Source organism: Photobacterium marinum (assembly GCF_000331515.1).
In the GTDB taxonomy this organism is placed as follows: Bacteria; Pseudomonadota; Gammaproteobacteria; order Enterobacterales; family Vibrionaceae; genus Photobacterium; species Photobacterium marinum.
The window spans coordinates 346,028-392,350 of record NZ_AMZO01000016.1; the positions used below are offsets into that span (position 1 = coordinate 346,028).

59 protein-coding genes (1 of these 59 running past the window's edge) are annotated in these 46,323 nt (G+C 46.4%); 18 read left to right on the forward strand and 41 right to left on the reverse strand.

The annotated features are described in order from the left end of the window. From C942_RS11660 to C942_RS11825, 33 genes are all read right to left on the reverse strand, one after another. A protein-coding gene (locus tag C942_RS11660) for a tape measure protein (RefSeq protein ID WP_007465947.1) crosses the window boundary here: on the reverse strand, window positions 1-1,409 show its 5' end (the start). 1,585 nt of this gene lie to the left of the window's left edge; 1,409 of the gene's 2,994 nt are visible here — the first part of the coding sequence; the start codon lies at window positions 1,407-1,409; its stop codon lies off the left edge, out of view. Next, complete coding sequence (locus C942_RS11665) at window positions 1,402-1,815, reverse strand: hypothetical protein (protein ID WP_198287486.1); 414 nt, start codon at window positions 1,813-1,815, stop codon at window positions 1,402-1,404. The genes C942_RS11660 and C942_RS11665 overlap by 8 nt, the downstream gene beginning before the upstream one ends. After that, window positions 1,734-2,063 carry a hypothetical protein gene (locus C942_RS11670; protein ID WP_007465952.1) on the reverse strand — a complete coding sequence of 110 codons (330 nt, stop codon included), beginning with the start codon at window positions 2,061-2,063 and terminating at the stop codon, window positions 1,734-1,736. Before C942_RS11670 ends, C942_RS11665 begins: the two co-directional genes overlap by 82 nt. A gap of 62 nt (window positions 2,064-2,125) precedes the next feature. Next, window positions 2,126-3,043 (reverse strand): hypothetical protein, encoded by a 918-nt coding sequence (locus C942_RS11675; RefSeq protein ID WP_007465954.1) that lies wholly within the window; start codon window positions 3,041-3,043, stop codon window positions 2,126-2,128. A 2-nt stretch (window positions 3,044-3,045) separates the two neighbouring features. Beyond that, window positions 3,046-3,480 (reverse strand): phage tail terminator protein, encoded by a 435-nt coding sequence (locus C942_RS11680; protein ID WP_007465956.1) that lies wholly within the window; start codon window positions 3,478-3,480, stop codon window positions 3,046-3,048. Next, the gene (locus tag C942_RS11685; protein WP_007465958.1) at window positions 3,480-3,929 is read right to left on the reverse strand and encodes a gp436 family protein; all 450 of its coding nucleotides are present in this window, start codon (window positions 3,927-3,929) and stop codon (window positions 3,480-3,482) included. Before C942_RS11685 ends, C942_RS11680 begins: the two co-directional genes overlap by 1 nt. Window positions 3,930-3,950: 21 nt before the next feature. Next, window positions 3,951-4,229: an HI1506-related protein gene (locus C942_RS11690; protein ID WP_007465960.1), complete on the reverse strand. Its 279-nt coding sequence runs from the start codon at window positions 4,227-4,229 to the stop codon at window positions 3,951-3,953. 45 nt (window positions 4,230-4,274) lie between these two features. Continuing rightward, on the reverse strand, window positions 4,275-5,174 hold the full coding sequence (locus C942_RS11695) for a Mu-like prophage major head subunit gpT family protein (RefSeq protein WP_007465962.1): 900 nt from the start codon (window positions 5,172-5,174) through the stop codon (window positions 4,275-4,277). 45 nt (window positions 5,175-5,219) lie between these two features. Continuing rightward, entirely contained in the window at window positions 5,220-5,603 is a 384-nt protein-coding gene (locus C942_RS24380; protein ID WP_007465964.1) for a hypothetical protein, read from the reverse strand. Beyond that, a complete protein-coding gene (locus tag C942_RS11705; protein WP_007465966.1) occupies window positions 5,600-6,778 on the reverse strand; it encodes a phage protease in 1,179 nt (392 codons plus the stop codon). The genes C942_RS24380 and C942_RS11705 overlap by 4 nt, the downstream gene beginning before the upstream one ends. Window positions 6,779-6,902: 124 nt before the next feature. Then, the gene (locus tag C942_RS11710; RefSeq protein WP_007465968.1) at window positions 6,903-7,778 is read right to left on the reverse strand and encodes a hypothetical protein; all 876 of its coding nucleotides are present in this window, start codon (window positions 7,776-7,778) and stop codon (window positions 6,903-6,905) included. Window positions 7,779-7,927: 149 nt separating this feature from the next. Further along, on the reverse strand, window positions 7,928-8,227 hold the full coding sequence (locus C942_RS11715) for a hypothetical protein (RefSeq protein WP_007465970.1): 300 nt from the start codon (window positions 8,225-8,227) through the stop codon (window positions 7,928-7,930). A 146-nt stretch (window positions 8,228-8,373) separates the two neighbouring features. After that, window positions 8,374-8,583 (reverse strand): hypothetical protein, encoded by a 210-nt coding sequence (locus C942_RS11720; protein ID WP_007465972.1) that lies wholly within the window; start codon window positions 8,581-8,583, stop codon window positions 8,374-8,376. Window positions 8,584-8,653: 70 nt separating this feature from the next. Next, complete coding sequence (locus C942_RS11725; RefSeq protein ID WP_051035797.1) at window positions 8,654-9,412, reverse strand: PP2C family protein-serine/threonine phosphatase; 759 nt, start codon at window positions 9,410-9,412, stop codon at window positions 8,654-8,656. Window positions 9,413-9,419: 7 nt separating this feature from the next. Further along, window positions 9,420-10,214, reverse strand: a complete 795-nt coding sequence (locus C942_RS11730; protein WP_007465976.1) for a protein kinase domain-containing protein — start codon at window positions 10,212-10,214, stop codon at window positions 9,420-9,422. A gap of 710 nt (window positions 10,215-10,924) precedes the next feature. After that, window positions 10,925-11,383: a phage virion morphogenesis protein gene (locus C942_RS11735; protein ID WP_007465978.1), complete on the reverse strand. Its 459-nt coding sequence runs from the start codon at window positions 11,381-11,383 to the stop codon at window positions 10,925-10,927. Further along, complete coding sequence (locus C942_RS11740) at window positions 11,383-11,574, reverse strand: hypothetical protein (RefSeq protein WP_007465980.1); 192 nt, start codon at window positions 11,572-11,574, stop codon at window positions 11,383-11,385. The genes C942_RS11735 and C942_RS11740 overlap by 1 nt, the downstream gene beginning before the upstream one ends. A 560-nt stretch (window positions 11,575-12,134) precedes the next feature. Next, a complete protein-coding gene (locus tag C942_RS11750) occupies window positions 12,135-13,565 on the reverse strand; it encodes a phage minor head protein (protein WP_007465982.1) in 1,431 nt (476 codons plus the stop codon). Then, on the reverse strand, window positions 13,565-15,133 hold the full coding sequence (locus C942_RS11755; protein ID WP_007465984.1) for a DUF935 domain-containing protein: 1,569 nt from the start codon (window positions 15,131-15,133) through the stop codon (window positions 13,565-13,567). Before C942_RS11755 ends, C942_RS11750 begins: the two co-directional genes overlap by 1 nt. Before the next feature lie 16 nt (window positions 15,134-15,149). Further along, entirely contained in the window at window positions 15,150-16,715 is a 1,566-nt protein-coding gene (locus tag C942_RS11760) for a terminase large subunit domain-containing protein (protein WP_007465985.1), read from the reverse strand. Further along, window positions 16,715-17,299 carry a DUF3486 family protein gene (locus C942_RS11765; protein ID WP_007465987.1) on the reverse strand — a complete coding sequence of 195 codons (585 nt, stop codon included), beginning with the start codon at window positions 17,297-17,299 and terminating at the stop codon, window positions 16,715-16,717. Before C942_RS11765 ends, C942_RS11760 begins: the two co-directional genes overlap by 1 nt. Window positions 17,300-17,301: 2 nt before the next feature. After that, window positions 17,302-17,598, reverse strand: a complete 297-nt coding sequence (locus C942_RS11770; RefSeq protein WP_007465989.1) for a VpaChn25_0724 family phage protein — start codon at window positions 17,596-17,598, stop codon at window positions 17,302-17,304. Further along, window positions 17,598-17,912, reverse strand: a complete 315-nt coding sequence (locus C942_RS11775) for a DUF2730 family protein (protein WP_036799728.1) — start codon at window positions 17,910-17,912, stop codon at window positions 17,598-17,600. The genes C942_RS11770 and C942_RS11775 overlap by 1 nt, the downstream gene beginning before the upstream one ends. Beyond that, window positions 17,896-18,120: a TraR/DksA C4-type zinc finger protein gene (locus tag C942_RS11780; RefSeq protein ID WP_036799731.1), complete on the reverse strand. Its 225-nt coding sequence runs from the start codon at window positions 18,118-18,120 to the stop codon at window positions 17,896-17,898. The genes C942_RS11775 and C942_RS11780 overlap by 17 nt, the downstream gene beginning before the upstream one ends. Next, window positions 18,117-18,638 (reverse strand): hypothetical protein, encoded by a 522-nt coding sequence (locus C942_RS11785; RefSeq protein WP_007465993.1) that lies wholly within the window; start codon window positions 18,636-18,638, stop codon window positions 18,117-18,119. The genes C942_RS11780 and C942_RS11785 overlap by 4 nt, the downstream gene beginning before the upstream one ends. Before the next feature lie 9 nt (window positions 18,639-18,647). Further along, a complete protein-coding gene (locus C942_RS11790) occupies window positions 18,648-19,070 on the reverse strand; it encodes a DUF5675 family protein (protein WP_007465995.1) in 423 nt (140 codons plus the stop codon). Between the two features lie 78 nt (window positions 19,071-19,148). Further along, window positions 19,149-20,699: a KAP family P-loop NTPase fold protein gene (locus C942_RS11795; RefSeq protein ID WP_007465997.1), complete on the reverse strand. Its 1,551-nt coding sequence runs from the start codon at window positions 20,697-20,699 to the stop codon at window positions 19,149-19,151. Between the two features lie 74 nt (window positions 20,700-20,773). Beyond that, on the reverse strand, window positions 20,774-21,184 hold the full coding sequence (locus C942_RS11800; RefSeq protein WP_007465998.1) for a Mor transcription activator family protein: 411 nt from the start codon (window positions 21,182-21,184) through the stop codon (window positions 20,774-20,776). A 338-nt stretch (window positions 21,185-21,522) separates the two neighbouring features. Then, the gene (locus tag C942_RS11805) at window positions 21,523-22,320 is read right to left on the reverse strand and encodes a hypothetical protein (RefSeq protein ID WP_007466000.1); all 798 of its coding nucleotides are present in this window, start codon (window positions 22,318-22,320) and stop codon (window positions 21,523-21,525) included. Window positions 22,321-22,469: 149 nt separating this feature from the next. Then, window positions 22,470-22,748 (reverse strand): hypothetical protein, encoded by a 279-nt coding sequence (locus tag C942_RS11810; protein WP_007466002.1) that lies wholly within the window; start codon window positions 22,746-22,748, stop codon window positions 22,470-22,472. Between the two features lie 175 nt (window positions 22,749-22,923). Next, entirely contained in the window at window positions 22,924-23,412 is a 489-nt protein-coding gene (locus C942_RS11815; RefSeq protein ID WP_007466003.1) for a gp16 family protein, read from the reverse strand. A 79-nt stretch (window positions 23,413-23,491) separates the two neighbouring features. Continuing rightward, window positions 23,492-23,680, reverse strand: a complete 189-nt coding sequence (locus tag C942_RS11820) for a hypothetical protein (RefSeq protein ID WP_007466005.1) — start codon at window positions 23,678-23,680, stop codon at window positions 23,492-23,494. A gap of 9 nt (window positions 23,681-23,689) precedes the next feature. Beyond that, window positions 23,690-24,322, reverse strand: coding sequence for a DUF3164 family protein (locus C942_RS11825; protein WP_007466006.1), 633 nt, complete (start codon window positions 24,320-24,322; stop codon window positions 23,690-23,692). Window positions 24,323-24,471: 149 nt separating this feature from the next. Between C942_RS11825 and C942_RS11830 the strand changes: the two genes are divergently transcribed. Next, window positions 24,472-24,669, forward strand: coding sequence for a hypothetical protein (locus C942_RS11830; RefSeq protein WP_036799736.1), 198 nt, complete (start codon window positions 24,472-24,474; stop codon window positions 24,667-24,669). A 68-nt stretch (window positions 24,670-24,737) separates the two neighbouring features. On the opposite strand, the gene C942_RS11835 is transcribed toward C942_RS11830, so the two are convergent. The 7 genes from C942_RS11835 to C942_RS11865 all read right to left on the reverse strand — a co-directional run bounded on the left by C942_RS11835 (window position 24,738) and on the right by C942_RS11865 (window position 29,733). Further along, on the reverse strand, window positions 24,738-25,124 hold the full coding sequence (locus C942_RS11835) for a hypothetical protein (protein WP_007466010.1): 387 nt from the start codon (window positions 25,122-25,124) through the stop codon (window positions 24,738-24,740). 2 nt (window positions 25,125-25,126) lie between these two features. Next, window positions 25,127-25,363: a hypothetical protein gene (locus C942_RS11840; RefSeq protein ID WP_007466012.1), complete on the reverse strand. Its 237-nt coding sequence runs from the start codon at window positions 25,361-25,363 to the stop codon at window positions 25,127-25,129. Beyond that, entirely contained in the window at window positions 25,360-25,902 is a 543-nt protein-coding gene (locus C942_RS25350; RefSeq protein ID WP_198287487.1) for a hypothetical protein, read from the reverse strand. The genes C942_RS11840 and C942_RS25350 overlap by 4 nt, the downstream gene beginning before the upstream one ends. Further along, window positions 25,886-26,506 (reverse strand): hypothetical protein, encoded by a 621-nt coding sequence (locus C942_RS11850; protein WP_007466019.1) that lies wholly within the window; start codon window positions 26,504-26,506, stop codon window positions 25,886-25,888. The genes C942_RS25350 and C942_RS11850 overlap by 17 nt, the downstream gene beginning before the upstream one ends. Window positions 26,507-26,535: 29 nt before the next feature. Beyond that, complete coding sequence (locus tag C942_RS11855; protein WP_007466021.1) at window positions 26,536-27,243, reverse strand: AAA family ATPase; 708 nt, start codon at window positions 27,241-27,243, stop codon at window positions 26,536-26,538. 62 nt (window positions 27,244-27,305) lie between these two features. Then, window positions 27,306-29,510 (reverse strand): DDE-type integrase/transposase/recombinase, encoded by a 2,205-nt coding sequence (locus C942_RS11860; protein ID WP_007466022.1) that lies wholly within the window; start codon window positions 29,508-29,510, stop codon window positions 27,306-27,308. After that, window positions 29,503-29,733, reverse strand: a complete 231-nt coding sequence (locus C942_RS11865; protein ID WP_036799739.1) for a helix-turn-helix domain-containing protein — start codon at window positions 29,731-29,733, stop codon at window positions 29,503-29,505. Before C942_RS11865 ends, C942_RS11860 begins: the two co-directional genes overlap by 8 nt. Before the next feature lie 205 nt (window positions 29,734-29,938). Here C942_RS11865 and C942_RS11870 point away from each other — a divergent pair, with 205 nt between their 5' ends. The 17 genes from C942_RS11870 (at window position 29,939) to C942_RS24675 (ending at window position 45,935) form a co-directional block, all read left to right on the forward strand. Next, window positions 29,939-30,760 (forward strand): XRE family transcriptional regulator, encoded by an 822-nt coding sequence (locus C942_RS11870; RefSeq protein ID WP_007466025.1) that lies wholly within the window; start codon window positions 29,939-29,941, stop codon window positions 30,758-30,760. 176 nt (window positions 30,761-30,936) lie between these two features. Next, a complete protein-coding gene (locus tag C942_RS11875; protein WP_232428172.1) occupies window positions 30,937-31,401 on the forward strand; it encodes a DUF4136 domain-containing protein in 465 nt (154 codons plus the stop codon). 390 nt (window positions 31,402-31,791) lie between these two features. Continuing rightward, entirely contained in the window at window positions 31,792-31,980 is a 189-nt protein-coding gene (locus C942_RS11880) for a Flp family type IVb pilin (protein WP_007466027.1), read from the forward strand. A 37-nt stretch (window positions 31,981-32,017) separates the two neighbouring features. Then, window positions 32,018-32,524 (forward strand): A24 family peptidase, encoded by a 507-nt coding sequence (locus C942_RS11885; RefSeq protein WP_036799743.1) that lies wholly within the window; start codon window positions 32,018-32,020, stop codon window positions 32,522-32,524. A 19-nt stretch (window positions 32,525-32,543) separates the two neighbouring features. After that, entirely contained in the window at window positions 32,544-33,878 is a 1,335-nt protein-coding gene (locus C942_RS11890; RefSeq protein WP_007466028.1) for a DEAD/DEAH box helicase family protein, read from the forward strand. Further along, window positions 33,865-34,641, forward strand: a complete 777-nt coding sequence (gene cpaB / locus C942_RS11895; RefSeq protein WP_007466029.1) for a Flp pilus assembly protein CpaB — start codon at window positions 33,865-33,867, stop codon at window positions 34,639-34,641. Before C942_RS11890 ends, cpaB begins: the two co-directional genes overlap by 14 nt. A gap of 19 nt (window positions 34,642-34,660) precedes the next feature. Next, entirely contained in the window at window positions 34,661-36,190 is a 1,530-nt protein-coding gene (locus C942_RS11900) for a type II and III secretion system protein family protein (RefSeq protein ID WP_007466031.1), read from the forward strand. Window positions 36,191-36,200: 10 nt separating this feature from the next. Next, window positions 36,201-36,455 carry a hypothetical protein gene (locus C942_RS11905; RefSeq protein ID WP_007466033.1) on the forward strand — a complete coding sequence of 85 codons (255 nt, stop codon included), beginning with the start codon at window positions 36,201-36,203 and terminating at the stop codon, window positions 36,453-36,455. Between the two features lie 39 nt (window positions 36,456-36,494). Further along, complete coding sequence (locus tag C942_RS11910; protein WP_007466034.1) at window positions 36,495-37,832, forward strand: VWA domain-containing protein; 1,338 nt, start codon at window positions 36,495-36,497, stop codon at window positions 37,830-37,832. Next, window positions 37,832-38,284 carry a TadE family protein gene (locus C942_RS11915; RefSeq protein WP_007466036.1) on the forward strand — a complete coding sequence of 151 codons (453 nt, stop codon included), beginning with the start codon at window positions 37,832-37,834 and terminating at the stop codon, window positions 38,282-38,284. Before C942_RS11910 ends, C942_RS11915 begins: the two co-directional genes overlap by 1 nt. Then, the gene (locus C942_RS11920) at window positions 38,284-38,769 is read left to right on the forward strand and encodes a TadE/TadG family type IV pilus assembly protein (RefSeq protein WP_007466037.1); all 486 of its coding nucleotides are present in this window, start codon (window positions 38,284-38,286) and stop codon (window positions 38,767-38,769) included. Before C942_RS11915 ends, C942_RS11920 begins: the two co-directional genes overlap by 1 nt. Window positions 38,770-38,776: 7 nt before the next feature. Then, window positions 38,777-40,009 carry an AAA family ATPase gene (locus C942_RS11925; RefSeq protein ID WP_007466039.1) on the forward strand — a complete coding sequence of 411 codons (1,233 nt, stop codon included), beginning with the start codon at window positions 38,777-38,779 and terminating at the stop codon, window positions 40,007-40,009. 2 nt (window positions 40,010-40,011) lie between these two features. Then, window positions 40,012-41,373: a CpaF family protein gene (locus C942_RS11930; RefSeq protein WP_007466040.1), complete on the forward strand. Its 1,362-nt coding sequence runs from the start codon at window positions 40,012-40,014 to the stop codon at window positions 41,371-41,373. After that, window positions 41,373-42,344, forward strand: a complete 972-nt coding sequence (locus C942_RS11935; protein WP_007466042.1) for a type II secretion system F family protein — start codon at window positions 41,373-41,375, stop codon at window positions 42,342-42,344. The genes C942_RS11930 and C942_RS11935 overlap by 1 nt, the downstream gene beginning before the upstream one ends. Window position 42,345: 1 nt before the next feature. After that, window positions 42,346-43,305: a type II secretion system F family protein gene (locus C942_RS11940; RefSeq protein ID WP_007466044.1), complete on the forward strand. Its 960-nt coding sequence runs from the start codon at window positions 42,346-42,348 to the stop codon at window positions 43,303-43,305. 24 nt (window positions 43,306-43,329) lie between these two features. Next, entirely contained in the window at window positions 43,330-44,427 is a 1,098-nt protein-coding gene (locus tag C942_RS11945) for a tetratricopeptide repeat protein (protein WP_007466046.1), read from the forward strand. Window positions 44,428-44,666: 239 nt separating this feature from the next. After that, the gene (locus C942_RS24675) at window positions 44,667-45,935 is read left to right on the forward strand and encodes a GGDEF domain-containing protein (protein WP_007466047.1); all 1,269 of its coding nucleotides are present in this window, start codon (window positions 44,667-44,669) and stop codon (window positions 45,933-45,935) included. Window positions 45,936-45,943: 8 nt separating this feature from the next. Here C942_RS24675 and C942_RS11955 read toward each other — a convergent pair. Beyond that, window positions 45,944-46,323 (reverse strand): integrase core domain-containing protein (locus tag C942_RS11955; RefSeq protein ID WP_007466049.1); only part of this gene is annotated, 380 nt, incomplete at its 5' end.

The window sequence follows — 46,323 nt, forward strand, 5'->3', positions numbered from 1 at the left end:
AGATAACGTTTCTGCTGATCGATGGCTGACTGCAATCGCTTGGCCTGCAAAGCATCCATCCGGCCCAGTAGCGAGTCGACCTTATCTGCCAGAGCCTGGGTATCTGTTGCCGCTTCCCGGTTGGTTGTCGCCCAATACGCCACAGCACCGGCAGCCATCATGACCAACCCCACAGGCCCACCGGCAAGCGCCATCAAGCCATTACCGGCCCTTAATGCGATATTCGTTCGAGCCTGAGAAACTGCCAGCTGGTTGGTCGCCACCGTTAACTGCCCACGGGCAACCGCCAGCGCCTTTTCACCGCCGGTTGAACGGAAGATAAAGGCATTAGTTGTCTGCAGGGTTTCCAGCCTGGCTATTTCTGCCGACGTAACGGCAATGGTGGCCTGGGCCTGTTTTATCTGCTCAACATGGTGCGCCCTGGTTGCCAGCACATCTTTGGCCTTAGCGGCAGTCATATTAACCATGGCCGCTGTACCGCGCCCGATGGCGAGAGCCATGGTGACACCGACAGCCGACGACACGATCTCAGCATTTTCAGCCAACAGTTCCAGACTTTGGGTTAACGTGATGACCAGAGGGGAGAATGAATCTGAAATCGGCTGCTCATAGGCCACCACCAATTGGGTGTAAACCGTCGAAAGGTCGCCATACAGCGCATTGACGTTCCCAGCTGTTCTGGCCGCTGCGCCCTCATAGGTAGCCAGCGCTTTCACTAAGGTTTCAGCAAAGAAATCTGATGTTACCTGGCCATTATTAACCAGCTTGCGGAACCCGCCCGAAGCCAGCCCCGCCGCTTTATCCATCCGGGCCAGCAAGCCCGGCAGAGGTTCGGTTGTCTGGTTCAGCTCTTCGGCGCGAACGGTCTGGCTGGCCATCGCCTGCTGCAGACCAAACATCGACTGACCCAGCTGTTCGTTGGTGGCCCCGTAGGTTGAGGCAGCGTTACTCATCCCCTCAAACAGAGCAATGGTCTGCTGACGGGTGATCATCCCGGCATCTTCAATCGAAGCCACACGGGCATAATTGCCCGCCATGCCGAGCAACGCTTTGTTATGATCTTTACTGACTTCAATCAGGTACTGCTCGGTTTGCAGCCATTGCTGCTGACCACCGACCAAAGAGGTGATTTGAGTGCGGATATCCTGATAAGCGCCCAGCCTGTCCGTCGCCTGCTGGGCTGCTGCCACGGCAGAGAATCCGGCGGCAACCCCGAGCAGCTGATTACGCAGCCCCAACATCTGCCCTTCGATGGCGTCCGACTGGCGGGCCATGCCCTGCATTTTACCGCTGGTTGCCTGAGCCTGATGGCCGAGCGAGCCGACAGCCTGCCCGGCCCCCTGAACCTGACCGACAAACTGCCGGGTTTCAGCATCAAACTTGAGTGTAAACTGGAGGTTGTTACTCACGGCGGTTCAGTTCCTCGGTCATGACCTGGGCGATCAGTTTTAATTTGCGGTAATCGTCGGGGGTGATATCTCGACCGGAAAGGTCGGCATCGGCTTTGATCTGGCAGACATCCATACCAAGGCAAACGGGGCCGTTCCAGCACAGGAAAACCGGGATATCCAGCCACCACTCCAGCACGGTACGGTGCTCGTCCCACACCTCAATCACATCAGGCTCAGACTCCGGAGCCGACTGAATACCCCAGCAGGCCAGCTCGTCCTGCCATGCCTGTTCATCGGCAGCCGTGGCCGGGCGGCTGCGTATCGCCGCCCGCACGGCCTCAATTAGTTTTTTGTGCTGGCCGTCCCGCTCATCGCCTTCATGTAGGCTGACAACGCTCCGGCAGTGAAATGCTGGTTCAGGCAAGCTGACGCCAGATTGTCCGGGTTGAATGGCAGCGATTCCCCATCCTCGCCCTGTATCCCGCTCCAGCCAGTGACAACTTCGCTAAACAGCTTGCTGTCACCCTGGGTGCTGAGCTGGCGAAATTCATCGCTGTCCACCAGTTTAAAATCCAGCGTCATATCGCAGGTTCTGACTTCACCGCCATCCATCGGCACTGAAATCTTGACCGGCCAGTTTTTCACTTTGCGCTCTTTCACTAACTGAAACATGGTTTAACCCTTATCTTTTGCTACGAACAATTTGAATGACTTAAACAGCGTTTAAACACGGTTTAACGGGTAAAGAACTGATCGCTGTTGGCGATGATATTGAGCGGGATGCTGTAGGTCTGGGTGCCTTCCTGCTCGCCGTAGGTAGCCCGGCCCAACTGCACCCGCGAACACTGCCAGCCCACCTGGTTACCAACCGGGCCATTGGTGAACACCAGATTGTGCTCGCTTCCGGCCTGAGCCATGGCAAACACATCCAGCTCGGACAGCTTCGGCGCTTCAATGACCATGGTGGCAGTCGGCTGGTAGTCGGTGATCATCACCTCCTGATGGCCGACATATTCCTGATACGGCACCTGGTTTGCCTGGTCGTACTCCAGCGAAATCAGCTTGAAAGGCTTGTCATCCAGGGTAAAACTGGAATTCTCCACCCCGATTTTCAGCGGTGTGACCCAGCGGCTGAAATCCAGCTGAGGCAGTACCGCTTCAGTAACCGGCACAAACAGGCCAGTAAACGCGAACTTAATGCCGCCGAACTGCTTGGCCGTGATATTCAAAGCCAGGCTACCCCGCGCCCCGACCAGCTTATGCAGCGAACCGGACTGGAAGAAGTAAATCGACAAACTGCCCGTTGCTTCATCATCAATGCTGTACAGGGTTTGCTTGGCTGCCGCATCGTCTGCCACCTTACGCTGACAGGCCGACATCAGGGTGCCCCATGCAGCAGCCTTGGCCGGATCTTTCGAGGCCGCAAAATCCACCGTGAACTCAACGGTGACATAGGCTTCTGTCATGATCTGCGGCGACTGGCCAAGCATCCCGTTGTCGTATTCCAGGCTTTGCGATTCACCGGCCAGCGGCGTGATGGTAAATTCCCGCCCCAGTACATGCGACATAGCCGCACCGGCAGCAATTGCATCGACGCCGTAAGTGGTTTCCGGCGCAAAGCCGATAATTTTCTTTTTGTCTCTACGCGCCATAATCAGGCCCCATAATTGAGTTGGTCCTCGGTATATTCAGTCACAAAATTGTCCAGCCAGCTGGCCCTGCCGCTATCGATGGTGAACAGCCGCCCGCTGCCCAACCAGAAAGGCTCAAAATCACCGGAACCCGACCAGCCAAACAGGCGCTTGCGCAGCTCTTTGCGCAGAGGCTGAAAATCAATTTGCTTTCCGTTGCGGGAGGCATCCACAATCACTACGCCCACTGTGGCGGTAATGGCCTGCAGGTAGGCCCCGCTGCCCCGCACATCCGGTTTCGGGTTCTCTCCGACCAGGAACACATAGAGCGCTGGCGTTCTGTTGGTGCTGGCACTTTTACTATTGAGCTGGCTCAGGGCATCAATTTCGCTGACATCTTTCCATGGCGGGTTACCCGCTTTGAGCCGGGCTACCGTCAGGGCGATAAGATCATCCATCAGATAAACCCCTTGCCGCTGCGATTACCACCCGACGGGCGACCAAACACACTGCCCGCGCTGGTCATCACGGCGGTATTACTGGTTTCCGGGCGGGCGTTGTTCCTGTCCAGGCCGAGCTGCAATACCCCGCGTCCGACCTTTTCCAGATAGCTGATCGCCTCGGTATAACGTTTGGCCGCCTGATGCTCTTCGCCCAGTTGCTCGTCATACAGGTAATAACGCGCCAAATCGCAGGCAGTGCGGGTCAGCACCCGTGGGACCACAGCCAGCGGCAGGTCGTAACGCCCGCCCAGATAGCCGTCGATTGTGGCACCGGCATCATCCATGGCCTGGTTCAGCACGTTATCGACAATGCCACTGACACCAGCGCTGCCGTCACGGTCGGTTAACTCGGAAAGCTCTTCGATACCAAAACGGGACACCATGTCGTCGCGGGTGCAATACATATCAGCTCCTTGGTTTTTGGCTTATTTCTCACTGGCTTTCTGGCTTATACCGTCAGATACACATCCTTGAACCACTGGCCCTGACGGATTGTCTGGTGTATCTGTTTCGGCAGCCTGGTTTTCCTGCTGGCATAGCGCCAGGCACGGGTCTGCTTCCAGCATGGCCAGCTGTGAACGGGTAACGGTGCCAGCTTGCAGGGTATTGATACCTGTTTTAAACGCCAGGCCCGCACGGCGATAACCGTCATGCGCCAGACATTTGATAACCACAGGCCGATTGATGAGAGACGCTTTATCCATAGCATGAAGATCTCCGAACTTGTTTGATTTCCGGGTTGAAGGTTCCTATGCCAGCCAAGGCACCACGGTCAGCTCGACCGCTTTGTAATTGGTATTGGATTCACCCTGCGCTTTGTTTTCAGCTTCCAGCACTTTTTTGGCGGCACTGCGATTGGACGGGCCACAGACCAGCACACTCGGCATGATGCCCAACGGGCGGCCTTCGTCCGACTTAAGGGACATCATGGCTTCGATTGCGGCATCAAAATTGGCATCGGTCAGCTCGGCCTTAGAGGCATAAGCCTGCTGCCAGAACGCCAGCCCCCAGTTGCCACGACCATCGACGCCATAAAGGTATTCATCCGCCATGAAGACATGATCCGACTGACCAGCATCGGTTTTGGCATTGAGGCGGTAGTCTTTACGCTTCTGGTAAATAAACGGCTTGAGCGGTCGGCGGGTGTCGAGCAGGAACCAGGGCGCGCCTTTGCCGTCTTGCATGTTGGAGACCGATTTTTCCTTTGCGGTATCCGGGTCTGTCACCCGGTGGTCGGTGTCGAAAAAGTTCTGGCCGTCGTAGCATTTGGTAGCAAAGCCTGCCGCCATCAGGGCGAACATCATTTCATCGGGATGGGAGGCACTGGCGTAGCCCATTTCCTGATACAAAGGCATATAGACGCCGTAGGCATCGTCTTCAATGGCTTCTGCCGGAATGGCCACCGTGCTTTCGAACTTTTTGTTTTTCAGGGTGTAGTCGTGGCTGGCCAGCTTCCTGACCTGGCGAGCCCCTATCCATTCGCGCAGCTTGGGGAACTGCCCCAGCCAGGCATAGGTTTCAGCCGAAGTGGTGGACGGCACCATGGTCGCGAACTTCGGCCACAGTGCGGTATAGGTGCCGCTGCCGGTATTAAACGCGGTTTTAACAGCGGTATATAACGCGCTGAGGTTCTTTTGATTGATATCCATGTGTAAATTGCTCCAGGCTAATTGGCTTTGCGTAACAGGCGCGGATTAAATCCCAAGGCTGACCCACACGCCGTCGTCATCGACCTGAGTGATCACCCCGGCCTTCGGTCGCTTGCTGGTGTTGCTGTCTGCCGACAGGGTGTGCTCGTCGGCAAAGAAGGCCGTTTCGCCGACATCTGCCAGGGTGATATCTCCGGCATTGAGGAACTTGCGCTCACCGACCTCCACCGCTACCCGTTCGGTGCTGTCAGCCCCCTGGCAGTTATCGACTCCCAGCCGCGATACCCCGGCACACACGGCAGAGTCATCGGCCGCTGCGAACGGAACAGCCAGCCCGGCAACCAAAAAGATAACGGCATTTCCGGCGAGGTATTCACCGCCCTTAACCGGATAGGCCCGCAGGCCGTCGGCACGTTTGGCTAAGCTCATTCGGCATTCTCCTGTTTGGCTTTGAGGAAGGCGTCTTTATCGAGGTCGCAGGCACGCAGCACCGCCAGCTCTTCCTCTGTAAGGGATTCTTTGCCGGGATCTCCGGCTGGCGGTGGATTGGTGGTGGTTTGCTGAGCGGTAAGGGCCGCTATCGCCGGGCGTTTATCCAGCATTGCACTCAGGGCTGCCACTCCCTGTTGCTGGCCGAACTGCTTGAGATAGCCGGTTTCGGCTTCAACGATTTGGCCTTTGCGTTTGGCGGCATCAATCACGGAATCGATACTGGTAGCATCAGTTCCTGCTTTCAGAGCGGCCAGCTCACCCAATACTCCGTTATAGGCTTCTACCGGGACGAATTTGCTGAGGTTGGTGCCCTGCTCTACCTGCGCCGTTAATGTGGCGACCTGAGTTTTCAGATCATCACTTTCACCGGCTTTGGTTTTCAGGGCATCAAGCGCGGTTAGTGCCGCCTGCCCCTGCTCGGGAGTGAGCGCATCGCTGACTTCAATACCCAGGCGGGCAAGCAGCTGTTTGAGGATTTCATCCACTTTTGTGTCCTCCATTTGGCCATAGAGGCTGATTTCTGAGCCTGCCTGGCCGTTGTGGTTGTTGAACCTGAGGGAGAAGTCCGCCGTTTTTTCGGCATACAGCGCGGCCAGCGATTCCATGCCGACCACACCGGGATCGTTGGTAATCGCGGCCATGCGCAGCATTAGCGGGCGGCCTTGTTTGTCGTAAGGGAAAACAGCAGAAAGGAACGCATACTCGTCGTTGTCGATATGCGTTTGGGCGGCCTTGGTCCAGCCCGGTTTGATGTACAGGCCCTGACCTTCGCGCCACTCAATATCGGAATCACTGGTAAGCCAGCCTGCGGCCGGTGCGGGTTTGCCGTTTTCTGCAGCGTGCAGAGTTTGGTGCTCGTAGTCGATGAGCACTTTAGGAGCAGCCGCTTTGGTGGCCGCTATCATTTGTGCAGCGATGCTGGCATCCAAATGCCAGTGGCCGTCTTCAGTATCGAAGGGGCGACCGTCGCGGGCTTTGAACTTACCGGCAGGCAGCAACTGAACCCAGCCATCGTCGGGCTGATTCAGGTCGGCGACCAGAACGGCAAGGTTACTGGCTAAGTTAGCAGTTAAGACTGCCTGAGCGATTTGAGTGAGGTTTGATGTTTTCATAGCGCCATGATGGCGCTATGAGTGAGTTAGGTGGTGAGGAAGGAGTTCGGGATTATCATTAAATAAACTATCTGAATAGTTTTAGCGCGTGATCATTTAATCAACTTAGTAGTAAAGTATCATATTAATTTTCTGACCTAGAATAACTAACACAAGCCATTATTGCTTCAAGTGTATAACGATGATAGAACTTCTCAAATCCATAAAAAAACACAGATGCAATAATAGCAAATGAAACTGTATACCAGTAGTTCCAATCACTCTGGTTCAGATGTGTTAAACTAGCCCAAAAAATAAGCACGAAAACAAAGCAGACATTTCTAGAAAAACCATAAAGCGCCACATAATTTGCCATTTTAGGTATGTGGTTTTCACTGTTTTCTTGTGCTGAATGATAAATAAACCTAAACAAATCACCTTCTACATACCCAATATTTACTGCTTTGTTATTTATTTCGATGTTTGAGCTGTTAAAAAAATCATCAATTTTATACAGCAAGGCAATTCTTAAAGGCTTTGGCAATTTAGATGGCCTAATGCCTAGCAATCTATTCAGAATACGTTCCACAGCAACAACAGGAAATAAAACCACCCCCATAAACAAGTGATTGAATATCTTTCTAGCCATCCCCTTCTTTGTTAAACAGCCATTTCTCACATCAGTATAAAGCTTTACGAAATATTTTCTTACAGAAAGAGAAAGGATTGCATCAACATTAGAGAATAAGTATTTAGATGGCCAACCATAAGTTTCCGTCAAATATTTTTCGACGAATGATGATGACAACAAACTTATCAAGTGACCAATAATATAAAAAACAACAATCAGACCAACGAGAATTGAAGAACCTGCAAATATCCCTCCTTCGACCTTATGAGAAACTTCATTAATTACATTGAAAAAATGTGGTGTAAACATCAAAGACATTATGACAGTAAAAACACCACCAGGAATTAAATACCCAAGGAAGTCATAAAATGAAAATGGATTTTGTTTCATACTTAACCTTTAAACACATACGTTATGTATAGCTTAAAAAGAATCGAACCATACTTGATCTTAACAGCAAAAACACAAGGTAATTGTCAACCACGCATTAGTCTTCAATTACCTTTAAAATATAAGCATCGTTGTTTGTCAATTAATACTTACTCTTTTATTAGACTTTCCCAGTTACTCTCTTCATCATCCTCAACCACAATGTTTACATGGCAGTATACCTTACCATTAGATGAACGTAGATAACTGAACAGTTTGGATTTAACCTTACCAGAAAAAGATTCACGCCCATCAATATCTAGGGAATTATCGATATGAACAAAATCGCCCACATTAGGTAAGACAACAACACCGGACTTATCGTCTAATTTAATACCGACCACTTCACCACTATCAATTGGACGAGTACGGCCTCTAGGAAGATATTGATAGTCAATTGAGTATTCCATATTTACCTTCTTTAGTTTTACCCTTTCGAGGGGACACCCTATACAACTCTTATGTATAAATGTTCAAAGATGTATCCCTAGACCATCGGTTAGTAACCCACAAAAATAGTCAGCTGGCGTAGCGTCTAAATTAAGTAAGATGAGATTCAATCATCTGATTCGTGTACAACTTGGTATTTAACACCCAAATCATCACACTTAGTTTGGAATACGATGCTGTCACCATGAGCATGAAATTCATATGTTTTCACTTCACAAGTCGAAGCCTGGACGTCTTCAATTATTTGGCGAAGCTCTTTCCACATCCATCCTTCCGGCACATCAACAACCTTAATTTGTATTGCAACCTTAGACATAAAATTACGCCTTCCTCACATTAGTTTTTTAATTATCAAGTTAATTTACTTCCTATCTTGTAAAAGCAAGTTAACTTGAGATCTCTACCGATAAAGCAACCATTGAATAATCATCAACAGGCCCATTTCTCTCAATCCTTTTCTTCAAACTTGAAGAAAAATTTGAAACGCTCTTCATTGTATTCTGTGAAAATCTTGCTCTTTTTTCCCATAACTGGTGTGCACCATCAGACATAGCAAATAAAGCAATGCAACCATTCTCTATTGGTAGTTCATCTATAGGGATGAATGATTTTTCAAAATGCATGTCAACTTGACGAGCAATTGCGGTAGTTAAAGTTCTTCTTGCCTTCTCACTTACATTCCTTAACTGCCTTTTTGTATAAATCCCCGCATCTACAGCTTGTTGATATTGAGAATGGTCTTTTGTTAACTGTTGTAACTTACTATTATTTCTCACGTAGAGTCGGCAATCACCAATATGCCCAATAAGCAAACCTTCTTCATTTAAGTAACCGAATGAAAGTGTCGTTGCGGCTTGAAACAAGCTATCATTATTTCTTGCTAAAGAGATAACCTTATCTCTTACATCTAAGAATACTGTTTCAACATTGGTGATATAGTTGCTTTCAGTTACAGTTTCAAGATGTTTGACAGCGCATTTTGATGCCAACTCTGCTCCTGAATAAGAACCAACGCCATCAGCAACAGCAAACAAAACACCACTGCCAAGTTTCTTTGGCATTAAGATGCTATCTTCATTTATTCTATGATCGCTTTTAGGAAAGCAAAAAGATGCTGTTTCTATTATTTTTAACATAACATCCATATCTCACTTATGCTGCAGTACATAGCAGAGCTTTATTCAGTTCTAGCTTTAAATCTGTAACACTTCTATATCGTTGGCTTTTCTCCATTAAGAGGCATCGGGAAATTACTTTCTCTACCTCTGTATTATTGAAACCAATATCTTTTATTATTTTCCCTATAGAATAGATATCGGACTGAATTGAGTATTCACCAAATAACTGAGCTTCAGGTGCCATGTAAGGCCTAGATCCCATACAGGTTCCGATTGCCGTTAGAACTGTTGAGTCGGCATCCGGTTTAGTATCCTTAACCAACCCAAAATCTGACACCTTATAGCAAAGTTCCTTCGTTTTGCTTTTTTGGTCACAAGTTTCAGAATATCTGAGTATATTTTGAGGCTTTAGATCCCTATGCAGATAGCCCTTTTCATGAACAGCTTCAACACCATTTAATATATCGTTTATGCACTTAATCTTATCTTCAGCAAACAATAAACCAGCTTCAAGGTCACTATCCAAGTCCCCTTCAGCAAGACTCATCACAAAATATGGGTGGGTCACTCGATCATCAAATAAGTAAATGGGTACGATATTTTTACTAAATAAATTAGCTTGATATAGAATTTCCCGCTTAAATCGGCGTTTCAGCTCTTCTTCCGTTACTTTTTCAAGAATATCCGGTTCTGGATTAAAGACCTTCCTTGCATACTCTCCACATAAGTGCTTATTTGAGTTGTAAAGGCGCATTTTCTCCACATAACCAAATGCACCTTTTCCAATTTTACACAAAGGCTCAATAAAATAATTGCCACATTTTTCCATCTATGAGTTACCATTTTTGTGTTTTCTATCAGAGACTTAGTTCTAAATTGTCAAGCTTACTTTGTATTCGTCAGAATACCATACACATACCATATAGGCATAAGGTTGAAATGAAATTAATTGCATTAAATTTAATTGATCCTTGATATCGATTAAGGAACAAGCACCTATTTGCTGTTATGGCTTTGGTGTTCAAGGGAGAGAGGTTTGGTTACGGTGGTTACAACCCCCTCCGGCTCCCCCTTTGATTGGCTCTTAGCGATCTTTGGGCTGTGGGGGTTAATGGGGAGAGGTTTGTGTGCTCTGGAATCTTATTTATCATCTACTAAGTGAATGTGTGATACGCACATCACATTTGGTGCAAATCTGATGTGGTTAAAAGAGCATGATTTTGTTGAATAGTGATAAAAGCCCCAGCTAATACCTAAACCGATACATTATTAAAAGGATTATTATGGATATTTCATTGGTTGAAAAATCACTCGATGACTTGGGAATTGAATTTACTAGGACTGGCGAAGTTCTTAACGTTAAGCTTGAGAATAAAGGTGAGGATTCGGAGTAATGTGGTAGAGAACTTTCTAGCTTTCGCCTCATCCCCTACATAATCTCACGGCCCGTTTAAATCCATTTAAGAGCGTTTAACTCCCTTTTAGCAAAGCCGTTGCACCTTAGCTGCCGTTAACAGCTCAAAATGGATTACAGGCACTTTATGCCTGTTGCAGGAAATCACCTAAAATCTGGTAAATCTCTTCAAGATCATCATTTGAGACACCTAACCAAGGGCGAGCAGGTACGGCTACGTTTGGCGGGCGCATTTCAGTAGAGCCGCCAAAGTGGTGAATGGCTCCATACTCGTAGTTGGTGCCGAACTCGAAAAGCTGAGGTTGTGCCAGGTAATTCAGTTCTCGGCCTAAATGGTGATTCAGCACCAAGATGATGTCCTGGTTCTTTTTCTTTCTTTGTTTATAGCCTTCACTCAATGGTGCCCAGGGCGTGCCATCCGGTGAGATTTGTTTTTCCCAGCGATCGCTATGGCTGATAAGCAGCATTTCACCAATATCCTGAAAGGCGGGCTGCAGGTTCGTCCCCTTCTGAATCAGCTGATTGATCTGTTTTTGGATTTGTACCTGGCCTTCAAAAGTAACGGTATAACGGGCTCCAGCCATTACAACAGCCCTTCTTCACGGGCTTGATTGAGCAATTCCTCATCGGCGTCTGCCAGCACAGCCTCCCAAAGCTCCCCAATCCGGTCAGCCTCTTCTCCCCTTGCCTGCTTTTCCAGCCTGTCAAGCTGGCGCAAGGATTCTATGGTTAACGGGTGTTTAAACAGCATTTGAGCTTGCTCAATCAGTGACATTTCATATCCCTTCGTCTTATTACTTAACTTTATTTGCTATTTTTTATTGTCAATAAATATTTTTTACTTTTTTTTCAAATTTCTCGTTTCACCTCAAATCAGCAAATATTACCCACATATTGGACAATATAAGCTTCAAATCAATATATAAGAAAAATCTAATAAAACATAACTAATCACTCTACTCTCGACACACTATTGAATTATTACCTTTCATCTGCAAAATGATAAAACAGAAATCAAACAATGGTGATGAACATGCACGTTCTTTTAAATAAACTCGAAGCCATTAATCACTTCGAAAACACTTCATTCTTAAAGCGCCAAACTAAAAATATGAATTTTGTAAATCTTAGTAACGACGCACTGTTCATAAAAATGCCTGATGCTTTATTTAACTGTGATTATCGCCTAGGGTTCATGAATTTAAAAAATGGTGATATTTACCACTTAAACAAAAAAAGTGGACAGGCCTCATATGGAAAAAAATCGACAGAACAAGCGAAAGCTTTCATCAGTAATTATAAACTCTTTGGTTTAGAATTCGCGCTATTAAAAGTTCAGTCTATCAGATTAAATACCCAGTCATTTATATAATCATTGATAACTGGGTACAATTCACCCAGTTTTTTAGAAGCCAACAACCATGCAGCAAAATGTTCTGCAAACCATTCGCTGTCGTTCGTCGCACCATAGCGAGTAAGAGACTGTTTACCTTTTACCTCTGGCGGAATAACCGGCTTCCCGGCTTTATAGTAAACCTGATGCCCCATTTCATGAGCCCAGGTCGTCACAACTCTGGCAGATGAATTTAAATGAGATTCAGCCGCTGCAGAGAATGACCAGTAACGGGCATCGGTTCCCCCTTTCCGTATAGCCCTAACAATAGCTTGTTGCAATTGCCGAGCATCTACTTTCGTAAACCGGTCACTGGCTTTGGCCTTCACCACAACAAGATTCCAGCTACCGGCAGTAAAACCATTGGTACGAGTTACTCGGCGGGTTGTAAAGTTCCAGAGAGGATTCGGTTTACCCGACTGCAAATAAGCCTCAACATCTTCAGCTATTGCCCGTGCTTTCTTACCACCGCTCAGTTCTCCGGCTTTCAGAAACAACGTTTTTATATCATGCGACTTTAAAGCTTTCTCGAAGGCTTTTACCTGGGGCGAATCCAACTCGGCCAGTAAGTTGCTCAGGCTTTCTGCTCCAACACCTTTTACCGTTGAAAATGCATGATCAACAATACGTGGAGCCAACCGTTCTGCCAGTGGCGTTTTTTTAGTGACAACAGCCTGAGTTTTTTCTGTCAACTCAGCACTACTTTTCGGAGTGTAATCAAAACCGGGATCTATTCCTTTCGGGATCTGATGTACTTCACCGGTTACCTTATCGATCCACTCATAGGTAGTAACTCTAGGCGCAGCGGTTACTTTCAGCCCCAAACGTTTTAAATCACGCTCGCTGGCTGTCAGCTTTTTACACTTGCAACCGTAGCCGTTTATCGGGGTGTGAGTATCCCACCAGGGATCATCCAACGGAATAACCAGGTTGTTCCATGATAAATGGTCATGACGTGGATGCTCTGCCCCGGAGTGTTTATAAATGCCATAAGGACGACGATTTTTTACCTGCTGTATTTGTTGCTCGCGGCCCGCTGTGTATGACTGACGAATGTTGGTTTCGTAAATCACCTGTGCGCGCCAACTGGCAGACCCGCTTTTACCCGAGGCATAAGGCTCCCAACCATGCCTGGCTACAATGTCGTTAAACTGCTGTTTAAACCAGTTCAGCGACTTTCCTTCGGCTATCGCTTTATCAATCGCCAAACGAAAATCAGCCAGTAAATCATCTTTGGTGGCTCCGGCAACCATAAAGCCCCGGTCGTGGGCATTCTTCCAAAGATCAGCCCAACGTTCCGTCGGTACATTGGCCTTTTGACGAAAGTAGGCAATCTGCTCATTAAACGGCAAGCTCCCATACTGAACCGGCATTACTTACCATCCTTAACATCGTTAATACCGGCCAGCTCTGCCGCCGCCATCGCCTGGGCCATGACTTCGCCCAACTCTTCAGTGCTGATCACTCCCTGCAATGACAGGATATCCTCACGCAATTGGGTCAGTGACTCAGCGCCCTCAACCAGTTCCCGCACTGGCTCTATCATATTGGCCAGCAAGCCCCCAGCATCCTGCTGAAGCCGCTCTGTTTGCAGGTCGGCGACATCCTTTTGGTTTGCGAGTGCTTTCAGCACTGCCAGCCCTTTCAGTTCGGCCTGTAATGTATCCGCCGGTTTTGTTGTCCCGAGTACAACCTCATCGTCCTGCGCCATCGGGATCTGCGTTTTCTCATGCGCCCATGCAAGTGGGATTCTCATGCCCATGTTGACCAAACCGGGCAAAGCTTTGGACAGGCGCTCTATGTCTTCGGCTTCGGTCAGTTCGAACTCGAAGCGAGGTATGCGGTGGCGGGTTCGGTAGCTTTTGCCATTAAGGGCATACAGAGGGAAAACCAGATCGCGGGTTAAGGTGGCGGCGATGCGCTTGAGGTCGAAATCGCGGATTTCTTCACGCACTTCGTTATGAACGTTACCCAGTGCGTTGGTGCTGGTTTTGCCATCGGCCTGGCTGGTTAGGGTGCCACCGAGAATGGCTTTGGACTGGGATTTTTCACACCAGGCCACCATGGCCATAAACGGATCGCTGGCTCCGTCGGCGGCATTTTGAAAATCGATATCCATGCCTTTGGGGATGATGCCCCCGGCATTGTGGCCAATGGACATCACCGCCCGAAGCAAAGTGGTTTTCTCGCGTTCGGTGGCCCCTTCTGGGTATTTGCCGAGCCGGATCGGCAGACCGTAAATCTCCAAAAACTCAGCAAGATCACGGATGCTGTAGTTTTTAAACAGGAACGGCCAGGCAAGAACGCGCACCAGCCCCCGGCGGGTTAAGTAACCGGATTTGGCTTTAGCGGTATGCGATATCCAACCGAACGGGTTTAACGCGGCTCCTTCATGGCTGCCGTCTCGCAGGCGCAGCTGGTTACGGTTATCCGGATGGGTCTGGAACCAGGACGGATCGCGGTGGTCGTAGCCTGTTACCAACTGGATGCCTTCGACCACTTCCCAGCGCAGTTCGAGGTTAGCAAAGGTTTTTAACGTGGCGTCGGCCATATCGAAAAACGCATCTTCCAGCCAGGTGGCGTCTTCAAACAGTTCCTGCAGCAGATCGGCATCGTATTGCTCTTCTTTACTTGGGTTACGCGGTGGACGAATATTCCATTCCACGTTAAGCAGTGCCATTTTTCGTTTGCTCAGCTCGCTCTGAATATGGGCGTCTTTTTCTTCCATGTCTTCGGCCAGCTCACACTGGGCGATTAAGTCCCCTTCTTCGGCCCGTTTCATCAGGCTGGCCAGCTTTAATGGCGTTAGCCCTGCCGAGGGATGTGCGGCATAGTGCCGTTTAAGGTTGAGCAGACGGGCATCGGATTCGGTTTGCGGTTGTTCGAGGTCGGCTTTTTCTATCGGTCGGCCCCAGATATCTTGAATGATTGATTGCGCCATCAATTGTTTTCCTTATTCAGTAGCAGCCCTGATCAAAAGCGTGATAGCTGACATAGCGATCGTCGTCTTCGCTGATTTCGTCCCTGGTCGGCAGCGGGGTGAACTCAATGGCGGCTCCGTCCATCCAACTGGCACGGACTGCCATCGCAAGCGCAACGGCAAAGTCGCCATGTCGCTGTTTGCCGTCCTGCCCTTTGGTGGAGCCTTTGTCAATTTTCGGGACGCCGTTGATTACCTGGATATGGCAGAGGTCATCTTTGATGTCTTCATGACGGGGAATGTCGAGGTTGAGATCTTCAAACTCGGCTTTGAGCTTGGGCATCCACTCGCGATACCAGGGATCGTTTAGCGACACCTGATCGACCATTTCAGTGCCGTATTTCAGGGCAGCAGATTCGGCAAGGTAGCCGCCGTTCCCGGTGGCATCGAAGGCCATGCCGCGCTTACGGGGCAAGGCTTCGAGCAGGTAGTGAAGAATGAAGCGCTGGGCGTCGTAGGTCATGTTGCGCAGCTCAACCACGAACGGGACATACTTGCTCAGATCTTTACGGATACCGAGCGGCACGAATACCGACAGGTCTCCTTTGCGAGCGAAGTCTTCACCGAAGGCGTGAGAATGGCCGACGTTGAGCCTATACAGCTCGGGGGTTAATACCCGCTTGCACCAGTCTTCAACAAAGGCTTTGCGCTGACCGTCGCTCCATTCCATAAAGCCTTTGGGGGCTTCGATAGTCAGAATGGGAATGCCCTGCTTCATGGCTGCATCTATCAGCACCAGCGGGACATACTGACCGCTGGAGGCTTTGGGGACACAGTAATACTCTTCCAGGGCATCTTCTTCGGTGGCGGTATCTTTGAGCAGGTTGGCTTTCCACTCGTTCTCTTTTTCCTGTGTCCACTCGACTTTCTGCACCTGGCAAATTCGTTTGTAGAGCCCTTCGGCGCAGGCATCATCCAGGGTGATGGTGTGGATACTGTAGCGTTTTTTTCCTGCCCGGCTGTCTTGAATGAGCTGGTTAAACAGGTTATTCACGCCGTTATGGGTGCTGATTAAACGCACTTTTGCGCCCCACATGGTGAGCGCCAGTGCGGCTTTGAGTACTTCGGCCAGGCGGTCGTGAAAAGCGGCTTCGTCGATGATGACGGTGCCCTGCATCCCCCGCAGGTTAGACGGGTTGGAACTGAGCGCCTGCACCTTGTAGCCGGAATCGAAATACACGACAAAGGTCAGGATGTCTTTGTCTTCATCGGTGAACAGTTCTTCCTGCACTTCAGAAGCGGCTTTATTGAAAGCTCTGGCCCACAGAGCAACGGCATCAATAAACTCCCGCGCCATTTCTTTATTGGAGCCGACATAAAAGATATTGCTGCCACCCTCGCCTTTGGCGGTGCCTGCCGTCAGGGCGGAGTCTGCCGCTTCAGCGAAAGTCAGCCCGGTACGGCGGGACTTTTCGGCAATTTTGAGGATGGACTTGTCTTTGATCCACCGGCGCTGATAGCCGAGCAGCAGTTCATTGGGGTCAAAGTCTTCTAATACTGCCTGAGTGACATGATTCAGCTCGGGGCGTTCAACCTGGTTCATCAGGCTATCCCTAATATTTCTTTTTTGATGTTGGAGACGGTTTCTGACGTTAATCCGGCTTTTTTGGCAACGGATTCAGCAGCAGCGGCGGCTTCATCGGCAAACGCTTTGCGGATTTCTTTTTCGCGCTTGTGGCTCTGCATGGCGGCACTTTCCAGGCGCTGGGCAGCGAGCATGGCATCTTTGATCATGCCGATATTGACTTCGGCTTCCGGATCTTCACTGGCCTGCATCATGGCTTTAAACAGCTGAGTGCGGCCTATTTCAAGGATTAAACGCGACACTTCGCCGGTTGGCTTGTCGCCGAGCTGGCCGACCAGCGCCTGTGAGACTTCCCTGACATCACGCAGGTCTTTGCCGATGGCTTCCATACGGGTGGCGTAACGATTGAGGCCGCTGCGAGAGGGTTTGATAATGTCGGGCAGGCCCTGCTGGTCGATATAGTCATGGATTGCTTCGAGCACGTCCTGCTGGGAGTTGCGACCATCGCGCAGCAGCTCATCCAGCAGCTTTTTGACATCCGGCGGCAACAAGTCGATTTTGCTGCGACGGCCCCGTGTCGGCTTTTCTGATATTTCTGCCATGCTCACTCTCCGGGACGGGGCTTTTTGATGCCAGATACTGTGGCCCTCCCAGCGGCGACATCTTCACCGCGCCCGGTTAAGGTGGCGATGTAAGTTGAACCCAGTTTTTCCAGCGAGACCAGATCCAGCTCTGCCAGCCATTCCAACTGGGCACGCAATGCGTCGCGGCTGATGTCGAGGCCATAGCGGTCGAGCCCGTCCTGGATAATGGATTCATTAAGGTCGTAACCCGGCACTTCAGAGAGCAGGCGCAAGATCACCAGTCGCTGATGAGCCCGGAGGATTTCAGATAACGCCATTACTTTTGCTCCTGTCTTAATTCGTTTTCGAACAGCATGCTGAGGCGGTTTTCGATACCTTTTAACGAGTTCATGATGGCTTCGTTCTGAGTGGCCACCTGCACCATGCGTTTGTCCATTTCGTGCCAGTCGTCTGATGACGGCAGCGAGGCAAAGGCTTTTTCCATTTCGGCGACCCGTTCTTCGAGCTTGCGGTGTTCGGCTTTGGGCACAAACCGGTTCGACAGCCAGGCAAAGGTGCCGATACCGGCCAGCGACCCTATCCCGGCCACCAGCGGCCAGTAGTTCCTGATGAGTTCACCCACGGTTTCCATGTTTTTCTCTTTTGGTTTCGCACGGGACACAGCGCACCGCGTCGGGTGTTTTTTCCAGCCGTCGCGGGTCGATAAGCTGGCCGCAGCCGAGGCAGTAACGCCCGCTTTCATCTTCATCCGGCGTTTCGGGCGGTTTGCGGTGCCGCCGGATACAATCGGCGATATAGGCATCTGTTTCGACGGCAGCACGGTCGATGAGATCGGTCATGATGCGATTCCCAGCTGTTTTTCTTTGTAGCGTGCGCCCATGTAGGTCATGGCCAGGCCAATAAGAAAGCCTGCGATGACCATATCGGGCATGGGGTTGCTGATAACGTAATAACTGGCGGCAAAGGTGCTGATGAGCGCCTGCAGCGGACGGGTTAGCGCCACAAAGCCGTTATTGGATTTGTCACCCTCGCGGATGGTCTGCTGGCCTGACTCAAACAGGGCTTGTTCATGTTCCAGTTGGCGGGCCTCGCGCTCGGCTTCGATTTGGGCCAGTTCGATCTGGATTTTTTCCAGTTGTTTCAGCTCTTGCGGCGGCAGTGACTTCACCAGTTGCTCGACTTTGAGCTGCCGGGCTTCCGGCGATGACAGCGAGGTACTAACCTGCTCTACGGCATCGGCAACTTTGACGGCGGTTTGGCTGCTCTTTTCACCGAACAGGCCGCCAACGGTTTTGATTAATGTCGGCCCGGCTTTAAGCAGTGATGAGGCCAGGCTGATGATGGTGATCGGGTCCATTTACTTTCCTTAGTGTTGGATGATTTCCAGTTGCCATTCCTTGCCCCCGAGCCTTGTCATCAGGCCGTTGAAGGCTTGTTCTGAATTGATAACGGCCCACTCGTCGCTGATGATGCCAAAGTGTGTGCCGGGAGCCATGCAGCCGCGCAGTTCACTGGCACGGTTGGCTTTGTGGATTAAGCAATGGGTTCGGGTGCTTGGCCCTGAACGGGTAACACCAAGGTTTGGCGATTCAAGGGCATAACAGGTGCCGAACTTGGGGCTTTGATGCGGGATGAGCTTGTATGTACCCGGCGGAATGCAGGAAACATTAGGCTGGTTGTTCTGCCAGGGGCATTCCACCATGCAGCAGATCTGCTGGCCGTTTTGGGTATGGAGGGTTGAGTAGGTGCCGTGATCAAAATGGCGGCGTTTGAGCGTGAGTGTTTTCATGGGTCATCCCTGTAAAAAGCGTGTTTACAGGGATGGTATTTGAGGTGCTTTGTTTACTGGGAAGGAAGGGATTCGGGATTAGTCGTCGAATGTTGCCGCCAATTCAATCCAATCTTGATATTGGGATAGCGTAGGCTTCAAGGCAGCTATTTCATAATGCACTATCTGTGTTGAATCAGTGGACTGCTGTCTATGTCGTCTGCCAGCGATTTCATCATAATAATATTGAGCTGTAAGATTATTCTTAAAAATTTCCATCTGATACTGCAAAATGGAATCAAAGCGAAATGGATAAAAACCATCATTAAAATTCAAACCGTAACCAACAGAGCCTTGATGAACCAACCCTTTCGAGAAATGTTGATGTGGAGTCAAACCAATTTCAACTTCAATATTAATGTTTGTATCATCAATATAATGTCGAATCGTCTCCATAGCTGCAACATTACTAGATGGCCCTTTAGTTAGCCTATTGCCAAAGTAGCAATTATAGAAATCATGATACCTGTCATGTATAACTAAAAAGGATGCAAGATGATACAAATTAACTCTAGTTTCACCTAGATTTCTAATGATTACGTTTATTTTATCAATTAACTGCTCGACTTCTCTTAGAGGTAAGCTAAAAGCATCAGCCGTATTGGCCAAAATCTCAACATAGCGATGTAACCCCTCTGAAATATCAGGCCAAATTAAAGGAGTTAGTTCTTCGTGATTTAGGTTTAACTGTAGAACCTTCTGAGTAATAAACTTTTTCCGTGAAACTTCTTTTAGAGTGCAACGGCGACGGAAAAAACGACCAAGATAAGTTGCAGCGTTGAAATCAGTTCCGTAAACAGCCTTCACTGCATGTTGTAATTGCTCCGTATCCGTCGCAACAACAAACACAACATTTTTCATATCAAAAAAATGTTTGATGACTTCAAGCATTTCCACTGCATATGTCGGTCTACAACGATCAAGCTCATCAATGAATATAAATGCAGGATTCTGTTTACCGGAACAATCAACGACATCTTCAATAAAAGCCGAAATGGCTTTCTTAAAATCATCTATCGATTTTAGTTTGGCCTCATGATCTTTTATAGCAGCCCCGATCAATTTTCCTGCAGCATCTGCAAAATCCTTTGAGTCAAAAAGATCTTCCTCATCACTACCTTCGATTACCTTTTCGACATCAACACCACTAATTTTCTTTACTATAGCTTTTGTTACTTCTGGCGTTACTTGTTTGCAAAAGCCCCATAACTTGTTGCTTATATTTCGAACTAGCTGCTCACCTTTCTCCTGAGATAAATCTCGAAGCTGTGTGATTATTGATGTCACAACCGCCATCATTGGATCATTTGAGAAATCTTGTTTCCAGGCATCGATATAGACAACAGGATAATGATCTTCTAAATCAGCTTTCCAACGATTTAAGAAATACGTTTTACCCGTTCCCCAACTTGCATTGAGGTTTAACACGTAACCATTAACCTTACCAACTTCAACCAAGTAGTTAGTTAGAAAAGTAGCGTATTTGGCCCTGTCTAACTGATCAGCAGGAAATGTTTTAACCTTCTTTTTATCTTCAGACTCCTGATGATAAGGTGTTGACCAATCAAACTCATTTTCTAATGCAGCCATGCATATTCCCTCAAAACATAAACCAGCTGCATATTACGCCTTTTTGCTTTTTAAAAACAGAGGGTTAAATATGACTAAAATAAGCTTCTTTGCCTGCGCTGCATTTCAGCCTGGCGCTGTTCTTTTACTACCTGAGTTATCTGACGTTCGGTAAGCTGATAGCGTGCTGCCAGTTGCTCAATGTTGCGGCCATTGAATTCACGCCAGATGGCAATATTGCGCAGAGCTAATTTGAGTTTGTTACCGGTTGGGATGTAGATGTCGCGGCCACCGAAGTAATAGCCAAGGGCAATAGTCAGTTTATCGGCCAAGTGAGGGTTGTTGATGTTAGCGCGCTTTAACTCGCAGTTAAGCACTTCGCTGAGGGACTGGAGGGTTGAAGGCCAGCGTTGGCGAACGTTGTCATCGGCAATGTCGTCAACGCTGTTGATCAGCAATTCAAGTTCTGATGTATCTGTGTGGAAGATTTCCTGTTGCTGTTCCATGCCCTGCTCCCCTGATTTTGGTCAGTGGGATATTGGACTCAGTTAGGCGTGGAGAGTCAATTGAGGACTTCCTCTGAAAAGAAGAAGGTTATGCCCGACTACAGTTGAATTATCACTTATAAATAATTCTGATGCGCCGTAGCAATCCAATAAGTGTATTCGATAACATTAATTTTTACTATTAACTTAACCTAATGAAAAGCCCATGTAAAAATAGGCTATTGAGTCGATTGATACGACTTGTATAAATTGTATCAGCTGTAAACATGCCAGCACCTACACCAAAACTGCCAGATGTAGCATATCAACTTAATTAATTTAAAAACTTAACAACCATGCTATATAATCAGATGCTTTAATGAATCAGTTCCATCCTTCATTATGTTGATTTTAATTAAATTATTCTTCCTTGTGAAATATGAATTAAGTTGAAACCCATGAATAGGAGCACCAGCAAGGTCCTTTTTATAATAAACCACATTATCATACTTAACTTTAACAAACTTTAACTCATTACTTTCAAGTTGAACAGTTAAATTCAAGATCATTGATACATACTTACTATTTCGTTTTCTTAGCATTTTTAGTTCAATATACTCATCATTACTAAACCTTGCTTTATTAGTGTTTTCAACAACACTCAGGATATCATCAAGTTGATTATCTATACTCTTGGTTTTACTTGGTAACAAATGATAATAATCACCAACATTATAACTTTTAATACCAGTCACATTGATCATTTCTGATTCACCACCAGATAAATGCAACAGCTTCCAGCGACTATCTAACCGACTGAAGTTGCTGTAGTTTATATCCCTTGCATAATTAGAAAGCTCATCTAACCATTTTTTGCTTTCCAAGAGTTCTGATATTCGTTCGTTATCGATTTCAATTGATATCCAAGCATCAATTATATCCAACTTCCTATTTCCAGTATTAGATATGACAAAATCAGAGCTTAGCTTATATTCACCAGGCAAATTATCACTTTGTATAGTCTTATTGCTAAAAATGGATAGTTCATAGTTATCTCTATGTTTGTCTATAAAGTCGACTGTGCTATAGACAAAAGATGTTAATGCCAAGACAAAGGATAATATGAGCAAAACACTTTCTATTTTATTCTTATTCATAACACCTCCATATTTAAAATGACATTATTATTAACTTAACTCATATACCGTCCTATACCAATTAAAGTAAAAACACTCCATTCTTTAATAACGCTGACATCAAGAATGGAGTGTTTATGCTTCCAGCTGCCTGCTAAGCCAGTGCTTTATTACACATCAGATAGATACCATTCAACTGATGAATTGGCTGGCATAATTACTGGACCATGAGTACCACCAAGGCTAACCCCACCTTTGGCTGTGTTCATATCGACATGCCAATATTTTCCTTCTGGTGGAGCAATTACACTGGTTCCTCCAGGTATCTCCGTTTCAAATGAGTTTGCCCCACCCAGTTTGAGGCTTACTTCTGGACCAGTATTTTTTACTTTAAGAACAAGAGCATCACTTCCTGAAGCATCTGTATTAAATTCATAAGTAATAGCCATGATTTCATCCTTTTTAAATAGTTTGGAGTATGCAGCCATTACAACTGGTTGCATATTAATTAAAGGTCACTTATTTGCTTTGTCAAAGCTATTACTCATCATTCAATTCATTATGTGATCTACCCACACTGTGTTTTTAAACATAACCCTTCAATCAGCCTGGTATGATTACCGTTTAATGGCCTCTATCTGCTTCTTTCGTTCGATCGCCAAACTCTCGCTTGTGCCATTTTTTGAGTGATTCAAGTACGACGCAAGCCTGCCTGCTATCCAACCACCCCACATGATCGACTCCTTTCTGGTTCCCGCGTTTCGTCATTCTTCGGACATAAGCGTCTAATGCTGTTTCACTGCCATCCCTGATGATCCCTTGCTGGTGCATGGTGATCCAAATTGCGCGGATTTTATCGATTTGCGCATGTTTGGCGTTGCCTGATTTAGGACTTAAACGGCGTTTAAACGTTGTTTTGCTATTGCTGCGTTTGCGCTTAAACCCCTGCCTTTCCATTACGGCCAGTACACTATCCAGCTGTTTGACTGTGAGCTGACTGCAGCTTGGCTTTCCGGTTGTGGCGGTGAGCAAAGCGCGGTAGGTATCATCATCCAGGCCGAGGTTGCGTTTGCCGATGTGGATTAACTGGATAAGGCGGTTTCGGTTGTTCATTGTGTTCTTTCCCTGAGTTTGTTTTATAAAAAAGGCTCTCAGTGCTGAACATGAGAGCCTGGTTTGTACCGGTTTTAGGTTATTCGCCCGGTGGCGGTACTTTGCCCATAACCCATAACAGGGCATCGCTGACACCATCGGCGTAGGTTTTCCCCCTGATTTCCGCTTTCATGTCTTCAAGCTGTTGGGCTTTGTCCAGTTCGTTCAGCACTGCCAGACGGCTATGAGGACTGACGAACGGCATCCTCAAATGGTTGTTTTTGTTCATACGGCCCTCTTACACCTTGCTGATATCCAGCGGGATTTGTTTGTATGCGCCGTTTTCCTGCCGCTCATAAAGGCGAAGGTATGCACTGGTGCCGATGACTTGGATGGAATCGGCCATGGCGTCGATGGCTGATGTCCACTCCGGATCGTCTTCGCTGATGCTGCGCAAGCCGAGCACCTGGTTAACGTCGATATGGCCCTGTTTGTTGACTCGGAATGCCCGTTCTACCAGGGCTTTGATGAGGTCGTCGGCCCCTTCTGAGCGGCGGTTGATGATTTCATCGAGCTTGGCTTTTCCGGCCTGCATCCGTTCGTCGAAGACGCGGTGCTCGCCTTTGGCTCTGACCAGCCGGTATTTGCCGTCGAAACTGGTGAGGGTGACATTGCCTTTTGCGCCACCGTATTTGACGTCGTACTGGTCGGCAGAGAGTTCCACAAAGTCGGCAACTTCGTTCATGGCTTGCAGCTTGAATGCGGCCAGGCGTTTTTGCTGTTGCTGGGCATCGGCAATCATTTTCCTGACCAGTTCATCGCGGATTAGGTCGATGGGTTTGATTCGGCTTTCAGGAACTAAATCGCCAAGGGCATTCATTCGGTAGCCCGCCGGTACTTCAACAACCGATTTTGTTTCTTGGGTGTTCATTGAATTTCCTTTTACTGCTTGTTGGTGATTCCGATTTGGTGACCGCGTAACAGCCGCTGATACGCTCTGGAGCAGGCGTCGTCTTCGGCATACATGGCTTCCTTTCGGCGAAGTCTGTTTTTTGAGAGCAGCCAGCTTGAGTTGCTGCAGTGCTGGCAAATGGGCCCTTTCATCTGCCAGCACGGGACGCTTTTTCCGCAGCTGTTGCAGGTTTGGAGAAAGCCTTTTTCGGTTATGAGGCTGTAGGTGCTGCACCTTTCTTCGCTGCGCCTGACGAATCCGTGCCGGACCAGGTTGCTGAGCTGGTAGAGCACGGCTCGGGAGGTAACATCATTTATGATGAATAGCAGTGCCGGGCGTGTATGAGGCTTTTCCCTAAGTGCTTTGATGATGCGTTCTGCTGTTGAGGCCATGGTTACACCTCCGCTTCTTCACGCAGTTTTTCCAGGGCCTCGGTTCTGAACGGGGTTTGCATCAGCTTTGCGGCAAATGTGTGGCTGGTTTTGTCTGGGAAGACTTGAGCTACAAAGCTGAGGGTTTTCTCGGGCTGGCATTTTTTGCATCGCCCTGCCCGATCGAGCGTCCAGCTTATTACCAGTACCCGGCAGCGTTTGCAGGGACAGAGCACCTGTTTGTTGCCTTGCAGGTGGTATTCCTTGTTGATGCGACGGATGAAGCCGCGCCTTTTTAGCTGGTTCAGGTAGAAGTAAATGGTTGACGGGGCCACACCCGGCAGGAGGTACAGCAGATCATCGGTGGTTAACGGTGCCTGTTTGAGCAGTTCGACGATTCGGATGTACATGATCAGGCCCTCCAGGTGATGAGGCAGCCACCTAATTTGGCAACATGCATCTGTTGGATAATGCCGTTGGATTTACAGGTGATTTGAAACCCCGGACAAAAGCTCTGCGGGCGTTCGATTTCTATTACCGGGCGAATATTGCCGATGCGTGTTGAGCGCACTTCCAAACCGTGTTTATTCAGGCGTCGGACAACGTTATTAATTAAACCGGCACGGTTAATGATGTTTCCTTTTGTCATTTTTCGCTCCTTGAATATTTTTTGCTCCACAATAGCTGGTTGTATCGTGTGGCTAATTTGGTGAGTTCGGTTTCAAGCAATGTGTTGTGCCGTGCTTTGTCTCCTTTGGCTTTTCGCCTGATACTGGCCAGGTTGTTTTCCAGGTCGTATTGCACGACTTCTTTTTTGGGTGGGCTGTCTTCAATTTGCCGGACTGTAATTTGGTTGCTTTTTACTGTTTGCTCTAGCTTTGAATGCCCACATCCACTTCGACATGCCCGGTAAAGCATCACCCGCTGAGGGTTGGTGGCCGCGAACTCCCGGTTTTGGTGAAAAAGGCACTTGTCGATCGTGATTTCTCCCAGTACCGGACAATGAACGGTTCTTTTTAAAAACGCGCTTTCAAACCGCTGGCGTAAGCTTTCCAGCCCGGATTCGCTCGGATATTTTCCGTTTACTACCTGATTAACCTTGGTTGGACTGACTCCGAGCTTATCTGCGACCTTTCTGTAAGAGGCTTTCTCACATTCTCGCCTGAGCGCATCAATCCACTCTGACATGCTCCCCCCTCTGGTTTACTTTGGGCTGCACCTGTTTCCCTTGATTCGAGCGGGATTTGTTTAAATCAAAAACTTCGTCGATATTGGGGTCGTAGACGGCTTTTTCGCGCATTCGCAAAATCGGCCTGTCTGGTCCGGTGTCTTTGATGAGCATGTAAACAGTCGAGTCGTTGGCTGTGGCTGATGTTTGCGGTGTTAAACACCGCAGGTAACCGGCTATGTTCAGCCACAGGACGTATTGCTGCGCGTAGGCACTTCTTACTTCGGCTCCTTGTGCGATGTCGGAAACTGAGAACTTCTTCAGCACTCGCATTGATCGCCAGCAGCGGTCGGCACACGTTAGTTTTTTCCGTCGGCTCAGGCGTTCCCCCACCTCGAACCCTGGGGTGAATTGAGGCGGGGTGTTTTGAACTAACTTAAACAGTGATGCTTTGCCTATTTTGTTTTTCACCACTACTGCAATGTTTTGTTTCACTAACGCCTTGGTGAAAGCGCGAACGACGGTGTAGTTAATGCCTGTGGATTTCACGACTTCCATGTTGGTAAATTGCTTTCGATGCTTTACAAACGCCCAGATTTCGGTGCGCTTTTCATTTGTGGACATTTCGATACTCCATTAATGACCTGCAAGGCTTAGCTAATCGTGCTGTTTTCATCGCCCCAGTGTTCACAGCCAATAACGGTTAAACCATCGACCTTTGCTTTACGCTCGATGTTTTCTAGCGCGATTGCACTTAGTCGGTAATTCCCTTTTGTTTCGATAAGGACTTTGCGCAGTAAGTCGTTTGAGACTTGGATGTTATTTTCGAAGCATTCTTCAACCATGATTTGCAGGTCGTTCAGGTCGGCAGGCTGAAACTCAAAGCGGTGTGAGATTCGGCTGTCGAGCTGTGGCAGCGTGGCAATCTTGCGGGCGATTTTGTCCATACCGACCAGAATGACGGTGGTGCCGGTCATGTCGTGGATATCCCTGAGTACATCCAGCAACTCAGGTTGGTCCATGTAGTAGTCGGCTTCATCGATAAAGACGATAAACTGCTCCATGCTGAGTGCATCGACGACTCGCTCATATTTGGCCATGCGGGATCTGGGGCGATCCCTGATGGATAGTTCCCGTAGCAGGCGATCGAGGAATGTTGTCGGCGTTTCTAGTTTGACCGCCCGGAGGTAGATACCATTGTCGATTGAATTTATGAGCTTCAGGGTGGCGAATGTTTTCCCCAGCCCTGGGCGTCCGTCCATCAAGCCGAATCCGGGAACGGCCGGAGAACGGTTGACTAATGCTTCAAATAAAACAGAGGCTTGGGCTACATTTCGGGTATAGGCAGTAATATGTTTCATGGTATATACTCCATTTCGTAAGTGTTATAGGGACTGCAATCCCTTCCTAAAAGCCAGTCGCGCTATCGGCTGGCTTTTTCTTCGCTTGAGCCGAGCATTTTTTCCATCATCTTTGCCTGGCTCGGGTTCTGTTTGCGGTAGTTTTCAAACCTGACGATTTCTTCATGACTCAGGCTGCGTAGCTGTTTTTGGCGGAACAGGTATTGAAATTCGTCGAACTCTGACCGAAATCTGGGGCCTTCGTTGATGACTTTCTGTGCTGCGTTCTGTTCTGCTATTTGCTCCGCTCTTCGGCGTTTGAATTCATCGTCACTAATGCCTTGCTTGGCCGGTGTATGCTGTGTGGCATCAACGGCCGCCTGGTAGCATTCACCGAGATCCGTTGTTGTCGGTTGCGGGAATGGCTCCACTCCCTGATTTTCACTGGCTCGGGCTTTGACGTAGTTGGTCATGGCTTCGTCAATGGAGACTTTCCTTGCTGCTCGGCGTAATTGCAGTGTTTGTTTCTTACGCTCTTCGTTCTGCAGTGCCTGAGCGGCTTTGGACAGTTCGGCAAGGGATATACTTGATCCGGCCATCTGTGGGTTTTCGGCTATGCAGATAAAGCCCATGTCTTTGCCTGTGAACACATACAGCCTGCCGATGTCTGTCGGGTCCCAGGAACAGAACACTTCTTCGCCAATGAACGGGCCGAGTTCCGGGGCAAAATAACTGATGCCTCCAACTAGGATTCCTACATCGTTGTTGACGGTTCTTACCCCCGCCGCCCTTCCTCCGCTTGCCGGTATCGGTGACAACAGCAGATCGAGCGCCCGTTCGTTTTCGATTTTCCGAATCAGGGTTCGTTGTTCATTCCATCGGTCAAACGGTGTGGTTTTTATCGTCCGGTGGTGGTCGTGCTCATAGGCATGGGTGATCCACTGGTCGATAATTTCCTGCAACTCTTTACTACTGAGGGATACTTCTATATCTGCTGAGCCTTTCTTGGTTATCCGGTCGGCAAAGCTGACTCGGTTGCGGATCTTTTCGCGCTCGGCGACGTTGTGGCCGCCATAACCGGGTAGCAATTTGCTGATGCCGTGTGACCAGGTTCGGAAGAATCGCTCTATATGGGATTTTTCGTTTCCGCTGAACGGGTTCGTTGTTGCTACATCGATGTTTAATGCACTCAGAACGGCGGTTACTCGCTTGGATTGATAGTCTTTACCGTTATCAATCTTGACCATTTCAGGTACACCAAACCTGAGCATGCCTTTTCTGAGCATCATGCAGATGCTTTCTGCACTTGATGTTTTGTGGACGATGACAATTACTCTTCGGCTGTAAACATCTATTGCGCCGATGATTGAGTGTCGTCCGTCAGTTAAGAGCACGTCCGATGGTGTGGAATCGAGTTCCCATAGCTGGTTGATGTGGGTTATCGATTCGGATGCATTCCCCCACGAGACTTTATTGCTTCCTTTGAACCGCTCGGGGTTCTTCCGGTGTGCCATTGCCAGCGGGTTCTGCAGTGCAAACTCTGTCATCCAGCGACGAACTGATGATTTCGATGGGATATTCCAGTCGTTCCCGCCGACATGGTTCTGCCCGGTGATCGCTTTGAGCAAGTTTGTCGCTTTTATGTCGGGGTCGTGGTACATCACACCAATACAGAAATCCCGTAGTGTCGGCTGCTGATCGATTAGGTGCTGTTTTACTGAGCTGTATTGGCCTCCTAATGCGGCTGCGCCCTTCTCTTCCAGTGTCTTTTGCCATCGGCGCGGTGAGTTCCAGGCGATTGAGTTAATTACGCTATAAATATCATTCGCGTATTCGATTTCGTGGTTGTTGTAGAGAACGGCAAAAGCTTTCTCTCCTTCCACTTTCTGATTACTGGCTATGTATGGTTTCAAATAGCTACGCCAGGACGACAGGATCGCCAGTTTGCATTCGGCCCGGAGCTTGGCTTTTCCAGTAAGTTGCATTAACTCTGCAGCGCCTGACTGACCGCTTTCACTCTGGTTTCTATCACTGAGTTGATTACCAAGGAGATTGCGGTCTGCAAGCGCTTTGCCTTTTACAAAGTGTGCAGAGGTTTTGGCTTTCTCTTTGGCCATCGCTTCAGCGATTTTTGCCCTGTATGTTTCGGGCAATGCGTTCAGGGCAAATCTTCTGGAGCGACCATCTATTCTGAATGGCCAACTTTCATTATTTGCTCTCTTCCTGACGGCTCTGTCTGTTACCCCGATGCTTTGCGCAATTTCCTGCGCAGTTAGCCAATCACTCATTGTCTTCACCTCCTACTAGATCGGTGCCTAGCGTTCTGGATAGCTCGGTCATGATTTGAATGGCTGTTTTTCGCTGGGGTTTTCGTCCTGTTTCTGGCGCAAACCATTGAACATACTTCTGAACTGTTCTTGGCTTATAACCGTGCTTTAACGCCCAAGAACGACAACTTTCGCCTTGGATCATCAACACTGCATGAATTTGCCTGGCAGTTTTTATTTCCATAATGGTTTACCGTGGTATCATTGCTAACGTACGCATTGAGTACGCTCCCTTAAGAAATTACGCACTGCGTAACTTCTTGATGAAATATAGTGCATATGAAGTTCCGGAACAACAGATTCCTACGGTTCCGCGCAGATTTTTGCGATCGACTGCGTAATTTTATGCTATGTCATTGTTTTAAATGAGTTAATAATAAGAAGGAACAATGAGAAAAGATGAATCCTTATTGGTTCCGTCAGATGAAACTGTTGACGGAACCTTTTCAGGGCGTTTAAAACACGTTATTGGTGCAAGAAGCTACAGAGAATTTGCGGACAGTATGGATGTTTCTGAAGGTACTGTGCGTAACTATTTGAAGGGTGGCAGTCCAAAACTCGATGTTCTGGAGAAAATCTGCAAAATTGAAGGCATTGACCTTAACTGGCTAATTGCAGGCGTTGGGCACGCTGTTAAACGTGACAACTCTATATCTTTTCCTATAGAAGCAGCTGAGCCTGGGTTTGAAAGCATCTCCGACTCAATGCCTGACAGCTCTGAGGTTCCTGATTCTGAAGTTCAGGAAGTCTCCTACCAGGTAATAGATAAACCCGAACTAGATGAAGAGTTCATCCTGGTCCCTGGTTACCACGCAAGAATACCAAGTAAATGCGGCAGTCTTGACCAGAGCGAGCATAAAGTTAAACGCTTCCTGGCGTTCAGAAGAAAATACCTTAACTATAAAAAGCTAGAACCATCAAAACTGGCCGTTGTTTTTGCAGCCGGTGATGCAATGGATGGTAATAAAGGCACTATTAAGGATAACGACACCCTATTGGTTGACCTGAACAGCAATCAGCCAATGGATGGTAAGATCTTTGTCGTAAGGCTTGGTGATGAAATTCACCCTCGACGCCTTCAAAAAGGCTTTGATGGTTCAATCACACTGATCTGTGATAATGAGGAATATTCGAAACAGATTATTCCGAAAGAATTGGTTAAAGACTTGGAGATTATCGGGCGGGTTGTTCACAGAGCAACGGATCTTTAAACGATCCATCTTGTTTTCGAAATCATGCGGAGCGTATTCTAAATGTTCCGCTATTTTTATCATTTCATGTGGAATCAGGCTTTCCGCTTAAACAGAGGTTAAACCCTTTATCTACAGGGCCTCACCCACGACTTCCCGCATCATCCCACTTGTTCCCATATTTACTAATCTATGTGGTGTTCTACATTCAGCTCGATTACAATCAGTTTAAAACTTACCAGTTCTCTGAAAATACCACTAATTCCGTCATAACATTAGATTCCGCACGAGTAGAAAAAGCCATTAAATTACAGCTTGATAGCAAAGGTATGAAGAAAACAGACAACAATGCCGACATCATTGTTCATCACTACATTCAGCAGCAATCTGACTTTCGTTCATATGGTACAACTGTCGGCTTTGGTTATCGCTATCGTCATGTCGGAATGGCTTACAGCAGTCCAAGTCAATTCAGAGAATACAGATATGGAAAACTGGTTGTAGAGCTGATTGAAAACACGAGTAATAACATTGTATGGAAAGCAATTTCACAACGTAAATTAACAGAAACAATGACCCCTGGTTCCAGAAATGAATTTATTGATGAGCAAATATCAGAAATGTTCAAAAGCTACCCGCCACCAAAATCAGCAACAAACTAAACAGAGTGCCTTACTTTATAATCAAAGCTTTTTCGAACATTAAATTATATTCAAACCCACCCGTAGTTCATATTGACATATAAATCAACACAAAGTATCAAACAGCCACCATATGTAAATTGTCTCAAAAATAAGAATCATAAGAAAATATCAGATAAAAAAGTGCTGTCCGTTATTGATTCCTGTCTTAATCTGAACCTCACCTCACCACTGTATAATAAAAGACACTTAATATACAGTTAGTTAGACAGCTATAACCTACAAAGAAAAATATAAATACAACCTTTTTATGATTGTTGGATTTTTTTTACCTATAGGCTACGTTTAAAGTGTCTTAGCAATAAGGCATTAATGAGGGGACTCATTACTTTCAATCAAGGAGTGTTTAGCATGAATAGCTTAAAAAATTATCTAATCGAATTTTGTCGTGATGAAGAAGGCTTGACTACCGTGGAGTATGCCATTGCAGGCTCGCTTGTTGCAGCTACTCTTGTAACGGCTTTTACAAACCTCGGCACAGCAATCAAGACAGAAATTAACGATATTATTACAGCACTTGGTGGCACCGTAGCACCATAAGCATACAGTTTATAATCATTTTAAAATGAGTATAGCCATGAATATAATCGTTATAGCGATAATAATGTACGCTGCCATACATGATCTTAGAGATTGCAAAATCCCTAATTTAGCAGTAGTCAGCATTATTATTATTGGCCTGACACAATCAGCCATGGTATCTCTCGATTTGTATTCAGGTTATTCCATTTCGTTTTCTGATTCATGCCTTGGTTTTATTACAGGGCTTATTATCTGTATATTCCTTCATGCTGTGGGATTATTTGGCGCCGGAGATGCTAAATTATTAGCATCTCTTGGCACCATTATTGGCTTCCCTAATATTATATTATTAATCGCACTAGCAATATTTACTGCTGGTTTATTATCAATATTAAGATTAGCCTGCTACGGCGAATTTAAAGATTTATGTCTACGTTGGTTTAATGTCATCTTCTACAAAAATTACCAGTCACCTGAAACCGGTTCTATTGCACTAAGCGCTATACCTATGGGCGGAGCGATATTACTCGCCACTATGTTCTGTCACTTTTATTTGCTCTAATTCATTCTGAGGAATCATCATGTCAACTATCGCCTCCTCTATAACTGAACATGGCAATCAGCCCATAAATATTACCAGTAAGCCCAGAACGTTGGAGCAAACCGGTATCCCGACTCGCGTTATTGAATCCCTGCTTATAAAGCACTTATCACAAGCTACAGATCTTGACCTGATCAGCCTGTCACAAAAAATGGGCTTACCCGGAAATCTAGTTGAACAACTGCTACAAAAGCAAAAAAGTGAAGCATTAATTGAGGTTCGTACTGATGGCCGTTTTGGCAACGCCATGCGCTTTGGCCTTACCCAAAAAGGCATGATCCATGCCCAACATGAGTTGATGAGAGACGGCTACCTCGGCCCGACCCCAATTTCTATCAATACTTACCGAGAGCTAATTGTCAGCCAGTCATCTAAAAATGAATCTGTCACTCCGGAAATATTGCGTGAAGGATTAAATGATCTAATCCTTCCGGAAAATATCGTGGGTCAAGTAGGTCCGGCACTGAATTCTGGCAGAGCCATTTTTATCTATGGCCTTCCCGGTACAGGTAAAACATATATATCTCGCCGCTTAGTCCGGTTATTTCAGTCGAATGTATTTATTCCTTACGCTGTATGTATCGGCAATCAGGTATTACAGGTTTTTGACCCCATCATCCATAATCCAATCAAAAGTAAGGTACAGCAGTCACTGCGATTAGATGATGGTTATGATGATCGACTTGTACTTTGCTCCCGTCCTGAAGTCGTTGTCGGAGGTGAACTGACATCTGAAATGCTCGAGGTAAGCGTTGACCCGACATTTCGAATCAATCGTGCGCCACTACAAATGAAAGCCAACAATGGTATTTTGCTGATTGATGACCTTGGCCGTCAAAAAGTCGCAGTCGATGCCATCCTTAACCGTTGGATCATTCCGCTTGAAGAGCGCATAGACTACCTGTCGATGGCATCAGGTGAGCATTTTGATATCCCCTTTGAGCAAGTGCTGGTTTTTTCATCCAATATCCACCCGGCCAAACTTGCAGACGACGCTTTCTTACGCCGAATCGGATACAAAATTAATTTCGGCCCTATTTCACAGGAAGATTACACCACTCTCTGGCACCAGGAGTGTGAGAAGCATGGCCTGACAACATCCGGTGACGGTGTTCCTTTCGTAATTAATCAGCTTCATAAAGTTCATAACATACCACTGCTTCCCTGCTACCCGCGAGACTTAGTGGCCATGTGCAGCAACCAAATCAGCTTTTATCAGCACCCTCCTCTGATTAACCCTGAGTTAATCGAGACCGTTTGGGGCTGCTATTTCGTCGACCATGACCAGGCAGGAGGAACTCATGGCGAAAGGTAAACTATTTCTGATGCTATTTGTGTCAATTTTGATGGGTACCGGCGCTTTGTTATTGGCTAATAACTGGATCCAGAAAAAGCAGGCAATTCTTACCACACAAACCACTGCTGATCCGGAAGTGATTGAAGTGGTCAAAGAAGAGCCTCGCGTTGCCAGGGTGATAGCTCAACAAAATATCCCACTGGGCACCAGACTTGAGTCCAAGCATGTCACCATTGAGTACTATCCTGAAGAACTGGTGGCAGATAAGGGTTACAGCAACCCGTCTCAGGTGCTAGGCATGCTGACCAAAAATGAGCTCTTTCAGGGCGATATCCTTCGCCAGGAGCGGCTTGCTCTACCAGGAGAAGGGACAACACTGGCCGCTTTGATTTCTCCAAACATGCGTGCGGTAACCATTCGAGTTAATGATGTAATCGGTGTAGCCGGCTTCCTGCTGCCCGGAGATTATGTCGATGTCATTTATGCGCAAGAAAAAGTCGGTCGGGCTCGCACCGTACTGAAGAAAATCAAGATCCTTGCGGTTGACCAGACCGCACGGACTGATGATTCAAAACCAATCATTGTCCGGGCCGTGACACTGGAACTGACCCCCAAGCAGGCCGAAGCTCTGATTTCTTCGAAAGCTAAAGGTGAATTACAGCTGTCATTGCGAAATCCGAATGACTTGGATGAAAAGCCAAAACGTGTTTACCGGCGGACAACGGAATCAGTCACCGTCATTAAAGGCACAGATACAAGCCGTGTCAGTGTAAGGATTTAAATAGCAGGGAGTAAATGACATGGAAGGACAACCAATGAAAACTGTCAGTCAAAATTGGTTACTGGTCATTTCGATATTTCTGGCGAGCATTGTATTTAGTGCCTACAGCTTTGCTGCACGAACTCAAAGTGTTGCTGTACCACAAAACAAATCTCGACTGGTCGAAATCCCCGGTAGCGCGAAAAAAATCTCGGTAGGTAATCCGGAAGTTGCCGATATTCTGATTCTGCGTTCAAACAAAATTTATGTGCTTGGCAAAAAGCTTGGCACCACCAACGTAATTGTGTGGGATTCCCGAGATCGTTTAATCACAGTGCTTGATGTAGAGGTGACACACGACCTGAATGCATTGAAAGCAAAACTGTATGAGTTCATGCCAAATGAAAAAATTTCTGTCTATACCAGCCAGAGTAAGCTTGCCCTGAGTGGTGAAGTCAGCAGTGCAGAAAAAATAGCGACAGCGGTTGAAATCGCCAACACCTTCACTACGGAAAAAGAAGGCGACGAAAAAGGCATCATCAACCTGATGAAAGTCAGCGGCTCACACCAGATTATGCTGGAAGTCACAGTCGCAGAAGTTCAGCGCTCTCTGGTGCGTGAATTTGATTCTAAGTTCATCTTTACCCGCAACGGCAATAACTGGACCTGGGGTGGCGTTAACGGGGGCGCCAGCTTCCCGGATGCTGTCGCTACCGACGGAAGCCGCTTCCCGATTTTCAACCCTGGCAATGGCGCAGTTATAGGGCCGGTTGTTGATGAAATTGCTCCTAACCCGCTGAATATTGATGACAACGGCCTGTTTGCCAGCTATCTGAGTGGCGATACATTATTCACCGCGGCATTCAATATTGCCAAAACCAATGGTCTGGCCAAAGTTCTGGCCGAGCCGACCTTAACCTCATTAAGCGGTGAGCAGGCTGAGTTCATCTCTGGTGGTGAATTCCCAATCCCGGTACCAAACGACGATAACGTTACCATTGAGTTCAAAGAATTTGGTGTTGGTTTGAAGTTTTTACCAACCGTTGTTTCTAACGACAGCATTAATCTGGCCCTGAACATCGAGGTTAGTGAAATTGCCAATCAGAATGCGGTAACTCTGACCCCATCAGGTACAGGTTCTCAGTTCTTTATCCCGTCATTAACCAAGCGAGGCGCAAAAACAACTGTTGAGCTTGGTAACGGACAAACCATTGGTATTGCTGGCTTACTAAATGAAAACATCACAGATGTTGTCGACAAACTGCCGGGTCTTGGTGACCTGCCAATCATCGGCCAGCTGTTTCGCAGTCAGGCATTCCGTAAAGGTGAAACAGAGCTCATCATTTTAGTTACGCCTCGTCTTGCCAAGCCTATTCGCCGACAGGACATTTCATTACCAACAGATAACTTTGTTGAACCCAATGACTGGGAGTATTACCTGCTTGGTCGAATGAGTGAACTGAAACAGAAAGAAATTTCGCCAAACAACTACTCTCAGACCGTTTCCAGTACTCCGGCGACCTTATCACCAAATTCTGGTTCAGAAGGTCAATTTGGCCATAGTTTATAGGAGGTAACCAATGATTAAGTCGACTCTTATCCTGTGCTTAGGCCTTCTGGTAAATACCGTTGCTTTCGCCGCAGAAGTTCAACTAGGCAATAGTGTTAACCAGCTGATTCGTATGCAAACTGTTGATCCGCTTGCTGAAAATCGAGTACCGACAGGCTCTCCTTCCTTTAGCGGTAAGAAAGCCGAGAAATCTATTAATACAGAGCAAAAAGGCATTAAGTCAGAAAAAGTCAAAGAGAAGAGAATCATCGTCAATAACAAATAACGACTAATAAACACTAAGCAACGGAAGGCGGAGGTAAAAATGGCAATTCAGCACAGAATGTCTTCATCATTGAAAGCACAAAAAGGTGTTGTCATTGTCTTTGCAACTTTGACAATGGCCGTCATTGTTGGAGCAGGTGCGCTGGCGCTGGATATTGGCAACTTAACGTTATCCAAAGGCAAGCTTCAGAACCTGGCCGACTCCGCCGCGCTCAGTGCAGCAAAAACGATCGACCTTGGTGGTGATCAAACAGAAGCAATCGCCGCAGGGAAACAAACGATCACAGATAATTTGCAGCTGGATGGATTCAATGCCATCACCGTCAGTGATAGCAATATCACTGTAGAGTTTTCTGAAACTCTACCATTCGATACCAGTACAGCGACAGCAACATCGCAATATGTACGGGTACGAATTGAAAATATTGATATTCCAAACTTCCTTATTAGCGTATTTAACGTTGATCTCAACACGCGCTCTTCAGCCGTTGCCGGCCCGAGTACGAGTGTTGAGCGAGCCTGTAACATTACCCCGCTCAGTATCTGTGAAGGAGACAGTAGCAGCACTGTTTCTGGCTACAGCGCCAACAGCTTACATGTGTTGAAGGCATCTTCATCAACTGACTCCAATATCGGATCCGGTAACTTTCAGCCGGTAGCGCTTACCGACAGCGAAGGTAACCAAATGTCTGGCGCCAACACTTATAAGGATGCTCTTGCTGGCAGCTTTGATGCCTGTCTAAACGTCATTGAGGACGAACCTATATCAACAGAACCGGGCAACATGGTTGGCCCATCGTTGGGAGTAGATACCCGTTTTGGTATCTACAAAGGGGACATGAAAAAAGACTCCCACTTATATCCGGCAGATATCGATTCAAACTATGCATCTGATTATGTCCAGGTCGCAACCGAAGTTCAGGTTGATGCTGATGGAAATACGGTGATGGATGCTGATGGCAATCCGGTTAACAAATACGTGCCGAACAAGTCCTATTCGGCCATGCATAACTACAGCAAGTACATGTACAACTATGCTGATATCGATTATGAGTCCTGCCTTGCGTCTTCATCTTGCCAGAGCGAAGGCTACTACCGCCGGGTAATAACAGTTCCGATCCTGAAATGTGATCAGGCAACAAAATCCGGTGGTCGCATGGATATTCCACTCAAAGGGCTGGCCTGCTTTTATCTGGTACAACCTATGAGTGTGACCGAGCATGAAGACGATAACGGTGGTGGTGGTGATGGTTCATGGCTGATTGGTGAATTCATCTCTGAATGCCGTATAAATGCCGGTAATCCGGGCCTGGATCCGGATGAAAACGGACCTTACAAAATCGTCTTATTCAAAGACCCGGACAGTGAGGATTCGTGATGAAGAATTCATCTATTAACTTTCACCAGGGGCTGGCAATGGTTGAATTCACCATATTATTGCCACTGATGTTATTAGTTCTGTTAGCCACAATGGAGCTTGGCCGAGCCTTTTATACGTACACATCGCTCGAAAAATCAACCCGCGATAGTGCCCGTTACCTGTCTGGAGCCATAGTCAAAGGTTCAACAGGTACCTACACCCTTTTACAAACTGATATTGATAATGCCAGCAACCTTGCAGTCTATGGCACCATCTCGGGAGGAACTGACCCACGTCTCCCGTCTATGGCAACAAGCCAGGTCAGTATCACCCTTAACAATAATCATGTTCTGATTGAAATTATCTACCCCTATCAACCTGCACTTGCTCAGATACCAGATCTGCTGAATCAGGGAGCCATCTCTCTGAATTTCAATATGACATCGAGTTATTCCATGAGGGTGTTGTAATGAAAGAGCTGTTACTGAAAAAACAGAAAGGCACAACAGTAATTGAATTTACGATTGTTGCCTCCTTATTCTTTCTGCTCATCTTCGCGATTATCGAATTTGGCAGGCTCTTATTTACCTGGCATGTACTGAATGAAACCAGCCGTCGAGTTGCAAGGCTGGCAAGTGTATGTCAGGTAACAGAGACTGAGCGTGCTGATACGCTGCTGGCAGGTATTGTCGGCAATGTAACACTACCCAATTTCGCAGCTGAGAATATTCAGGTTCGCTATCTGAATGAGTTTGGCGCGGAGGTGCCTACTCCCCTGACAACAACCAGTAACTTCGTTCAAATTGAGTTCGTTGAAGCCAGCATCATTAATTATCAAATTGATTTAACAGTACCTTTTGCCACTTTCGGGCTGAATTTCACAGCCCCTCAGTTTACAACACTGTTACCTCGCGAGAGCTTGGGTGTAACAAGAACCGGTTTCACTGATTGTTGAGGTAACTATGAACAGTATCAGTACTCTCTCTATTCACGACAAAACTGCATCCAAACAGCCGCTGGCAACATTTATTGATGGCTGGATAGTCAGCGATGACGTTGCTTTTATTAATCCGTTTGAGGCCTATATCAGCCAGTGGCCTAACACCAGGTTTAAACCTTTCGATGAGCCTGCATTCCATAGTCAATTGAATAATAAAGAAAACCTGACCTTCCCTGATATGATCATCATAGATGGCAAAATCGACTGGGTGAATGCGGCAGAACTGATAAAAGACATTCTTGGTAATAATACACAAATCATCCTGCTGACAGAGAACTCAGATACCCAAGTATTAAGACACGCTCTGAAAACAGGTATCAAAGATGTGCTCACTATTCCTTTTGACGAGGAGGAGCTGGATCAACTGCTTTATGACTGTGCTGAAGAAAAAAGGAACAGTCGAAACCAAGGGCAAGTCAGCGTCTTTCTTAACGCCAAAGGCGGCATGGGCGCAACAATTATTGCAACTACTGTCGCCCATTTGATTGCACTGGAACAATCAACCAGCTCAGTATTGATTGATACCGATGCGCAATTTGGCTGCACTTCAAATTTGTTATCAACACAACCGAACTATCTGCTGAATGAAGCATTAGCTCAGGTTGATGAAATTGATGAGTTTGCCCTTAACGGCATGCTGACCAAGCACGAATCAGGACTAAAGTTTATCACCAGCCGTTCTACTGATCTGGTCGACACTCTACCTGAATTTAAGGCAACCGCATTTAACCGTTTTCTACTTCAGGTTAGGAATAATTTCGACCATGTCATTATCGACCTTTCAAGAGGGCTTGAAAACGCAACTCTTCCCGCCATTGCCGAAGCCAACAACATATTTATTGTTGTTCAACAATGTATCCCGGCGATCCGTGAAGCAGCGATCCTAATCAAACAACTTAAGCATTTACTCGGCATCAACCAGCAGAACATAAAAGTAATTGTTAACCGCTATACAAAAAATAGCGAAATCAAACCGGAAGAGATCCAAAAATCATTACATGTCGATGAATTAATTCTGATACCCAATGATTATCAGTCAGTCAACTCATCCACTAACCTCGGAGAGCTGCTTGCAACTCATTACGATAAGAAACCTATCGTGAGCAAGCTGAAAGAAACGTCTGATTTAATAATGAATAAAACGCATGAAGAAGCTCATGGATTGAAACGCTTCTTCTCATTCTTAAGGAGTTAGCTATGTTTTTAAAGAAAAATACCTCACTCACAAAAACAAATACGAACACGGTCGAGAATGGCCATGATCAGGCTAACTTTCAAAACGGACATATAAATGCAGAGCGACAGATCAAAAAACAGTTGCTCGACTCAATATTTAATTCATTAGATTTATCACTTTTGGAAACGCTTCCAGAGGAACAAGCCAGGGAACAAATTTCAGAAACAGCTGCCCTACTGCTTCTTGAAAAAGACGTACCGCTGAATGCAGAAAGCCGAAAAAGAGTGATTGAAGAAATCGGTGATGAAATCCTCGGCCTTGGCCCTCTAGAGCCTTTGCTAAAAGACAAAAGCATCTCAGATATTCTTGTAAACGCACATAATCAGATTTACGTAGAACGTAAAGGTAAGCTGGAAATAACAGACGCTTCATTTCGCGATGACAGCCATTTACTCAATGTCATAGACAGAATTGTCTCTCAGGTAGGCCGACGCATTGATGAGGGCTCACCTATGGTTGATGCCCGACTAAAAGACGGGTCACGAGTGAATGCTATTATTCCACCATTGGCCATTGATGGCCCTTCTCTCTCAATTCGTCGTTTTGCCGTTGAGCGATTGCAAATGGACCAACTCCTTGATTACGGCACATTAAATGCCGAAATGGCTCATTTTCTTGAAGCAATAGTTCAGGGCCGCCTGAATATCCTCATTTCAGGAGGAACCGGCTCAGGCAAAACGACAACCCTCAATGTTTGTTCCGGCTATATACCGAAAAATGAACGAATCATCACTATCGAAGACTCGGCAGAACTTCAGCTTCAACAACCGCATGTCGTTCGCCTGGAAACCCGCCCACCAAATATTGAAGGACGCGGAGCGATTACACAGCGTGAGCTTGTAATTAACTCATTGCGTATGCGCCCGGATCGTATTGTTGTTGGTGAGGTTCGAGGTGCAGAAGCTGTCGATATGCTGGCTGCAATGAACACAGGTCACGACGGTTCAATGACGACCATTCACGCCAACACACCGCGAGATGCCCTCGGGCGAATTGAGAACATGTTTGCAATGGCCGGATGGAATATGCCCATCAAAAATGTTCGGGCACAGATTGCATCAGCACTCAACGTCGTCGTTCAGCTTCGTCGAATGGAAGACGGTAAACGTCGCATTACCAGCATTGTTGAAATAAACAACATGGAAGGTGATGTAATCACTATGACCGAACTCTTCAAGTTTCAGCGAACCGGCATTGATGAAGAAGGTAATGTCACCGGTCAGTACCTTTCTACAGGGAACGTACCATCATTCATGGAAGCATTTAAACATCTGGGTATTGATCTTCCCTACACTTACTTTACTGCACCAGGAGGCCTGTGATGGACCAAAACCTCCAACTCTACCTGCTGATATTATTTATCGCAGTGGTCATCATTTCTCAGACCCTATTGATATCAGCAACTGGTACGCGTGCCAAACGCTCGCGCTTGCTGAAAAACCAGCTTAATCTGATTGCAGAATCGGGAAATGCACAGCAGCAGTCATTACTCAGAAAGCGTTATCTCGACAAACTGTCTAAAACAGAGCAATGGCTTGAAACCACAGCGTTAGGTGAATACCTGGGTGAGAAACTGTCTCTGGCAGGCCTCGAGTTGAAAGCCTACAAAGTGGTAATTTGGTTAATCCTCGGCATGCTGGCTTCAAGCCTGGCCGTATTATTTTTCACCCGAAATATTCAAATGGCTCTGCTTACCCCATTAGCCGTTCTGATTGCTTTCAGTCTCTTCCTCAGACAAAAAGCAGAAAAACGGCTGAGTCAGTTTGAAGAACAGTTTGTTGAAGCATTAGACGTAATGAAGCGGGCTTTGCTTGTCGGCTATCCTTTTACAGAAGTGATGAAAACAGTCAGTGAGCAAATGCCGCCGCCAATATCCACTGAGTTCGGAAAGACATTTATCGAGCTTAACTATGGCGTCGACCTAAAAATTGCACTATCCAATCTGGCACACCGTAATCCATCTGTAAGCGTTCTGGCATTTAACAGCGCCGTCATTATTCAAAAAGAAACTGGTGGTAACCTCGCAGAAACACTAGAAAAGTTGTCCAGTGTTATTCGCGGAAGATTCCGGCTAATGCGTAAAGTAAAAACCCTGTCAGCCGAAGGACGCATGTCCGCCTGGATTCTAATGATGGTTCCTTTTGTTCTGTTTCTGATTCTTTATCTTAGCAATCCCGACTACATCACTCCTTTGATTAACTCAGAACGAGGTTCAACCATTTTATCAATAACAGGCTTCAGTATGTTTGCGGGACTTCTGTGGATACGAAAAATACTACGTATTGAGGTGTGATATGGACTACATCATCACTCTATTAAACGGCATCGTTGAAAATGAAACCTATGCAAAATGGCTGTTTCTCGCTTTTGCTTTTTTCAGTGCTGCCGCACTAACAATTAGCGCCGAGATCCTCTTTACTAACTTTTTTAATCCGATAAAGAAAAAATTACACAACATCTCGGGTAACAATAAGGATATCAATACAGCTGAAGCCAGTCAGCTTGATAAAACTCTCGAATCAATTGAAAAATATGTCACACCTAATTCTGTTAGAGAAAAACATAACACCAGACATTTACTAATGCATGCTGGTTACGAGAAAGAAAGTAGCCTTACCACTTTTTATGCAATAAAAATTGTTTTGGTAATTATTGCCCTGTTTACTTCACTCATCACAACACTTTTCTTCCCTGAACTGAGTTCACAAAGTGTCATTATCTACACTTTAATGGCAATGGCTTTTGCTTCTTTTCTCCCCAATATTATTCTAAATCGCATGGCTGAAAAGCGAATCAAGGCCCTTAGAAATGCATTCCCGGATGCACTTGACTTGCTGGTTGTGTCTTCTGAAGCCGGTTTAGGCTTTCTCGCCGCGCTAAACCGTGTATCGACAGAAATAGGCCCAGTATCCCCCTCCCTTAGCCATGAACTGCAGCTTATCGGCCAAAAAGTCAGGGTCGGTATTCCGATGCACACTGCACTTAATCAATTTATTGAAAGAACTGGACTAATCGAACTTCAGGGTCTAATCAGTATTATCAACCAGTCGGTAAAACTGGGTTCAAGTATGGGCGACACATTAAGGGAGTATGCTGAAGAATTTCGTGATCGTCGCATGCAAAAAGCCGAAGAAGAAGCAGCCAAAATAGGAACCAAGATGATTTTTCCACTGGTTACCTGTATCTGGCCTGGCTTTTTTACTATTGCCGTCGGCCCGGCAGTCATTGCAGTGTTAGATGCCTTCGGGAAATAAAACTAAGACAGAGGGACCTAAATTATGATGCGCTCAATCCCCGCTACAAAGAAAATAACAGCAACCAGTCTCTTTGCTTTATCGCTGCTCCTGACAGGGTGTGCCTCAAGCGAAGACAGCGCCAAAGATAACAGCATTGACTTCGAACATGAGCTTTATAACGGTAAACCTACTTTGAGCCTGTCGAATGAGTTTCCTCCTGAAACACCCCAGGAAGCCATTGTTCGCGGAGACCGTGCATACCTCGCCAATGATTCAGATCTAGCGCTTTATGAATATATCCGAGCGCTGGGCTTTCCTTCCCAGGAAAATGCCGATCAGGCCTACTACAAAATAGGCTACATCCACCAGCAACGAAAAAACTATGATTTGGCCAAGTTGGCCTATTCACGAGCAGCTCTCATTGATAAAGAAAATATCCAATATGCCGCTTCAATCGGCATTGTAGAGTTAAAGATGGGTGAACAAGACAATGCACGTAAGCAACTTTTACGGGCTGTCAGTATGGATCAGGTACGTCAGGGAAATAAAACCTATGACCCGGACAAAGACACGTTTGCCCGTGATCTTACCGTTGATGAACTTTCCCCGCTTAACGCCTACATCGGCCTCGGAATACTTGCAGATCTTGATGCGAGGCATTCTGATGCTCAACAGATCTATCAAGCCTGCCTGAGAGTAGACGGCAAAAGCCAAAAAGCACTTACAAATCTCGGCTACTCTTATTACCTCAGCGGAAACCTGCGCCAGGCAGAAGTAATTAACCGCAGAGCGTCAACACTCTACCCTGATAACCAAAGGGCATGGTCAAACTTGGGGCTAACTTATATTAAAGCTAAACGTTACGATGATGCTAACGACGCATTTTCACGCATCATGCCACAAGAGAAAGCGTTAAACGATATCGGGTATTTCGCCATGCTTGCTGGCGATTATGAGGCAGCCATTAATTACCTTGAACAGGCAATAAATGCTAGCCCAACCTACTACGCAAAAGCATATCAAAACCTTAAAAGAGCGAAGAAACTACAGATCTCAGCTCCACCAGTCAAACTTACAAATAAGCGGGATGCAGAACAAACCCAGGCTACGGTTTACACTATTACCGATACAGACCACTAAACACACATAGAATAAAAGCCTGATGATTTTCATCAGGCTTTTATATAAAACCAATCCTTTAACGCCAAAAACATCGTTTACTCACTCTATTTTTATTTAACTTTAGTATTTAGCCCTGGAATCACTATAAGTTTTAATTAAGTTGTCTTCAGTTCAAAGCCGAACCCTTAATTCTTGTATTCTCCTCATCTTGAATTATTCTTTATAGTAAACAATAGTATGAAACGCGGCGCATTATCGTGCTAACACTACAAACTTTAAAATATAAAGTCCTGCTACTCTTACCCCTAATCCTTATTGCTTTTTTTGCAATATCTGCTAACGAGTGGATTTCACCATATTGTGTTACTTATCATAACATTGTCATTTCTCTTCCCTATATTTTGCTTACTGTCGCAACAATATTCGGTCAGGCGATAAAGCAAACTACAAGTTGCCTCACGTCCTTACTCTTGCTTGGCTGTTATTTTATCATTCAAACAAAGCTACAGACTCCACTGGCAATTGGTTCTAACTGGCTAATATTCATGCTTACTTTCATATTATTGCCAATTAATCTATTGCTTTCGCTATCAATGTCAAACAAATCACTTTTTTCCAGAAGACAATTAATATTCCTTTTGAATGTAGGGTTACAACTGTATACATGTTCATATTTAGTCAATTACATTGAACAAAACAGCCACAACTTTGAAAAAAACAGATATTTTGAATCGATAACAGACTTTTCTCCTCTTCCTTTACCTGTCATATATTTTTACTTCGCACTTATACTTTTATGTGTGTTTTTCATAGGTAAACGAAAAAAAGTCTCTGATGTTTCAGTTTTCACCTCTCTTCTCTTCTCCGCGCTGACCTCAACCTTTTTTCATCTCAGTTATATATCATCAATTCTTTTCTCACTCGCTTCATGTTTCATTATTCTGAACCTTATATTCTGTAGCCGCGAATTAGCATTTGATGACCCATTAACTCAACTCCCGAGCAGAAGAGCACTTGAAGATGATTTGAAGAATACAGGCAGTAAATTCACTATTGCCATGCTGGATATCGACCACTTCAAAAAATTCAATGACACATACGGGCATAACACTGGTGATAACGTATTAAAACTGGTGGCAGAACTAATGCGAACAGTGAGAGGAAATGCCCGGATATATCGCTACGGTGGTGAAGAGTTCACGATTTTGTTCAACGGAAAGACAGCTCATGACTGTACTGAGTACTTAGATGAACTGAGGAAGAAAATCGCCAATTATAAGCTGATTCTCAGAGATTATGAAAAACGTCCAGAGAATGAAGATGCTGGTGTTACCCAACGTTCTAATACCCAGAATCAGCCTTCAGTAACTGTAACCGTCAGTATAGGTATTGCTGATAACTGCAAACTTGATGATCCAATTGATGTTATGAAAGCCGCAGATAGAGCGTTATATAAAGCAAAAGATCTTGGCAGAAACCGGATTAGTGTTAATACCAGCAAGGTGTCTAGTCCTAAAATAGGTTGACGCTTTTTTTATGAAGCCAGTAGGTAATCCCTGCTGGCTTTTTCATGCACTTCACTCGGGGTTTTCATTCCCAAGCTCATATGCGGCCTTAAGTCGTTATATATTGATATCGACTCTTTCACTAACTCCATGAGCTCCTTCATCGTATTGCATTGATAGAGCAGGAACTCATTCTTTAGGATCCCGTTAACCCGTTCTGCAAGGGCGTTTTGATAACAGTCATAACCATCCGTCATTGAAGGGGTCATGCCGTTGGCATTTAACTTTTCCTGATATTCTGACGAACAGTACTGTAGTCCTCTGTCTGAGTGATGGATGGTGGCAGCATTGGTTCGGCGGTTCATGATTGTCATGTCTAACGCCTTTACCACATCACTGGCCTTCATTT

What these genes read in the sequence shown, in the direction of transcription:
- C942_RS11670 (WP_007465952.1), bottom strand. Translation starts at nt 2,063, where the DNA reads ATGTTTCAGTTAGTGAAAGAGCGCAAAGTGAAAAACTGGCCGGTCAAG.
- C942_RS11675 (WP_007465954.1), bottom strand. Translation starts at nt 3,043, where the DNA reads ATGGCGCGTAGAGACAAAAAGAAAATTATCGGCTTTGCGCCGGAAACC.
- C942_RS11680 (WP_007465956.1), bottom strand. Translation starts at nt 3,480, where the DNA reads ATGGATGATCTTATCGCCCTGACGGTAGCCCGGCTCAAAGCGGGTAAC.
- C942_RS11685 (WP_007465958.1), bottom strand. Translation starts at nt 3,929, where the DNA reads ATGTATTGCACCCGCGACGACATGGTGTCCCGTTTTGGTATCGAAGAG.
- C942_RS11690 (WP_007465960.1), bottom strand. Translation starts at nt 4,229, where the DNA reads ATGGATAAAGCGTCTCTCATCAATCGGCCTGTGGTTATCAAATGTCTG.
- C942_RS11695 (WP_007465962.1), bottom strand. Translation starts at nt 5,174, where the DNA reads ATGGATATCAATCAAAAGAACCTCAGCGCGTTATATACCGCTGTTAAA.
- C942_RS24380 (WP_007465964.1), bottom strand. Translation starts at nt 5,603, where the DNA reads ATGAGCTTAGCCAAACGTGCCGACGGCCTGCGGGCCTATCCGGTTAAG.
- C942_RS11705 (WP_007465966.1), bottom strand. Translation starts at nt 6,778, where the DNA reads ATGAAAACATCAAACCTCACTCAAATCGCTCAGGCAGTCTTAACTGCT.
- C942_RS11710 (WP_007465968.1), bottom strand. Translation starts at nt 7,778, where the DNA reads ATGAAACAAAATCCATTTTCATTTTATGACTTCCTTGGGTATTTAATT.
- C942_RS11715 (WP_007465970.1), bottom strand. Translation starts at nt 8,227, where the DNA reads ATGGAATACTCAATTGACTATCAATATCTTCCTAGAGGCCGTACTCGT.
- C942_RS11720 (WP_007465972.1), bottom strand. Translation starts at nt 8,583, where the DNA reads ATGTCTAAGGTTGCAATACAAATTAAGGTTGTTGATGTGCCGGAAGGA.
- C942_RS11725 (WP_051035797.1), bottom strand. Translation starts at nt 9,412, where the DNA reads ATGGATGTTATGTTAAAAATAATAGAAACAGCATCTTTTTGCTTTCCT.
- C942_RS11730 (WP_007465976.1), bottom strand. Translation starts at nt 10,214, where the DNA reads ATGGAAAAATGTGGCAATTATTTTATTGAGCCTTTGTGTAAAATTGGA.
- C942_RS11735 (WP_007465978.1), bottom strand. Translation starts at nt 11,383, where the DNA reads ATGGCTGGAGCCCGTTATACCGTTACTTTTGAAGGCCAGGTACAAATC.
- C942_RS11740 (WP_007465980.1), bottom strand. Translation starts at nt 11,574, where the DNA reads ATGTCACTGATTGAGCAAGCTCAAATGCTGTTTAAACACCCGTTAACC.
- C942_RS11750 (WP_007465982.1), bottom strand. Translation starts at nt 13,565, where the DNA reads ATGCCGGTTCAGTATGGGAGCTTGCCGTTTAATGAGCAGATTGCCTAC.
- C942_RS11755 (WP_007465984.1), bottom strand. Translation starts at nt 15,133, where the DNA reads ATGGCGCAATCAATCATTCAAGATATCTGGGGCCGACCGATAGAAAAA.
- C942_RS11760 (WP_007465985.1), bottom strand. Translation starts at nt 16,715, where the DNA reads ATGAACCAGGTTGAACGCCCCGAGCTGAATCATGTCACTCAGGCAGTA.
- C942_RS11765 (WP_007465987.1), bottom strand. Translation starts at nt 17,299, where the DNA reads ATGGCAGAAATATCAGAAAAGCCGACACGGGGCCGTCGCAGCAAAATC.
- C942_RS11770 (WP_007465989.1), bottom strand. Translation starts at nt 17,598, where the DNA reads ATGGCGTTATCTGAAATCCTCCGGGCTCATCAGCGACTGGTGATCTTG.
- C942_RS11775 (WP_036799728.1), bottom strand. Translation starts at nt 17,912, where the DNA reads ATGGAAACCGTGGGTGAACTCATCAGGAACTACTGGCCGCTGGTGGCC.
- C942_RS11780 (WP_036799731.1), bottom strand. Translation starts at nt 18,120, where the DNA reads ATGACCGATCTCATCGACCGTGCTGCCGTCGAAACAGATGCCTATATC.
- C942_RS11785 (WP_007465993.1), bottom strand. Translation starts at nt 18,638, where the DNA reads ATGGACCCGATCACCATCATCAGCCTGGCCTCATCACTGCTTAAAGCC.
- C942_RS11790 (WP_007465995.1), bottom strand. Translation starts at nt 19,070, where the DNA reads ATGAAAACACTCACGCTCAAACGCCGCCATTTTGATCACGGCACCTAC.
- C942_RS11795 (WP_007465997.1), bottom strand. Translation starts at nt 20,699, where the DNA reads ATGGCTGCATTAGAAAATGAGTTTGATTGGTCAACACCTTATCATCAG.
- C942_RS11800 (WP_007465998.1), bottom strand. Translation starts at nt 21,184, where the DNA reads ATGGAACAGCAACAGGAAATCTTCCACACAGATACATCAGAACTTGAA.
- C942_RS11805 (WP_007466000.1), bottom strand. Translation starts at nt 22,320, where the DNA reads ATGAATAAGAATAAAATAGAAAGTGTTTTGCTCATATTATCCTTTGTC.
- C942_RS11810 (WP_007466002.1), bottom strand. Translation starts at nt 22,748, where the DNA reads ATGGCTATTACTTATGAATTTAATACAGATGCTTCAGGAAGTGATGCT.
- C942_RS11815 (WP_007466003.1), bottom strand. Translation starts at nt 23,412, where the DNA reads ATGAACAACCGAAACCGCCTTATCCAGTTAATCCACATCGGCAAACGC.
- C942_RS11820 (WP_007466005.1), bottom strand. Translation starts at nt 23,680, where the DNA reads ATGAACAAAAACAACCATTTGAGGATGCCGTTCGTCAGTCCTCATAGC.
- C942_RS11825 (WP_007466006.1), bottom strand. Translation starts at nt 24,322, where the DNA reads ATGAACACCCAAGAAACAAAATCGGTTGTTGAAGTACCGGCGGGCTAC.
- C942_RS11835 (WP_007466010.1), bottom strand. Translation starts at nt 25,124, where the DNA reads ATGTACATCCGAATCGTCGAACTGCTCAAACAGGCACCGTTAACCACC.
- C942_RS11840 (WP_007466012.1), bottom strand. Translation starts at nt 25,363, where the DNA reads ATGACAAAAGGAAACATCATTAACCGTGCCGGTTTAATTAATAACGTT.
- C942_RS25350 (WP_198287487.1), bottom strand. Translation starts at nt 25,902, where the DNA reads ATGTCAGAGTGGATTGATGCGCTCAGGCGAGAATGTGAGAAAGCCTCT.
- C942_RS11850 (WP_007466019.1), bottom strand. Translation starts at nt 26,506, where the DNA reads ATGTCCACAAATGAAAAGCGCACCGAAATCTGGGCGTTTGTAAAGCAT.
- C942_RS11855 (WP_007466021.1), bottom strand. Translation starts at nt 27,243, where the DNA reads ATGAAACATATTACTGCCTATACCCGAAATGTAGCCCAAGCCTCTGTT.
- C942_RS11860 (WP_007466022.1), bottom strand. Translation starts at nt 29,510, where the DNA reads ATGAGTGATTGGCTAACTGCGCAGGAAATTGCGCAAAGCATCGGGGTA.
- C942_RS11865 (WP_036799739.1), bottom strand. Translation starts at nt 29,733, where the DNA reads ATGGAAATAAAAACTGCCAGGCAAATTCATGCAGTGTTGATGATCCAA.
- C942_RS11870 (WP_007466025.1), top strand. Translation starts at nt 29,939, where the DNA reads ATGAGAAAAGATGAATCCTTATTGGTTCCGTCAGATGAAACTGTTGAC.
- C942_RS11880 (WP_007466027.1), top strand. Translation starts at nt 31,792, where the DNA reads ATGAATAGCTTAAAAAATTATCTAATCGAATTTTGTCGTGATGAAGAA.
- C942_RS11885 (WP_036799743.1), top strand. Translation starts at nt 32,018, where the DNA reads ATGAATATAATCGTTATAGCGATAATAATGTACGCTGCCATACATGAT.
- C942_RS11890 (WP_007466028.1), top strand. Translation starts at nt 32,544, where the DNA reads ATGTCAACTATCGCCTCCTCTATAACTGAACATGGCAATCAGCCCATA.
- cpaB (WP_007466029.1), top strand. Translation starts at nt 33,865, where the DNA reads ATGGCGAAAGGTAAACTATTTCTGATGCTATTTGTGTCAATTTTGATG.
- C942_RS11900 (WP_007466031.1), top strand. Translation starts at nt 34,661, where the DNA reads ATGGAAGGACAACCAATGAAAACTGTCAGTCAAAATTGGTTACTGGTC.
- C942_RS11905 (WP_007466033.1), top strand. Translation starts at nt 36,201, where the DNA reads ATGATTAAGTCGACTCTTATCCTGTGCTTAGGCCTTCTGGTAAATACC.
- C942_RS11910 (WP_007466034.1), top strand. Translation starts at nt 36,495, where the DNA reads ATGGCAATTCAGCACAGAATGTCTTCATCATTGAAAGCACAAAAAGGT.
- C942_RS11915 (WP_007466036.1), top strand. Translation starts at nt 37,832, where the DNA reads ATGAAGAATTCATCTATTAACTTTCACCAGGGGCTGGCAATGGTTGAA.
- C942_RS11920 (WP_007466037.1), top strand. Translation starts at nt 38,284, where the DNA reads ATGAAAGAGCTGTTACTGAAAAAACAGAAAGGCACAACAGTAATTGAA.
- C942_RS11925 (WP_007466039.1), top strand. Translation starts at nt 38,777, where the DNA reads ATGAACAGTATCAGTACTCTCTCTATTCACGACAAAACTGCATCCAAA.
- C942_RS11930 (WP_007466040.1), top strand. Translation starts at nt 40,012, where the DNA reads ATGTTTTTAAAGAAAAATACCTCACTCACAAAAACAAATACGAACACG.
- C942_RS11935 (WP_007466042.1), top strand. Translation starts at nt 41,373, where the DNA reads ATGGACCAAAACCTCCAACTCTACCTGCTGATATTATTTATCGCAGTG.
- C942_RS11940 (WP_007466044.1), top strand. Translation starts at nt 42,346, where the DNA reads ATGGACTACATCATCACTCTATTAAACGGCATCGTTGAAAATGAAACC.
- C942_RS11945 (WP_007466046.1), top strand. Translation starts at nt 43,330, where the DNA reads ATGATGCGCTCAATCCCCGCTACAAAGAAAATAACAGCAACCAGTCTC.